At 32.0% G+C, this 57,671-nt stretch carries 46 protein-coding genes, 1 rRNA gene and 2 pseudogenes (1 of these 49 running past the window's edge); 17 read left to right on the top strand and 32 right to left on the bottom strand.

Going from position 1 to position 57,671, the window contains the following annotated elements; genetic code table 11:
• The 5 genes from ACFX4R_RS25815 to ACFX4R_RS25795 all read right to left on the bottom strand — a co-directional run.
• On the bottom strand, positions 1 to 452 hold the 5' portion of the coding sequence (locus ACFX4R_RS25815; protein ID WP_377571001.1) for a hypothetical protein. The gene continues 397 nt to the left of window position 1, outside the view; only the first 452 of its 849 coding nucleotides appear in the window; it begins with the start codon at positions 450 to 452; its stop codon lies beyond the left edge, outside the window.
• A 505-nt stretch (positions 453 to 957) separates the two neighbouring features.
• Complete coding sequence (locus ACFX4R_RS25810) at positions 958 to 1,185, bottom strand: hypothetical protein (RefSeq protein WP_162213322.1); 228 nt, start codon at positions 1,183 to 1,185, stop codon at positions 958 to 960.
• 395 nt (positions 1,186 to 1,580) lie between these two features.
• Positions 1,581 to 1,700: a YjcZ family sporulation protein gene (locus ACFX4R_RS25805; protein WP_377570998.1), complete on the bottom strand. Its 120-nt coding sequence runs from the start codon at positions 1,698 to 1,700 to the stop codon at positions 1,581 to 1,583.
• Positions 1,701 to 1,982: 282 nt separating this feature from the next.
• Positions 1,983 to 2,144 carry a YjcZ family sporulation protein gene (locus tag ACFX4R_RS25800; protein ID WP_252285759.1) on the bottom strand — a complete coding sequence of 54 codons (162 nt, stop codon included), beginning with the start codon at positions 2,142 to 2,144 and terminating at the stop codon, positions 1,983 to 1,985.
• A gap of 842 nt (positions 2,145 to 2,986) precedes the next feature.
• Complete coding sequence (locus ACFX4R_RS25795; RefSeq protein ID WP_377570995.1) at positions 2,987 to 3,490, bottom strand: CAP domain-containing protein; 504 nt, start codon at positions 3,488 to 3,490, stop codon at positions 2,987 to 2,989.
• 202 nt (positions 3,491 to 3,692) lie between these two features.
• Here ACFX4R_RS25795 and ACFX4R_RS25790 point away from each other — a divergent pair, with 202 nt between their 5' ends.
• The 3 genes from ACFX4R_RS25790 (at position 3,693) to ACFX4R_RS25780 (ending at position 7,270) form a co-directional block, all read left to right on the top strand.
• Positions 3,693 to 3,851, top strand: coding sequence for a YvrJ family protein (locus ACFX4R_RS25790; protein WP_377571013.1), 159 nt, complete (start codon positions 3,693 to 3,695; stop codon positions 3,849 to 3,851).
• A gap of 2,154 nt (positions 3,852 to 6,005) precedes the next feature.
• A complete protein-coding gene (locus tag ACFX4R_RS25785; RefSeq protein ID WP_221778291.1) occupies positions 6,006 to 6,482 on the top strand; it encodes a hypothetical protein in 477 nt (158 codons plus the stop codon).
• A 293-nt stretch (positions 6,483 to 6,775) separates the two neighbouring features.
• Complete coding sequence (locus ACFX4R_RS25780) at positions 6,776 to 7,270, top strand: exosporium protein D (protein ID WP_377570992.1); 495 nt, start codon at positions 6,776 to 6,778, stop codon at positions 7,268 to 7,270.
• 206 nt (positions 7,271 to 7,476) lie between these two features.
• Here ACFX4R_RS25780 and ACFX4R_RS25775 read toward each other — a convergent pair whose 3' ends face one another.
• From ACFX4R_RS25775 to ACFX4R_RS25750, 6 genes are all read right to left on the bottom strand, one after another.
• Positions 7,477 to 7,887 (bottom strand): hypothetical protein, encoded by a 411-nt coding sequence (locus ACFX4R_RS25775; RefSeq protein ID WP_377570989.1) that lies wholly within the window; start codon positions 7,885 to 7,887, stop codon positions 7,477 to 7,479.
• A 270-nt stretch (positions 7,888 to 8,157) separates the two neighbouring features.
• A complete protein-coding gene (locus tag ACFX4R_RS25770) occupies positions 8,158 to 9,213 on the bottom strand; it encodes a protein kinase family protein (RefSeq protein WP_377570986.1) in 1,056 nt (351 codons plus the stop codon).
• A gap of 5 nt (positions 9,214 to 9,218) precedes the next feature.
• Positions 9,219 to 10,394, bottom strand: a complete 1,176-nt coding sequence (locus ACFX4R_RS25765) for a carboxylate--amine ligase (protein ID WP_377570984.1) — start codon at positions 10,392 to 10,394, stop codon at positions 9,219 to 9,221.
• Positions 10,395 to 10,397: 3 nt separating this feature from the next.
• On the bottom strand, positions 10,398 to 11,702 hold the full coding sequence (locus ACFX4R_RS25760) for a glycosyltransferase family 4 protein (protein ID WP_377570982.1): 1,305 nt from the start codon (positions 11,700 to 11,702) through the stop codon (positions 10,398 to 10,400).
• Complete coding sequence (locus ACFX4R_RS25755) at positions 11,699 to 12,355, bottom strand: PIG-L deacetylase family protein (RefSeq protein WP_377570979.1); 657 nt, start codon at positions 12,353 to 12,355, stop codon at positions 11,699 to 11,701. The genes ACFX4R_RS25760 and ACFX4R_RS25755 overlap by 4 nt, the downstream gene beginning before the upstream one ends.
• Before the next feature lie 352 nt (positions 12,356 to 12,707).
• Positions 12,708 to 12,905, bottom strand: coding sequence for a hypothetical protein (locus ACFX4R_RS25750; RefSeq protein WP_377570977.1), 198 nt, complete (start codon positions 12,903 to 12,905; stop codon positions 12,708 to 12,710).
• A gap of 169 nt (positions 12,906 to 13,074) precedes the next feature.
• Here ACFX4R_RS25750 and ACFX4R_RS25745 point away from each other — a divergent pair, with 169 nt between their 5' ends.
• Positions 13,075 to 13,833: a hypothetical protein gene (locus tag ACFX4R_RS25745; RefSeq protein ID WP_377570974.1), complete on the top strand. Its 759-nt coding sequence runs from the start codon at positions 13,075 to 13,077 to the stop codon at positions 13,831 to 13,833.
• A gap of 141 nt (positions 13,834 to 13,974) precedes the next feature.
• On the opposite strand, the gene ACFX4R_RS25740 is transcribed toward ACFX4R_RS25745, so the two are convergent.
• Positions 13,975 to 14,796, bottom strand: a complete 822-nt coding sequence (locus ACFX4R_RS25740; protein WP_377570971.1) for a YncE family protein — start codon at positions 14,794 to 14,796, stop codon at positions 13,975 to 13,977.
• Positions 14,797 to 15,092: 296 nt separating this feature from the next.
• Between ACFX4R_RS25740 and ACFX4R_RS25735 the strand changes: the two genes are divergently transcribed.
• The 3 genes from ACFX4R_RS25735 (at position 15,093) to ACFX4R_RS25725 (ending at position 16,452) form a co-directional block, all read left to right on the top strand.
• A complete protein-coding gene (locus ACFX4R_RS25735) occupies positions 15,093 to 15,308 on the top strand; it encodes a spore coat protein (RefSeq protein ID WP_165574671.1) in 216 nt (71 codons plus the stop codon).
• A 138-nt stretch (positions 15,309 to 15,446) separates the two neighbouring features.
• On the top strand, positions 15,447 to 15,998 hold the full coding sequence (locus tag ACFX4R_RS25730; RefSeq protein WP_377570968.1) for a spore coat protein: 552 nt from the start codon (positions 15,447 to 15,449) through the stop codon (positions 15,996 to 15,998).
• Between the two features lie 25 nt (positions 15,999 to 16,023).
• Positions 16,024 to 16,452: a spore coat protein gene (locus ACFX4R_RS25725; RefSeq protein ID WP_328236134.1), complete on the top strand. Its 429-nt coding sequence runs from the start codon at positions 16,024 to 16,026 to the stop codon at positions 16,450 to 16,452.
• Positions 16,453 to 17,281: 829 nt separating this feature from the next.
• Here ACFX4R_RS25725 and ACFX4R_RS25720 read toward each other — a convergent pair.
• From ACFX4R_RS25720 to ACFX4R_RS25705, 4 genes are all read right to left on the bottom strand, one after another.
• Entirely contained in the window at positions 17,282 to 18,523 is a 1,242-nt protein-coding gene (locus ACFX4R_RS25720; RefSeq protein ID WP_377571010.1) for a glycosyltransferase, read from the bottom strand.
• Between the two features lie 345 nt (positions 18,524 to 18,868).
• The gene (locus tag ACFX4R_RS25715; protein ID WP_377570964.1) at positions 18,869 to 19,801 is read right to left on the bottom strand and encodes an NAD-dependent epimerase/dehydratase family protein; all 933 of its coding nucleotides are present in this window, start codon (positions 19,799 to 19,801) and stop codon (positions 18,869 to 18,871) included.
• A gap of 891 nt (positions 19,802 to 20,692) precedes the next feature.
• On the bottom strand, positions 20,693 to 22,093 hold the full coding sequence (locus ACFX4R_RS25710; protein ID WP_377570961.1) for an exosporium glycoprotein BclB-related protein: 1,401 nt from the start codon (positions 22,091 to 22,093) through the stop codon (positions 20,693 to 20,695).
• A gap of 797 nt (positions 22,094 to 22,890) precedes the next feature.
• Positions 22,891 to 23,301 carry a GNAT family N-acetyltransferase gene (locus ACFX4R_RS25705; RefSeq protein WP_377570958.1) on the bottom strand — a complete coding sequence of 137 codons (411 nt, stop codon included), beginning with the start codon at positions 23,299 to 23,301 and terminating at the stop codon, positions 22,891 to 22,893.
• 479 nt (positions 23,302 to 23,780) lie between these two features.
• On the opposite strand from ACFX4R_RS25705, the gene ACFX4R_RS25700 reads away from it, so the two are divergent.
• Together ACFX4R_RS25700 and ACFX4R_RS25695 are read left to right on the top strand one after the other, a co-directional pair.
• Entirely contained in the window at positions 23,781 to 24,287 is a 507-nt protein-coding gene (locus ACFX4R_RS25700; protein WP_377570956.1) for a hypothetical protein, read from the top strand.
• A gap of 1,006 nt (positions 24,288 to 25,293) precedes the next feature.
• Positions 25,294 to 26,577: a glycosyltransferase family 2 protein gene (locus ACFX4R_RS25695; protein ID WP_377570953.1), complete on the top strand. Its 1,284-nt coding sequence runs from the start codon at positions 25,294 to 25,296 to the stop codon at positions 26,575 to 26,577.
• Here ACFX4R_RS25695 and ACFX4R_RS25690 read toward each other — a convergent pair whose 3' ends face one another.
• Together ACFX4R_RS25690 and ACFX4R_RS25685 are read right to left on the bottom strand one after the other, a co-directional pair.
• The gene (locus ACFX4R_RS25690) at positions 26,578 to 26,796 is read right to left on the bottom strand and encodes a hypothetical protein (protein ID WP_377570951.1); all 219 of its coding nucleotides are present in this window, start codon (positions 26,794 to 26,796) and stop codon (positions 26,578 to 26,580) included.
• A 15-nt stretch (positions 26,797 to 26,811) separates the two neighbouring features.
• On the bottom strand, positions 26,812 to 27,084 hold the full coding sequence (locus ACFX4R_RS25685) for a hypothetical protein (protein WP_377570948.1): 273 nt from the start codon (positions 27,082 to 27,084) through the stop codon (positions 26,812 to 26,814).
• Positions 27,085 to 27,593: 509 nt separating this feature from the next.
• Between ACFX4R_RS25685 and ACFX4R_RS25680 the strand changes: the two genes are divergently transcribed.
• The 3 genes and pseudogenes from ACFX4R_RS25680 to ACFX4R_RS25670 all read left to right on the top strand — a co-directional run bounded on the left by ACFX4R_RS25680 (position 27,594) and on the right by ACFX4R_RS25670 (position 32,959).
• Positions 27,594 to 30,635 (top strand): CgeB family protein, encoded by a 3,042-nt coding sequence (locus ACFX4R_RS25680; protein ID WP_377570946.1) that lies wholly within the window; start codon positions 27,594 to 27,596, stop codon positions 30,633 to 30,635.
• Positions 30,636 to 31,012: 377 nt separating this feature from the next.
• Positions 31,013 to 32,553: pseudogene (locus tag ACFX4R_RS25675) on the top strand (IS21/IS408/IS1162 family transposase).
• A gap of 76 nt (positions 32,554 to 32,629) precedes the next feature.
• On the top strand, positions 32,630 to 32,959 hold the full coding sequence (locus ACFX4R_RS25670) for an ATP-binding protein (RefSeq protein WP_377571008.1): 330 nt from the start codon (positions 32,630 to 32,632) through the stop codon (positions 32,957 to 32,959).
• Positions 32,960 to 33,497: 538 nt separating this feature from the next.
• Here the strand turns inward: ACFX4R_RS25670 and wecB (ACFX4R_RS25665) are convergent.
• The 8 genes and pseudogenes from wecB (ACFX4R_RS25665) to galE form a co-directional block, all read right to left on the bottom strand.
• Positions 33,498 to 34,589: a non-hydrolyzing UDP-N-acetylglucosamine 2-epimerase gene (gene wecB, locus ACFX4R_RS25665; RefSeq protein WP_377570943.1), complete on the bottom strand. Its 1,092-nt coding sequence runs from the start codon at positions 34,587 to 34,589 to the stop codon at positions 33,498 to 33,500.
• Positions 34,590 to 34,604: 15 nt separating this feature from the next.
• Positions 34,605 to 35,291, bottom strand: coding sequence for a glycosyltransferase family A protein (locus tag ACFX4R_RS25660; protein ID WP_377570941.1), 687 nt, complete (start codon positions 35,289 to 35,291; stop codon positions 34,605 to 34,607).
• A gap of 65 nt (positions 35,292 to 35,356) precedes the next feature.
• Positions 35,357 to 36,217: a sugar nucleotide-binding protein gene (locus ACFX4R_RS25655; protein ID WP_377570939.1), complete on the bottom strand. Its 861-nt coding sequence runs from the start codon at positions 36,215 to 36,217 to the stop codon at positions 35,357 to 35,359.
• Positions 36,214 to 37,203, bottom strand: a complete 990-nt coding sequence (locus tag ACFX4R_RS25650) for a polysaccharide biosynthesis protein (RefSeq protein ID WP_377570935.1) — start codon at positions 37,201 to 37,203, stop codon at positions 36,214 to 36,216. Before ACFX4R_RS25650 ends, ACFX4R_RS25655 begins: the two co-directional genes overlap by 4 nt.
• Before the next feature lie 46 nt (positions 37,204 to 37,249).
• On the bottom strand, positions 37,250 to 38,521 hold the full coding sequence (locus tag ACFX4R_RS25645; RefSeq protein ID WP_377570933.1) for a nucleotide sugar dehydrogenase: 1,272 nt from the start codon (positions 38,519 to 38,521) through the stop codon (positions 37,250 to 37,252).
• A 63-nt stretch (positions 38,522 to 38,584) separates the two neighbouring features.
• On the bottom strand, positions 38,585 to 39,673 hold the full coding sequence (gene wecB, locus ACFX4R_RS25640) for a non-hydrolyzing UDP-N-acetylglucosamine 2-epimerase (RefSeq protein ID WP_377570931.1): 1,089 nt from the start codon (positions 39,671 to 39,673) through the stop codon (positions 38,585 to 38,587).
• Between the two features lie 869 nt (positions 39,674 to 40,542).
• Positions 40,543 to 41,693, bottom strand: a protein-coding gene (locus ACFX4R_RS25635) for an IS3 family transposase (RefSeq protein ID WP_377559212.1) whose coding sequence is annotated in 2 segments (ribosomal slippage) — positions 40,543 to 41,441 and positions 41,441 to 41,693 — 1,152 coding nt in all. Because the reading frame shifts where the segments join, the coding sequence is not laid out codon by codon here.
• A 239-nt stretch (positions 41,694 to 41,932) separates the two neighbouring features.
• Positions 41,933 to 42,912: pseudogene (gene galE, locus ACFX4R_RS25630) on the bottom strand (UDP-glucose 4-epimerase GalE).
• A 373-nt stretch (positions 42,913 to 43,285) separates the two neighbouring features.
• On the opposite strand from galE, the gene ACFX4R_RS25625 reads away from it, so the two are divergent.
• Together ACFX4R_RS25625 and ACFX4R_RS25620 are read left to right on the top strand one after the other, a co-directional pair.
• The gene (locus ACFX4R_RS25625) at positions 43,286 to 43,966 is read left to right on the top strand and encodes a hypothetical protein (RefSeq protein ID WP_377570928.1); all 681 of its coding nucleotides are present in this window, start codon (positions 43,286 to 43,288) and stop codon (positions 43,964 to 43,966) included.
• 53 nt (positions 43,967 to 44,019) lie between these two features.
• The gene (locus ACFX4R_RS25620) at positions 44,020 to 44,724 is read left to right on the top strand and encodes a hypothetical protein (protein WP_377570926.1); all 705 of its coding nucleotides are present in this window, start codon (positions 44,020 to 44,022) and stop codon (positions 44,722 to 44,724) included.
• A 127-nt stretch (positions 44,725 to 44,851) separates the two neighbouring features.
• Here the strand turns inward: ACFX4R_RS25620 and ACFX4R_RS25615 are convergent, their stop codons facing one another.
• The 3 genes from ACFX4R_RS25615 to ACFX4R_RS25605 all read right to left on the bottom strand — a co-directional run bounded on the left by ACFX4R_RS25615 (position 44,852) and on the right by ACFX4R_RS25605 (position 48,978).
• Positions 44,852 to 45,427 carry a MerR family transcriptional regulator gene (locus ACFX4R_RS25615; protein ID WP_047749663.1) on the bottom strand — a complete coding sequence of 192 codons (576 nt, stop codon included), beginning with the start codon at positions 45,425 to 45,427 and terminating at the stop codon, positions 44,852 to 44,854.
• Positions 45,428 to 46,472: 1,045 nt separating this feature from the next.
• Positions 46,473 to 47,414 carry a tyrosine-type recombinase/integrase gene (locus tag ACFX4R_RS25610; protein ID WP_377570923.1) on the bottom strand — a complete coding sequence of 314 codons (942 nt, stop codon included), beginning with the start codon at positions 47,412 to 47,414 and terminating at the stop codon, positions 46,473 to 46,475.
• Positions 47,415 to 47,589: 175 nt separating this feature from the next.
• Positions 47,590 to 48,978: a replication initiation protein gene (locus tag ACFX4R_RS25605; protein ID WP_377570921.1), complete on the bottom strand. Its 1,389-nt coding sequence runs from the start codon at positions 48,976 to 48,978 to the stop codon at positions 47,590 to 47,592.
• A gap of 987 nt (positions 48,979 to 49,965) precedes the next feature.
• Between ACFX4R_RS25605 and ACFX4R_RS25600 the strand changes: the two genes are divergently transcribed.
• Positions 49,966 to 50,859, top strand: coding sequence for a transcriptional regulator (locus tag ACFX4R_RS25600; RefSeq protein WP_377570919.1), 894 nt, complete (start codon positions 49,966 to 49,968; stop codon positions 50,857 to 50,859).
• A gap of 319 nt (positions 50,860 to 51,178) precedes the next feature.
• On the opposite strand, the gene ACFX4R_RS25595 is transcribed toward ACFX4R_RS25600, so the two are convergent.
• The 3 genes from ACFX4R_RS25595 to ACFX4R_RS25585 all read right to left on the bottom strand — a co-directional run bounded on the left by ACFX4R_RS25595 (position 51,179) and on the right by ACFX4R_RS25585 (position 54,577).
• Entirely contained in the window at positions 51,179 to 52,711 is a 1,533-nt protein-coding gene (locus ACFX4R_RS25595; RefSeq protein ID WP_377570916.1) for a sialidase family protein, read from the bottom strand.
• A gap of 198 nt (positions 52,712 to 52,909) precedes the next feature.
• Positions 52,910 to 53,437: a spore coat protein gene (locus tag ACFX4R_RS25590; RefSeq protein WP_377570914.1), complete on the bottom strand. Its 528-nt coding sequence runs from the start codon at positions 53,435 to 53,437 to the stop codon at positions 52,910 to 52,912.
• 468 nt (positions 53,438 to 53,905) lie between these two features.
• A complete protein-coding gene (locus tag ACFX4R_RS25585; RefSeq protein WP_377570911.1) occupies positions 53,906 to 54,577 on the bottom strand; it encodes a hypothetical protein in 672 nt (223 codons plus the stop codon).
• Positions 54,578 to 55,517: 940 nt separating this feature from the next.
• Between ACFX4R_RS25585 and ACFX4R_RS25580 the strand changes: the two genes are divergently transcribed.
• On the top strand, positions 55,518 to 56,861 hold the full coding sequence (locus tag ACFX4R_RS25580; protein WP_377570908.1) for an FAD-binding oxidoreductase: 1,344 nt from the start codon (positions 55,518 to 55,520) through the stop codon (positions 56,859 to 56,861).
• Between the two features lie 750 nt (positions 56,862 to 57,611).
• Positions 57,612 to 57,671 (top strand): 16S ribosomal RNA (locus tag ACFX4R_RS25575); the annotation flags it as partial.

The raw sequence follows: 57,671 nt of genomic DNA, 5'->3' as shown, positions 1-57,671 counted from the left end.
CGCCCGTTGTCTAGCCAAACATGCCGCACTAGTCCTTGTGTTCCAGGAATACTTCTATACCCGCTTAAATAACGATTGATATATTGTCGAAATAGAATCCTACTGTTATTTCTATTAGTAGCTTCCCAATTTCCTATAGATGATCTAAAAGGAATTGATCCTAAAACGCTATTTAAAATATTGGTGAATTGTTGATAATATGTTTCAGCTACTTGTGACGAAGAAGCACCCAAAGCGTGTACATCATCTCCACCGAAAATAATATATCTTTTGTTACCATTGTTAACTACTCTCTGCAAGAGAGTATTAAACATACTTTGACTATTTAAAAAACCTACATGGCTATCACCCACAACAGCCAAATTGATAGTAGTTGCCAACGGAAGCCCTGGTTGAGGTTGAAAGTAATTATTTTCTTTTTTCCTTTTATTACTCTTAATTATTTTTATCACCCTTTCTATATATCTTTCTCGATATACTATTCAATAAATAAAGGGATGCTTGTACACTACTAAAAAATGTTGTTTTATCATTTTCTTTCTGCTTTGAAGGGTTAAAACTTATAAGACTTTAAAGTGAAAATATTACCTAACAGATGACTTTATAGATAAGAAGGCTTGTTCATATCTATGAACAAGCCTTCTTATCTATAAAATTTACATTTTGAAGAGCCATAGTCGTTATAATCAGAATGATGATTCTTATTATTGCCAAGGCCATGATTTCTGCCATAGTTATGTCCATTATTAGAGTTGTCACCATAATTACCATAACTAACACAGTGACAGCTGCCAGAATTGTTATTATAGTTCTCACAACAACTTCTACGACGACATCTATAACCGCAACCAAAGAAATTCCAACAACACATATTTTCTCCTCTTTTGATTGCCTTAGGGCCTTGTAGGTCAAGTTAAATTGACTCTATTTTTAAAAACTAATAGCCCGTCCAAAATATCAGTAATAACGTCTTCTTACTCTACGGACACTGATGCCTTCTAAGCTAGTAGCATTTCTAACTCCAGAATTATCTTCCCACACTAAAAAGCCACCTTCTACTCGAATAAACGTACCGTTTCCATCAAGTTGTCTTCCAGCAGAAAAAACTTGAATTTCATCTCCTCTTCGAAAACCATCTAATCTAGAACGAGATGTACGACGGTCTCCACTACGACGTCCTGGCATAACTTCACCTCCCAATATCCCTATAATATATGCTATGAAGAGAATAAAATTTGGTATAAGCAAAATGCTTACTAGGGAAAAAATATTTTGACAAAGTGAAAATTGATTATACTTGTTCATGCCAATTTTTCGCTTTCACATACTATGCAATATGTATATCAATAACCTCCAAATCTCTTGATATGAACGGCAAAAAACACCTGATTTTGATGGCAATCAGGTGTTTTTTTAATTAGTAAGGAATACATCCTAAAACAAAGGGTTCTCATATAATGAAACAATGGAGTGCGTTGACTACATCATATGCATTCATATTAGTTTAGAAACTTGCCTATCATAAAAGTATTTAAAATATCGTATGTAAAAGCCCTTCAATTGAAAGGTTTCTTATTGAATTAGCAGTAACCTCCATAGCGACCACTAAAACAACTACATCCAATAATGACAAGAAGAATAAATAAGACAATTAGAGGAACAAAGCCTCCACCAAGTCCACATCCACCATAACTAGACATACTATCACTCCTTTTTATAAAATTTGAGTAAAGGAGTAGGAATACAATTTATATGGGCTAACGCATTACATGTATCTGTAAATATTTGTGAGCATATTTACTTTTAGAATTCATTTTAAAAAGATTGCTGCTATTTAGCATTAGTTTCTTTCATATTATAAATATAAAATTTTATAATACTATGAGTACATAATTAACAAATAAAAAAAGCTAGCATAAAGCTAACTTTTTAATTGGGAAATAAAGATAAATAATAATTAAAAGGAAGACGATCTTTAATTATTAGCAACCACCGGCAAAGCCGCCAAAACAAGAAGCACCGATAATGATTAATAAAATAAACAATACGATGATCAAAGCGAAACCACTGCCAAAACCACAGCCGCCTCCACCATAACCATATCCGCCATAGCCGCAACCGCCACCATAACCTCCAAAGAACATACTTTCACCCCCCCATATGCTTAATACTTTTAGAATATGTATAGAAAATCAAAATGCTCCGTGTAATCCTTAAGCGTTGAACTAACAGGGGTAACGATATGTAATCAGCAAATTTAATTTTATAGAAATATATATAAACCCTTTAGATTAGTTTACATAGAATGAAAGCACCATACCCTTTAATTTCAGCAGATTAGTTCACCTCCCTGACGGATTTGCAGTTGTTAAAAGACAGAAAAACTCCCTGATGCCCGAGAGTTTTTTTGTCTTTTAGAATATATATCATATGTATGTTTAATTAATATAATGGATTTTATTGGAACTCATTATTTAAAAAGGTTTTGAATATTATTAGAGAAGGCTCTTGGAATGCCACTTCAATAAAGCCATCTCTAATTCAAAAGAAAAAACAATCTGTCTTCCAATACAGATTGTTTTTTCTTTTTTTGACTTTGTAAATTATGAAGGTGAAAAATAAAGTTAAAAGGATTCTGAGTGTGAGACGAAATTTATTTGAACTGCATAATATTCTTTTATTTCCCTTTAGGTGACTTGTCTATTGAAAATAAAAATTTTTGTTTGAGCAAACTACACAAGATATTGACAAACTTGACACACAAAATTAAATTCCGCTACAGAAAAAAACTGCCTCTTTTGACTGGGAATATATAGTTTTTTTCATTTTTTGGATGACTATGAATATACAGCCTTAGTTAATATACAACCTGTTACCGGAACAAAAAAGTCATTAGAGACTAAGAACTTTAATGGTTTTTTATATAGGAAGGCATGTCTAAATGTCATTATTACGAAGACTCACCTTATAGAAATACTAAATCTTATCAGCCTTTAAACAATTGAACCCAATAAGCTTTGTATCGATTAGATTCTAGGCCAAGAACATAACCAATTCCAGTGTACTTATAATTTGCATTTAACATACTAGCATAATGGCTAGGACTATTTTTCCAACCTTCAAAAGCTGCTTGAGGAGTTATATAACCAGCTGCAATATTTTCAGCAGCATATTGATACGAACCACCAAAATTTTTTAACATTTCAAAAGGTGTACCATATTGAGGACTATAATGTGAAAAATAGTTATTATCTCTCATGTCAACAGCCTTCAAATTTGCAACTTTGCTCAAATTTAAATTAATCATAAGAGGCGCAATATCAGATCTTTTTCTTTCTTCGTTTACTAAAGCCACAACTTGTTCTTGAAAACTTTGATGTGGAAACGAAAAGTCTGCACTATTACTCACTTTTGATAGTCTAGATTTCTTTGATTGATACTCTGTTACACTATTTGCTTTTCTTTTACTTCTAGATGACCTTGATTTCATAAGTTTCATTCCATCCCTAATTAGTATGAAATATAATATTCTAAATCAATAATATGGTTTGTATGCTTGTCCTAAATTTCTTATTCAAGAATAAAAACGGTTGAAATCAATGAATTAAGCCATTTTACACGTATTAGAACATGTCCAAACTCTTTTCATTTAGCAGCATATTATATAGAATAACGGTATCTAAAAGGAGGTAATTAAGATAGAACAATGGCTTAACCTTATCGGAAATTTTGGCTTTTCTATTGTTGTTACTTTTTATCTTCTACTACGCTTTGAAAAGAAAATAGATCATTTAACAGAAGCTATTAATAAAATAGCCATCATTATTGAAAAAGAACAGGATGAGCAATAAATAATTGGTTTATGAACTTATTTTTTAATTAATTTCTTAGTATGAATACTACCTAATAATTAGAGCAAACTACACAAGATGCGATGAAGCATCCACTCGAAATCCTCGCTACAAATAGAAAAAGCTACTGATTTTTAGTAGCTTTTTCTATTTGTAGGCTGTATATGACATACAACTATAGTTAACATAATGACTCTTCCAGTACACACCAAAAAAAGAACCCTTGTTGCAGAACGATTCCGCCGAGGGTTCTTTTTCCGGAGTATGCAGCTTTTTATACATTCTTGATTTGTCTACGTTCTTCAGAAAGGTGATTAATGAAAAAATGTATAAAAAGTGCACATTATATATATATGCTCGGGATATATAAAATAGCATTTACATATCCCTTATGTTGTATTTTGACTAAAGAAATGTCTATTCAACACTTCAACATAATAAAAAAGCAACCTCTCTCCTACGAAAAGAATGAGGTTGCTTCTTTATTTTAACAGGACTATCTAGATGTATACTCTGCGAACACGTACTCAAAAATCAAACATTATAATATATCTCCTGATTGAAGGGGATATGCTATTGTAAGTAATTTTATTAGCTATATTAGAAAGCTAGACTTTTCAATCGTTACTCATTTAAATGGAAAGTAAGTTAGATAAAATCACAGAATTACGTCTAACTATTATTGGAAAAAGGACAAGCTATAATTTAATTTACTCATCCAATAGCTCATTAAAAAACCTTCTTAGGGAATATAAATCTTATTAAGATATCTACAGATATCTTTTTGCGTTCTATCATCATTTTCATAAATAAAATGGTGCTCTAGACAGCATCTGGTGGGTGGGATGGTGACCTCTGGTTGAGAATGTTTTGGCTTGAATACTTCTGCTTTTCTATACAGATCTTAAACACCTTTTTAAAACTAAAATATATTTAATATATGGTGTCTTCGTGTTAACTCTTTCAACTTTACTAGATGAGAACTTTCATCTAATGTGGATTCATATTTTCTCGGTAATAACTTAATTTAGATTATCTATAATGCAGAGATCTTAAATTATAAATGCTATTTGGTGAGTGAAATATACCTTCAATGATTCCAACATTTGTGGTAAAAAACCCTTAGCTACCTCTTCATAGTGGGTAATTCTCCTTAGTATTTTTTATAGAATAGAAATAAATTTCTATTCTATAAACGATTACCGATTTAAAAAGTGCAGATGCATATGGTTTAGAAAAAGATTTTGTGAAAAATAAAATGGCAAACTATGAAGAAGCCAATCCAAAATTAAAAATTGAGATGAAAAAGGATATGGTGTAATCCAATGATGAGATCCTCCAGATTTATGAAGGTAAATAAAAAACTTACAAGAAAAGCTCCAATAATGGAATGAAAAGTAACAAGATCTAGCCATGAAGTGAAAAAAAGCATGGGGACGCAAAGGGGACATGGCTCCAAAACAGGGGGACATAAAGGGGACATCAGGATTTTAAAAGGGGACGTAAAAGGGACGTACATCAAAAAAAGGGGACGCAAAGGGGCCATTTAGCGACTTTGTTTGATATCACGGTTTTGCTAGGCTTTGCCTAGTCTATCGCACCCTGTGATAGCAAAAAACCCTTATGCTCTTCTCTCTTGTTTAGTGGAGAACTACAATTTACAGAAAAGAAACGAATGTCACGGATAAGTTTTTACGAAGCATTGATCCAGTTCCTATGTGAAAATTAATGAACTAATGAAAGAACATGGGATGTCTCGTCAAAGATTTTTGAAAGAACAATTTAAGTTATTCTCATTTTTTGAAGAGCAAACAGCACGAGAAAAAAGGCTAAAAGGTTTAATCGGTTAGAATGTTCAATTAATGAATCAAGGTTCGAAAACAATGGGGAAGATGAACAACATTTTATGTGAACTGATGGGAGATGTAGAGGGGGAATGGGAATAAGATGATGCATGATAACAACAAATTCTTGGATAGAGTTACTGAAGAGAATTGTTAAAAAAAGTGTGTAATCAATAATTAGATTAAATTAATATCTCTATAAAAAACTCATCAACTACATAATGTATACAGTATGTAGTTAGAAAGATAGCAGGAAGATAAAGCCTCTGTATTGAATGTGTATACAAATTGTATATACGAGGTGATAGGGTTGGGGAAATTAGATAAATACGCTCGTCAATCAAAAACAAAAGAACCAAGTAAGGTTTTGCCTATTCGTTTGCCACAAAGTATATATGAGCAATTTCGACAACTTTGTGATGAGTTAGGGTTATCTATGTCAGAAGCTGGATTCTTACTAATTAGAGAAGAATTAGAAGATAGTCTATACAATAAGACTACAAATGAAGTTGCTGTGACTACAGAGCGAATACAAAAGTCTATACATCCTGAGAGCATTTCATATACAAGAAATAATACAGGTAAACCTTCCTCTTTTTCTACAAGATGGACATCAATTAGTTACGAAGTTGAAAACGAATTGCCATGTCCCCTGTGTCATCAGTGGTATAGTAAAGCCAATTTTTCACGTCATGCAAAAAATCATAATACAACTACTAAAGAACTTTTAGAGAGCAATGAAGAGACAGTTTATACAATGATTAATGAACGAAAACTAACTATGTAAGGAAATATATAAATATTACATGTAACCTCTTAGATAGAAAAGCTTTGTACTTTTGGAGATTCAAGATAATTATGTCTTTACCCAAAAAACAGCTGTTAACTACCACATTTATACACTTTATTTATTGCCTTCCTATGTAACAATATTTCCTAAAAAGTTTATTTTCTCTAACTATTTCCTCACCTAAAAATGGGTAATAGATGATAAATTTTTTATGAAATTTAATATTATTGGACAAGCACACAAACAATTGATAGATAAATGAATAAAATATTGTATAAATAAAAAAAGGAGTGATTATTATAAAAAGCTATCGTCATTATAATAAAAACGATGAAGTATATTATGTAGACCCTTCTTACCCTTATAGAGGTTCATATAGCAAGAAAAATGACAATGAAAAATTCTTTGTTGAAAATCATACAATTGAAGGTTCTGGAACTAATTTAACAGGAAACATCCCATTAACTATCGCGGTTGCTGCTAACGCTATAGATCTAAATGTTTTTGAAGATTTTACTAAAAATCATAACAAAACGCTTCTCCAATTATCAGCTGTAACTACTGGTCTTACAGTGTCAATTTTTGTAAGAGGTTCTAGAATGCCTATCACAGCTACTATACCGGCAGGGTCTACACGAGCTTTTCAAGTTGAAAATTTTGAAAGATTAACTGTCTCTAACCCTTCTGCTACTACTGCTGGAACGCTAAATGTCTTTATTCAAAAAACATTTTGCATTGGTTGTAATAATCAAAATAAAAAACGTAACAAAAATTGTTATTTCTAAATATCAGCCATAATAAAAAACCACATTGGACAAGTTTTTCTTGGTCAATGTGGTTTTTTATTAGCAGTGGGTCCTGAATTTTGTAATTACCAAAAGTACATATACAATAAAAAGTTAGGGGGCATAAAGAAGGGTATTAACTTGAAAGTTAATACCCTTTCTTCCGTTACCTAGTTGTAAACTGTGAATATTAACACTCAAATGGCTTAATTGCTATAACTTTTACTGCATTTACATTTATTCTTATTGTAGTCTTTTTCATAAAAGACAACTTTATCTTTGCCATAATCTTTTTCATGTTTGTCTTTGCATTTATCTTTGCCATAATCTTTTTCATGTTTGTCTTTGCATTTATCTTTGCCATAATCTTTTTCATGTTTGTCTTTGCATTTACCTTTGCCATAATCTTTTTCATGTTTGTCTTTGCATTTATCTTTGCCATAATCTTTTTCATGTTTGTCTTTGCATTTATCTTTGCCATAATCTTTCTCATGTTTGTCTTTGCATTTATCCTTGCCATGGTCTTTTTCATGTTTACTTTTATTTTTGCGAAGGTCAAACATCGCTTTTAAACAGTGTTTACTTTCATCATTTTGATCATAATAAAATTTAGTCAAGTGAATTCCCTACCTTTATTTAAAATTGGTGTTTCTATATATTCTATTTTTGAATAGAAAAATTGCTTGTACATTCGGAAAAAAGTGGCTTTTAAACTATTTTTAACTTAATCGTTAAAAATGATAGAGGAAGAACTGAGTAGAAATTAGTAAACAAAAGAGAATTTACGAGCTTAAAGTTAGGAAAAGATGAAGGGTAAAATTAAGAAGTTATAGACGAATAGGTCATTAAACTCCCGCATGTTGCAGAAAAATAGCTTGAAAATAAATTTATTTATATATTCCTAACTCTTTACCCCATGTTGAAATTTTTTCAAGATGGTAACTTAAGAGCTCACCTTCACGGTTATCAGCAATCCTTCTTAGTTGAGTGTGAAGTCCTCTTTCTAAAGTTCGTTGAAGATAAGCCATTTTATAAAGAGTCATTGGATTTGTTTTAAAGGAAATTCCGTATTTCTTCATTTCATCCACGTATATCTGTACACATTGAGTGCGTATTTTCTCTGCGTTTGGCTGCCAATCCTTTCTGAAGCCAAGCAATAGTTCTACTAATACAACCATGTCAAACCAGACTGGAGAGTATTTGGCTGACTCCCAATCAATCAATTGAATATTCCAGGGTGTATTTTGAGTAACCTTTTTGCTACATATATTTTGCATATGAAGATCACCATGGGTAATAGATGATCCATTTTCAATTAGTTCAGGAAAGAAATCGGGTCCTTTATTATATAGCTTGATTAATGATGGGTAATAAGGTTTTATTATATGGTTAATACGATTGTCTCTCATCGCAGCATCTAGTAGGTCAATTGTTTGATTCATATATTTGATTCTATTCTTTTTCATAGAAGTATAAACAGGAAGCCAATCTTTCCAAATAGTTTTATCTCTTTTGAATCTACTTTCAAAAGTCTGACCATGAAGTTTAGCTATGCTGGGAATAATATATTGAAAATGAGAAGGAGAGAAGGTTAATTGTCCACGTATCTGGTTCACGAATTCCATGAATACCCATGTTTCATTTTTCACCGTTTCTATGAGGTAAATACCAGGCAAAAACTCTTTTAAAATTGGATAAGCTTTTTTATAGATATTAATTTCCACTTCGTTTTTGTAAGCTTTAGAATCGTAAACCTTAAAGATAATTGGATGATAACTATTCTGTTTTTGAACCAGTAGTTTATATACACTACTTCGTTTTGTTGATTTTAAACACTTGATTTCTGAAGGAACAATTGTGATTTTCTCACCAATAGAGTAAGAAAGTTTTTCAGCTAATCTTAAATCTTTAAACTGATGATGTAGAGTTTTAGAATCATACACAGTATTCATTCCTTTCGTTTGGATTTCCAGGCATTAATTAGATGAGAGCATGCGCTTCTGAAAAATGGCATTGGATCATTCCATGCAAATAAAGCAAACTCTTTTTGACCTTGTAATCCCTGGTAAAAATCTTTAAAAGTCATCTCTGATTTTTTTTTCTTTTGAAGAAAAGTAAGATAATATCTTACAAGATAAATCCATTTAATACCGTCTATTTGATTCAATCTAGGTTCTGGATTTTGATTAGTTAGATATAAATAATACATGTAGACAAAATCAATGCCTGAAGGGCCTGTGAGGCTATGAGTAAGCCAAAAGCGAGGGTTTATTTCAATGAATTTATAAGTTCCATCTCTCGGATCTTTCTTGAATTCAGCCATCCCGATACCTTTAAGCTTTATTTCTTCAAAAAATGGAACACATACATCAATAAGTTCAGGAACTCTTTTACTGACAATATGAGCACCTGTTCCAAATTCCGCAGGAAATTGATGATTCTTTTGTAGAGAAAATAACCCAAGTAACTTCATATTGTCATCATAGAAAGTGGCTACTTTATAAAAACACTGGTTATCTCCAGGAATTAATTCTTGAATAATTAACTGTCCGCATTCCCTATAAAAAGGATATTCACTCCTTAACTCCTCAGGATTTTCAAATACAATTGCTTTTTTATTAATTTTTTTTCTGAATTCATGGCCGAGAACAGGTTTTAAAATACAAGGAAAATCAAGAGATGAAATAGCATCTTCAAGTTCTTCTTTATTATCTATTACATATGTTCTCGGACATGGAATATTATGCTTGATGGCGAGTTCATAAGTTTTGTTTTTATCAAGTACTTGTTCAATTAAAGAATCATCGGGAAATAAAAATAAGAAATATTTTAGCAATTCATCTCGATTTTTCGAGATGAATTGTACATAGTCATCTGCTCCTGTATATAGGACGGGCTTTGAACCAATCTTCTTAGATAGGTCAATTAAGAAATCTAATAGCTTTTTTTCTTCCGTTAAAGGACTAGGACATATACCACAAGTAGCGAGGCGTGATTTTCCTATTTTATATGGTTTTTTCGTGTCAAAAGCGTACACTTTTATCCCTTTTTTGGCTAAACTTCTAATAATGCCAACCCCGTTAGCACTTAAGTCAAGGATAACTGCAGAATGTTCATGTTTCATACCTTAATTCATCTCCCAAAAATTGATGTACAAATGTTTTATTTTTCCTACCATACTATCTATGCTTAAGTGTTTTTTTGCGAAAATTTTAGCGTTTGTACTCATTTTATTTCGAGTTTCTTTATTTGTAATCAGATATTTTAATGCATTAGCTAATTTTTCAGAATTTCCAGGTTCTACAATAATTCCTGTTTTATTATTCGTTATGAGCTCAGGGATGCCTCCGCAATTTGTGGAAATTACGGCAGTTCCACTATGCATAGCTTCAATTATGGAAAGAGGTAAGCTATCGTTGATTGTTGGGAGTACAAAGATGTCGGTTTTACTTAAAAGTAAGGGTACGTCGTCTCTAGATCCTAAGAATTTGACCATGGACAAACCTAGAGCTTTTTTCTGCTTTTCTAATGTTTTCCTCATTTGTCCATCACCAACAATTAACACTTCAATATTAGTAGTATATTTTTTTATGCGTGACAGCGCTTCAAATAAATGGTTATGTCCTTTTCGTGGTCCAAGTCTAGCTACGCATGTAATAGTAAGCTTGTGTGAAGACGTTGCTTTTTCTTGCCTTTGGTTAATTGGATAATCAATTCCCGTAATGACTGTGGTTATATTTCGATTTTTTGCCCCTAATTTTATTAATGGTTCACGAAATGAATCACTAAGAACAATAATATGACTTGCATATGTTATCGCTTTACTTTCAAGTTCTTTAAAATACGCTTCTTCAACAGAATCTTTTTTGATTATGTTAAATTTTAGCCTGTTAAATGTGAACATGCCATGAGGTGTATAAAATAAGGGTTTTCTATAGGCTTCATTAAATCTTCCTAAGATATTTGCTGTAAATAAATCTTGAGCATGAAGGATATCGTATTTTTCTAAGTCTACGGTTTCAAGCATTTTCTCGTATACATATATAAGTCTTTTATGATTTAAAATTCGATCATTATAACTTCCATAGCGCTTGGTGAAGAAACTTTTTAAATTTGGAGTAACACTTTCTCGAAGCTTTTTTACTTTAGAAGTTGAGAATTGATTAGGAGAAATAACGTCTACTTTATGTCCTTGACTCCTTAAACCTGTACTTAGAGTAGTAATATAATTAGAAAGACCTCCTACATGAGGAAAGCTCCAAAATGTAGCAATTAAAATAGAAAGTTTCTTTTTTGTACCTTTTTTGGAAATATTTATTTTTTTTGGTTGTTCCGTTGAAACAAATTTTTTTGAAGAATGTGATTTAAGTCCATAATGTTGGTCTAATCTTTCGACTATATAAGGATAGGGGAAAGTAATTTCATTGTTCATTTCCAAACCCTCCGTATAATTTCGAAAGCTTCAGCATAAGGCACGCCAACACTCATCCCCCGTAGTTTTCCTAAGTACTCAATGCCTTCATAAGAACGAGGGTGAGGGAAATCTCTCATTTCAATATCGTAATGTCTAAGAGCATTGAGTTTATAGTCCATCTGTGCTGTAACATCTACAAAATAATTTGGTTTGAATATTTTATCAGGTGTGGAAGCATTCCATTCACTAGACGAGACCGTTTCAAAGGTAATTAACTCTATAGGGGGAGTATTAGGAAGGGGTCTAGCTGCAGTTAGTACTGCTTGAAAAGTGACCTGGTGATCTTTATTTAGATCCCCGTAGTGATGTGTAAAGATCTTCACCGGTTTATATTTCTGAATGAGCTGCTCAATTTCTTTTGTTAATTCATGAAGGGGAATCATTTCTAACTCTAAATTGACATGCTCAAGAAATATTACCTCATCAATCCCAATTTCTTTGTTAGCAAGCCGTCCAAATTGCTGGATATGATGAGCTTCTTCCTTTCTCCCTAAAGCAGTAATTACTGAAATTACTTTATAGCCTGCATCTACAAGTTTTTTTAATGTTCCTGCGGTTCCTAACAGCTCGTCATCAGGATGAGCCCCAATTACTAGTATATAATTGCTCATATTTGTTCCTCCCGTAGCTTTTTCAACTATACTTGTACTATAAACAATATATGGAGCTATTCAGATATTAGAAACCGGCATTGGCGGAAAATTAAAAATTAAGTAGTTATATACCAATTATTCACAAAAGACCTATACATTAATAACCTTATTATGTAAAGCAGTGAATGAAGGGACGGGAAGAACCCTTTCTTTAATGCTATAATGCCAATTTTCAAGATTGGTTCTAAATCATTTGTCTTAAGGATGGTTAATATTAAAAATTAATTGGAATTAAAAGAGTTTACTTCATAGAAATAAGACCTGTTACTGGATGTTAACAGGTCTTATTGATTTATTAAGATTTATACTATTAGTATTTAGAACTTGATTTCCATAAATTTATGACTCTGATTTTCTTACAAGTATCGTTGCAAGGATTGTGGTCTTCATGTGTCTCATGCTTCTTACAAGCCTCTTTGGAAGAACTATGCTGGTCATGTTTTTCATGCTTTTTGCAAGGTTTTTTCTGAGCTTCCTCTGCATAATCCCAATCTTCTTTATATTTCATACTGATATCACCTCTTTTTCTTACTATAGTATGTAACTCTTAGTAACAGGAGAGGGTGCCTGTCTTGGGTTTCATCAAAAAAATTTTAGAAAATTATATGTAAATAGATAACTATACAAGCATCTTAATTCTAAAGGAATAGAATAATAAATGGGGAAGGGGGGAGAGCATGGGAAAACCTTATTTTCATTATCGTAGGGATGATAGCGAAGATTATAGATTACCGGAAATAACTTTCTTTAAAAGATACAATACAAAAGAGAGTCTGTCTCTTGATTTTAAAATGAGTAACCACAATAATGCTCAATATGTTTCAACTAATAGCGTTAAAAAAAGTGATCTTCTGAGTGAAAAAGCATTGGGGGATCCTTCAGAGGTATCAATAAGAGAAAAAGAGAACGTATTTATGGATTTTAAAAGGTATGCGGTAGTTGGGCAAGGGAAAGATGGAGTTATTTATCAATTGACTCCTGATCGATGTGTAAAGGTATTTTTTAAGGAAGAAGTATATAAAAAGGAGTTAAAAGCCATACAAGTTGGGCAGTCGTCTTCTATTATTCCTCGTCTCTACGGTTATGGATCAAATTACATAGTCATGGAGTATGTAGACGGAATTTCCTTGGCAAAACATCTAAAGAAAAATAGGTATATAACAAAGTCTTTAGTTATGCAACTTATAAATCTCATTGATGAATTGAAAAAATTAAACTTTAGTAGACAAGATACAGAATTACGGCATGTCCTAATGAATGAACAGGGAGATTTGAAAGTAATTGATCTTAAAAGAGCGTTTAGTTCTAATCGACCTATTCCGATTAAGTTGCTAACTGAATTGAAGGAATTAAAGTTATCAAAAAAATTTTTAACCTATGTTAAAGATATTCGTCCGTCTCTTTATCAGAAATGGAGAACATTTGATGAGAGGTAAATTTTTTAATCAGTAGCTAACATCATTAATTGTAGCAACAATAATTGTGTGTCAATATGCTTATTGTTGCTACAAGTTATAGAATGAAAGCATTGGTATGCCACCTCTTATAGAACATAAATATTAGTGTTATGTCTTATATTAGGTATCAGTTATTGTATAAGTTGACTGATCACCGACTGGGAGGGTAGCAATAACAATATTGGTTGCCCCGTCAATTACCGATACTATACTATTTTCCTCATTCGTGACGTGAATTTGATTATTACTTCCGTTAATATCAATCATAGATGGCTGTTCCATGACAGGTACTATCCCAATAACAGCGTTTGTTCCAGCATCAATAACGGACACTGTATGACTATTTTTATTTGCTACGTAAATTCGATTGTTGGATAAATTAGTCCCTACGTCTGTAGGTTGGTCACCTACTGGAACTGTAGCCATTATTGTATTCGTTAATCCGTCAATAACGGAAACTGTGTTTTTAAACTTATTAGCGACATAAATTCGATTGATATAAGGATGAACATCTAGGTTAATTGGATGAGTTTCTACAGGAATTGTAGCAACAACAATGTTGGTTGCCCCATCAATGACGGATACTGTGTCACTGCCTGCGTTAGTTATATAAACCCTATCCATATAGGGGTTAATTCCTACACCCGATGGTTGCCCTCCAACTGGAATAATACCAATAACTGTATTTGTAACGGCATCAATGACAGAAACTGTATTATCTCCTTTATTAGTCACGTAAATTCGATTAGTAGATGAGTTCCCATTTACATTTACTGGTTGACGACCTACGCTTATAGTCGTAATTAACTCATCTGTGACCCCATCAACAACAGAAACCGTATTATTATCCTCATTCGTCATGTAAATTTGGTTATTAGATGATTTTCCTTGTGAAGATGGAAAATCAACCGCAACATGTACAGCCTTCGCTTTTTTTCCCATTTTACTCAACTCTTTTCATAAATACTGTTAAGAAAATTGTTGAAAACATAAGGTACTTACCTTATGTACAAATATATGATGCTAAATTTATTTTATTATCTTAAATTTTAAAAAAACTAAGGATCTATTTTATGACTAATATTAAATAGATCCTTAGTTTTTTATTTATATAAATAAAGTATATGTTATTAAAAAAACTAAATATCATCTGAAAATAGGTGGAGGAATTGTTTCCTTTTAGGCCAGCGTTGCATATGTTGTTATGAAATAAAACCTTATTAAAAGGAGCGATGTATATGAGCGATTCACAAAAAAATCCTGAGATTGTGCCAAATAAGTTAATGGATTTATTAGTAAACGATGTTTTTTCTAAACATGGTATAGATAAAGAGCAAATCAAAGGAAGACTATCTGAAGAAAAAAAACAAATGCTTAAAGAAATGGTTGAAGATTTATCAAAACGAGTGGATGAATTTGTTAAGCAAACAAAGGATAATAATAACAAAAAATAAATTATAACACTTCTAAACGCCATTCAATAGGCGTTTTTGTTGTTTTTGAAAATGGTTGAACTCATTAGTCGATTGGCCCAATCCTATTGATTGGTATGTTCATATATTAATACATACCATGAAAAAGGAGTGTTAGTTATGTCATCTAAAAAGTATTATTCTTACGATGTAAAGAAAAAGTGCAAAAACAGACATAAAAAAGATGATTCTAAGAAGCATTGTAAAGATGGCTGTAAAGTAGATCACTATGAAAGTGAATCTACAGAGTACGATTACTATAATAATCGTGAGAGTTTTGAAAGCCCTGAGGTTTTTGATGCAGAAGTAGTTCAAGATGCGGATCAACTTTCTTTAATTGATCAAGAATCTGATGAATTAATTTGGATTAAAGATTCTTGTGATATTACTGTTCATACAACAGATACTCAAGCTGCTATATCTATTCAAGTAGCTATTCAAGTGGCTATTGCAATAGTACTTCGCATTACTATTGGGGATAGCGCTGAAGACAATGGTGTTTTTCAAGACTTATTACAATTGTCTGATATAGAGCAAACAAACAAACAAAAAATCTATATTGAAAATTCTAAAGATGTTGAAATTAGAACTACTGATACAGATGTTGCCCTTAACATTCAATTATTGTTACAAGTACTAGTTGCTATTATCGTACTTGTAGATATTTTTTAATTAAAAACTAAAAGAGGTGAAAAAAATGAGTGAGAGAAAATGGAGAGCACTTGATCATTGTGAAAATAAACGATTTAGTGGAGAAGATATTTTCCAGGAAGCAGAGCAAATTGCTAAGACAGAACAACTTTCTTTTGAGAAGATCATTGTTAAGGATTCAGAAGGTGTTAGGGTACACACAACAGATACCCAAGTTGCAGCTACTATCCAGGCGGCTTTACAGGTAGCTATCGCCGTAGTAGTTCGTATTACTATCGGGGATTCGGAGCAAGCGGATGGTGTACTTGAAGAGTTAAAACAGGTTTCTAGTATTAAACAAAAAAATGCTCAAAAAACAATTATTGAAAACTCCACAAATATAAGGGTTACGACTACTGATACGGACGTAGCTGTAAACCTTCAATTATTACTTCAAGTCTTAGTGGCTATCTTGGTTTCGTTAGATATTCTCTAATAGAAAAAATTAAAAATAGTCAGATAATCTATTCAATTAACTTCTCTCTGGAATCTATTCGGTTATTTAAATAGTATTGCAAGAGTCAGCCATAGAATTTTAACTTGTGAATGCATTTAGCTAAATTTATTCGCTACCCTCTTACCGATTATAAGAGAAGAGGTAAAATGCTTCTCTCCGTAAGGGGGGCTTTTTTATTTGGATTTTAGAATTAACTTCTAACTAATCTTAAATGTAGATGCTAGTTAAACAAATTCCTCTAAGTATATAGTGCTTCCCTTGTTGTTTAAAACAAATACATTTCTTACGTAGAGGGGACAATGTCATATTTTTTGTATGAAAATTTTTAATTTATTCTAATAATATCTTATCAAGCTAAATTATTTTAAATAATAATTTTATCTAAATTCTATAAAGCTAAAGATTTTCAGTGTATACCATGTTCCCTTCCGTACAATTTTCATTAATAAATGAGGTTAATCAGTCCATTCGCGAAATGTGTAGTAATTTTGCATAAAATAATAATGGGACACAGACGAGAATTATCTACCCTTATTCCATTTGATATTAACGTTTGGTCCAGCCCTAAATATACAGTAGGAATAATTTTAAACTTCTCTTTTAAGTTTTTTGATCCGTGCAGTGGCAATTAATTATAAATTACGCCTATATACGTAGTTTGTAAGTTTATGTAATGGTTTTAAATTAATTGTGTAGGCCTTCTTAGAATCAACTAATCTGCATCAAATACAAGTAAATGTTTTTTAATACAATTTTTCCCGCTCTCTTTTAACTTTTAATTAAATTTAAAAGAGTACTATTAATAGAATTAATAGTACTCTGCGTTATTTTTTACACTTTCAGCTATATGCAGTGGTAATTCTTCAAGTTTGGAATGCAGCCGTTTTATTGCATCCCGTCCTAAATGTTTTCTTTTAGTATAGTAAGCACATATGGAAATTTCGTAATCAAGAAGATAATCATACACATGATAGTCGACAAAAAGAATATCTTCTTGAGGGAAAGGTATCTCTTTACCTTGCACTGCATACATCAAAGCTATATTATTTTTAGATCTAATTCGATGAATTTTTGCAAGATGATATAAAGGTTCGGCTCTAGTAGGTCTATAATCCCAAGCTTTTTGAAAATAAATCGTAGATAAAGAGAACAACTGCTCTTCTTGAAGAGTTAGGTTATCTATAGCTAATTGATTAACAGCCGATTTGTTTTCTTCGGATTCTTTAATTAGCTGCCCGCGCTCAAAGGAAGATATATTGGCTAAACGTTCATAACACGAACCAATTTGTAATAGAGAATAAAATACTTCTTCTACCCATCCACCGGATTCGACCCTTTTCTTATACCATTTGATGGCTTCTCCAAGTTCATTTAGACACGAGAATGTTTGTGCTAAGTAAAACATATATCTAACTTTTAAATCTGGTGGGGTTTTTTCATCGTAAATTCCTTCTAATAATAACTGTTTATCTCGTTCGAACTTATCACCCCTACTACCACCATCTGTTTGATCATAGATAATTAGACTATCGATTCTTCCCTGTGTACCTGAGTAATTTAGTTGGTCCGCCCTTAGCCTAGAATGATCTATATCCCAATATTCATGTGTAACTCCAACAGATTTCCATGGTAAAGAGGTTTTAAGAAGACGAATAAGCCAATATTTTATTTGATTATCATCTTGCATAGTAAGATATAAATCACTTTCTAAGCTGGACTTGTCAAAGTTAGGCTGCACTTCCAAGACCATATCAGCATCAAGCAAAAATAAATAATCTGCCTCTGGATAAGTCTCTTGTGCCAAAGATGCAGCTAAGGTTCGGTTATATCCAAAATTTTTGAAAGGTTCATGGTGAACAGTGCCAGGTATATTATTTTCCTTACACCAGTTTTTAATAATTTCCGGTGTATTATCAGTAGAACCCGTATCACAAATAGAAATAAAATCAATAATGGATTTACTTGCATTTAAACATCTTTCTATAATGCTTGATTCGTTTTTTACAATCATACAAAGACATAATTTCTTTTCGGGTTTTTTAGGCCCCATTGTTTTTGATGTGCTTTTTTCCAATATTCTAAGCCCCCTCTGTTATTGTCATAAAGGTTTATTCCTAATAGTTACATATTTTTCAAAACTTTAAACATATAACACAAACAGTAAAAAATCGTTTTTCTTAGTTCCACTCTTTTTAAAGGAAAAGAGAGTACGTGAAATAATGTCAGAATCTTTCCTCTTGGAAGAGTATAAGATGGAACTTCACAATTAGAATATTCGAGTAAGGGGTGCTTAGTATTTGAATTTCTTTTTCTCATTTTTTAGTATCCTATCCTTTTCATTCACAGTTATCCAGAGAATTTTTAGATTGAAATATATTCATCTAATAATATAAAATTATACAGTGAATTCTTTCCGATAATAATTCATTGTTTCTTCTAATCCTTCTTTTAAGGTATAATGTGGTTCCCAGTTCAGTATTTGTTTTGCCTTTGTGTTGTCTAACCTACTATGGAGTATATCACCGGAACGTATTGGTTCGTTGATAGGAGATTCAGTGATGAATAGAGAGGGATTAAGGGATAAGAGTAATTGATACAACTCTTTAATGCTCGTCTTTTCATTGCAACCTATATTAATAATCTGATTTTTGCCTTTTGAAATGGCTCTAATGTTTGCTTTAGCCACATCTTTTACAAATATAAAATCACGTGTTTGTTCACCAGTTCCATATATAACTGGCGCTTCCTTTTTTAAAATTTTTTTACAAAAAATTGAAACAACTCCACCCTCCCCTGAAATGCTTTGTTTAGGTCCATATACATTGGCATACCTTAAAACAGTATAATTTAAATTATACAAAGAATGGTATGCCTTCATATACAATTCTGCCACGGATTTTGAAATCCCATAAAAGGATAAAGGACTAACTGGAAAAGATTCTTTTATGCTGCAGTCCTCTGTAACACCATATACTGCAGATGAAGAAGAATAAATAATTTTTTTAACTTTATATTTATGACAGCAATTTAATAAGTTAATGGTTCCTAAAATATTTATAGAGGCATCATTTTTAGGGTTTTTAATGGAACTATTGACATCTACCTGAGCAGCTACGTGGATCACTATTTCAGGTTTTTCTTCTTCGAAAATCTGTTGTAAATCGGTTGACTGAATATCCATCTTATAGAAAGGAATATCTCTAGGTAGAAATGATTTTTTACCCGTAGAGAAATTATCCACAATAACGACTTGATATCCTTCTTCTAGTAATTGTTCAACTATATGAGAACCAATAAATCCAGCTCCACCAGTAACTAGTACTTTCATCAAAGCCCCCTCATTTCTAAATTATAGTTAGTTACATTAAGAATCAATAATCCAGTTTATTATAGGAGAATATAAACCGAGGTTTCTTTCAGTTCTTTATAATCCCATCTAACAATACTTTATGAAATAGTTAAGATGAAATAACTAAAATTTTATCACTCGCTATGATGGTGATAAATTGACCATTTTATTCCAATCTAATGTAAATGAAATTGTTAAGCTTACTATAAGGGCAATACGATTATGGTCTCGGGAAATTATGAATGTTAAATATACTTTTAAAATTCGAGACTAAAATTTCTTCATAAATGTAATTTATTCGTGTATAAACCAAAATATATCAAAAGTTCGGATTTAAACGTTCTCAGTGTTTCTACAACATTCCTTTAAATCATCGCGTCTTAGGTAGCAATAAGAGTTAGAAAGAGAAGATAACTGTTAATTTCGATTTTCTGGGTAATTTTAAAACTTAAATGTCTAGTGGGTAAGAGAAATAGCTTAAATCTTATGCCTTCAAACTATTGCCTTGCATAATTTTTCATTCGCTTTGGCAAGGGTTCCGAAATAAAATCGATTTATATTTTGTATAATATGAAAGAAAATGTATATGCAGCATGTAATTCATGTCATTCTTTAGATTCTATATCACCAGTCATAATAATTCTTATCATATAAGTTAATCTATTAGAAGTATGTATTATCAAGTCTTTAAAAATATTAAATATATTTAAGTTGATACTGCTTTTTATTAAAAGATAATCAGTTGCAATTTCTAATAATAGGAGTTGTGTATATCGGGTGACATTTAACGTATCTAAATAACTAAAAAAGGAAGGGTACTCGAAAGTAATCCTTCCTTATTTTTACATAAAAATTTTTTGTTAGTTTAAATTAATTAATTGTAATACCAGCACTTGCATTACCAACAGCAACGACAGCAGCAGTAACGCCAGCACTAACTATGGTGAATACCATTATTAAACGATCTCCTGCACTTACCGGCTCATTTAATGATGCGGAAACAGCATTTCTAGTGGTAAAAAGAGGAACTGGGTTTACCGTGTAATCTGGTAATGGTAGCAGAGTGCTCGCTATTGGAGAGAAAATGTTAGAGTTAGGAGCCTGTGATCGCCACACTTGTGCTTGAACGGTTGCTGTGCCCCCCCCAGGAATAGCAATAGTTGCTGTATTATTAAAGAAGGCAGCTATTGAGGTAATAAATCCATTACGAGGAACCACAAATGCTTCGTTGACAAGAGCTTGAAGGTTGATTGGTGGTGTTCCACCAAAGTCATTACTCATAATATTGCTTCCAAACGCAATGACAGCTCCCTGATTGATTGCGCCACCTGCTATAGTACTTATTGTAAAATCTGAACCAGAGGCAAATGGAATGATAGCACCAGCGCCAGTTGCACCAGTTGGTCCGGTTCCGCCAGTTGCACCAGTTGGTCCAGTTCCGCCAGTTGCGCCAGTTGCACCAGTTGGTCCGGTTCCGCCAGTTGCACCAGTTGGTCCGGTTCCGCCAGTTGCACCAGTTGGTCCGGTTCCGCCAGTTGCACCAGTTGGTCCAGTTCCGCCAGTTGCACCAGTTGCACCAGTTGGTCCGGTTCCGCCAGTTGCACCAGTTGGTCCAGTTCCGCCAGTTCCACCAGTTGGTCCGGTTCCGCCAGTATTACCAGTCGGTCCAGTTGGCCCAGTTCCGCCAGTATTACCAGTTGGTCCAGTTGGTCCGGTTCCGCCAGTATTACCAGTCGGTCCAGTTGGCCCAGTTCCGCCAGTATTACCAGTTGGTCCAGTTGGTCCAGTTCCGCCAGTATTACCAGTCGGTCCAGTTGGCCCAGTTCCGCCAGTATTACCAGTCGGTCCAGTTGGCCCAGTTCCGCCAGTATTACCAGTCGGTCCAGTCGGTCCAGTTGGCCCAGTTCCGCCGGTATTACCAGTCGGTCCAGTCGGTCCAGTTGGCCCAGTTCCGACGGTATTACCAGTCGGTCCAGTCGGTCCAGTTGGTCCAGTTCCGCCGGTATTACCAGTCGGTCCAGTCGGTCCAGTTGGTCCAGTTCCGCCGGTATTACCAGTCGGTCCAGTCGGTCCAGTTGGACATTTTCTCTTATGACAATCATCACAGCAGTCATGATGATCATGGCATTTACATTTGTGATGCTTTGAGTGTGTAACACTTAGAAGGTTAGATAGAAGTGTATTATTAGTATCCCCTACTGCATCAAATAAGGTGGAATCCAGTAAATGTTCCAGAATTTCTTTCTTATTATCACGTCTTCCCTTACTCAAAAAAAGGCCTCCTTTAAAGAACAAAAACCAAGAATGCTCCTATAAAGATATTAGATACTTAAGGGCGTGGTTCAAAGTATCTATATGATTGTCCGTAAATTTTCTAGAGTTTACTTATCTATTATCTTTATTAAATTTAAGAATAAATGGAGAAAAATGTACCCTTGTTCTTAATTAGTAATTTTAATTTCCTGACCTTTTATTCTATGTAAATTAATTTAGTTTTGCTTGGGGTTCCGCCTATCAATAACAATTAATTCCATATTTTTAAATCTTATAAAAAATAAAGTAAAAGCACTAAGGATATGTATAGACAAAAATACTGAAGTACTGAAGCAATTAAGAAAAAACGAGTAAAATAATTCGATTTTGATTTTATTTTTTCAAGGGAAGCTAAAATCAAATTTGAGAGTTTAGAAGAAATTATTCAGAAGTGTAGTTAGAATAATTTAAAAAGCATTATCTAAATCCTTATAAAAAGAATTAATCATAAATTTTAATCGATTTTTATGGATTGATGAACTAAAAAATATGTTTTTATTGTAAATAATTTCAACAATCTCTGCTGATTAATGAAACAGGGGGGATATGGGGAAAGTTAAATATAAATAATATAAATATCTGTTTTCGCACCCAGCTGTTAATGAATATATCTTGTTCTATAAACATGAACTATATCAAAAAAAAATAAACTAGTGTGTTTTGATAGAATACTTAAATACACTGGTTTATTAAATTATTTAGAACTATCTACACTTCGTAGAGGTATAAACCTACAAATAATATTTGCATCTTTTTTAAATGCGTATTCCTATAAAAACACCTTTTGAAAAGTTAACTATGGGTTTGAATCCCCAACTTTTAAAAGTTTGAAATGCTTTTGAGTTCTTTTTACTTACATACCCAGTCGCTCCTCGTATTCCCTGCTTCTTAGCGTATTCTACTAAATTTGGTAACAAGGAATGAGCAATCCCTCTTCCTTGATATCGAGGATCGAGAATCACATAATCAATAAAAATTATATTTTTAAGTAAAAAACGATAACAAAAAAAGCCTATTTTTTCATCTTCGTTATTACAAAGAACAATAACTTCATGTGCACTTCTTAGGATACTTTCGAATTTTTTTGAGTCTACATTAAAATTATTAGTAGCTAAATTAATTAAATAAGGGTCATCTTGATAAGGAATTCTTTTGCGTAAATACATTTATATCCCCTCTATTTTATTTTAAGTTTTTTGTAAAAGGAGAAAATATAACAAATTATAAGAGTAGTGAATTTCATGGTTTTACAAGTGTGACAAACATGCTTTTTTTACTATTTTTCTTCTCCTTTAATCTCATATAGTAGTGTATGTTCTTAAATAAAATTAGCTTGGACATTTTGATTATGAAATGATGAATAGATGTAGATTTAATAATAGAATAAATAATTGCGAATGAATCTTATTAATATAGATTGAGATTCCAGAGACATTTCAAAGTATCAGCATATTAATGAAAATAAGCATAGGTCAACTCTGCTTCTAAAATCATTGTTTTTGTATGGAAGTTAAAAATATATGTAGATTCTTTGATTTCCAGCTTTAATTCATTAATTTTTTATATAAGCGATGATATTAGCCGAGACCAATCCCTCTTTAAATGTATATATTATATGGACAAACAATAAAGGGGGTGACAAATTATGAGTAAACGTATACAAAGCGATCTTTTGCTGCTCTCTTTATTACTTTCTTCTAAGACCAGAAAAACAACATCTAAATCTGAACAGAATGAATTTGGTGATTGGAAAGAGCTGAATTTTAAAGACCAAAAAGATGGAAAAGAGCATAGTAAAGATATTAAAGACGATAAAGATGATAAACACCATTGTCACGAAGATAAAAAACATCATTGTCATGATTGGAATGATCATAAAGGGGGAGATGATTTTATGAATCAAGAAGATTGTGGTTGTAAGGAAAAGTTTAAATGCGATTGTTGTTGTACAACAGGAATTCGTGAAGAGCTTGAAAGATTGACAGGCCGTCGAGTACGTGTATTTACTGGTTCAACTTTCTTCATTGGGGATGTTGGAAACGTAGATTGTGATACTCTCACGTTACTACCTCCGACGGGCCTTTTACCGGGGAAAATTTCACTTTGTGCAATTACAGCTATTGTTGAACTTCCAGCAGGCTCAACAAGTTAATATTCAGAATAATAATCTTTATTTAGTATAAAACCACTTGTTAGAAGATTTTCGGGAAATAATTTATTTATTTCCCTATTTTTTAATAGGTTTATATATCTAAAATAGGTAGTTAACAAAGTAATTCAAAGGTGGAATAAAAAGGATTCCGAAATGTGTAATTACAAAGTGTGAAACTCTTTTTAAAGCTATCGGAGCTTAAGAATTTTTACATAATAAATAACTTAATTTTTTCATCATCTAAAAAAGAATAGATGATAAAAAAGCTAGATTTGGATTGAAAATCAAGGTGCTATTTTTCTCTTCTTCGTTTATAGTATAAGATTATCTATGTAAGATTATATTGTAGATCATCAATTCATTAAAGGACTAATTCATATTGTATCTGGATTTAAGTGCTTTTTAAAGGTTAATTGTATTATAACGTGGCAATATAATTAAAAAGAATTAAAGTTATAGAAGGGTAAAGTTTACTTGAAATAAAAATATATTGATAGGTTGTTAGATACAGTCTCATAATTTTAGACCAAAACGAACCTCGGATCTAAGATTTTTTATCACAATGTATAGTTAATTACCATGTTTTAAATCAGACCCAATCATGCTTCTTTTCTTTATCTCTGAGGGTTATTTTTTTATTATCGAATAGAATTTAACTCCCAATTGAATGTTATTAAGACTAATCTTACTAGGTATTATTTAGCTTACTAAAAGTTTATGTGTATTATTCCCTTGGTGATTGTACACCATTTTACTTTTTCTTTTCTAAAGGTTGTCTAGTTTGGGTTATTTTGGAAAATTAATAATGTGCAATTTAAGAACGGGACGGCTTGCAGGCGTCTCTTTTTGTAAATCTCTACAATTAGAAACATGGGCAGCATTCTTTATATGGTATTGGGTTGTGGAGTAATTAGGTTTTCCTCTTTCTGGGATTGTAAATAAATTCATGAATATAATATGTATAGGAGATAAGTCAGTCAATTTCGTAAGGAGGGAAAACTAACTGGTGAAAGATATCCACGTTCTTTTACTTGATTATTCAAGTTCAGGCTCATTAAAGCAAGCTTTAACATCTCTAAAATTTATTCGTGATCGTATAAGGGATGTTGCTGTTTTGAGGGAATCAAATTTATCCTTACAGCTAAGTTTTTCTACTATCACTCAAGAAATTAAGTATATAAAATTAATTAGCGAAGACCTAGGGGCATCGCTAAATGAATATATTGAAACACTAACCTTTGAATATGTTTTATTTCTCTCTGATCAAGATTATTTTAATTCAAATATAAAAGAAATGAAATTAGAATTGTATGAGGACCAATATGTAATGACCTACCCCTATATTCTCAAAGGGAAAGTTATTCAAAAACCTCTTCTGGTTAAGACTTCTTTCCTAAAACAAGCTAAGTTTTTTTCTAAATACCAAGTTCCTTTTAAAGAAGCCGTATTTCCATCATGGCTCTCTAGGATCAATAAATCATCTATTATAACAGTAAGGGGTGATTCTATAAGTCAAACGAATAAAAGTAAAACCAGACATATGATGCAAAAGTTTAATTTTATAGAAAAATATCAATATGAATTGGAACCAAATACGAATTCACCTTCAATCTCGGTTATTCTCTCTAATTACAATATGGCTGATTATGTAGAGATAGCCATTAATTCATGTCTTTTACAAAGCAATTTACCAGAGAAAATACTTATAATTGACGATGGTTCGACAGATAATTCTTATGAAAAATTAGAAAAATGGAAAGAATCCCCGTTAATTAAACTTTTTAAACAGAATAATAGAGGAAAGGCTAGAGCGTTAAATAATTTAATACCCTATATTGAGACAGAGTTTGTTGTTGAATTAGATGCGGATGATTGGTTTGACCCGGATGCTTTTTCAATTATTAAAAAGAATTTGGGAACTTTGCCAGATGAAGTTGGCGTTCTGTATGGTAATATAAGGAATTGGTTACAGTTAAATCCACACGATTTGAAATGTAAGGGGATAAAAAAAGGAAAACCAATCCGCAATAAAAACGAATTGCTTTCTTATCTACTTCCTGTAGGACCTCGCATTTATCGTACTTCCTCTCTAAAGCGAAATAATGGTTTTCCAATAATTAAGTTTGAGGATGGACGGATGTATGAAGATGTAAGTGTATTAAACGATTTATTAAAAAAAAATCGTTTGTTATATAGAGATTTTACTGTTTATAATGTGAGAGTACATGACTTAAGTATTACAAAAAAAAATCACTCCAATTGGAGCGATTTTATAAAGTATCTTGATTAATTAAACATTTTGAGGAAGTCTTATATAATCAATAACTTGAAGTGAAATAACCACTGGCTCACTAGGATTGTCGTATGGAGAAACCTCGACTACTGTAATAAGGTTACCCGAAACTGATAAAAGAATGTATTCTTGTGCTACAATATCATCAACAAAAGCAATTTCGAGGGTCTCTCCAATATGTTTTTCTAATTCTGCAGATAAAAAATCTTCAAACATGTAATAATTCCCTCCTTAAATTTTCGCAACTGTTCGAATGTTAGAGATTGGGATCAAAACTAATGATCCTTGATTTTCAACTAAAACAATATAATCTATTTTAACGGCTAATAGAATTCCTGAAAATTCGCTAGAAGATGTTGTGCTTTGAACTTTTTGACTTTGTAGAGTTAATAAATAGTTTCTAAGGTCATCTGTAGGAATACACTTGCAGGGATCTTCACCTGTAATTGGTGAGTTAGCATTACCTGGATTTATAGTTGAATTAAAGCCATTACCTAATGCCAATGAAATCATCCTTTCTAAAAAATTTATTTCTGTATTACTATTTATGTTTCCATACTATAATATGCTTGTTCAACTCTTGATGTACTCCACATTTTAATTATCTTATTTATAAATCCGCATTAAACTAGTTGATTGTAAAGAAATCTAAAACAATAATTATTAGGTATTTAAAATGAAATTCCGCTGTTAATTTGTGGAACGAGAACCTCAAATGTAGGGTTACTCCAGGCAATCTTTTATCTTATATGCTTAAATTTTTCATTATTTTATCAATTTTAGAAATTAATTAATGTTAAGTAAGAAGGATGACAGATAGTTGAAATTATAAGTTGGTTTTAGGCTATTTGCTATTACATTTTTGTATGAATTTCATATTCTATTAAGATATATTTTACTTTTATATAAAAAATAAAATTATCAAAAAGGAAGTCTAAACGATTTTTCCAATGACTATACCTTAAATAGTCAAGATATCATTAAAAAATTTAAAGGAGGTCTTAGATCTTATAATGGCACAAGAAAAAGGCCTAGAGAATAATTGGAATAATGATGAATATAGTCAAAAGAAGTTTAATAGATTTATGGAAAGTGACTGGTGGTATTACAAGAACCCATTAATTACTGAATCAAGTAACGATAGAAAGATGCAACTAAATTTCTCTGTAAGTAGACAAATATATCTTTCATATAAGGAACCTAATTTGAATTTTTCCATTCCTCCTCAAAATCCAGTAAACCTTCCTAAAAGAAAGATTGTTTGTAGATTTGAAGGAATAATCTCAGGGAGTTTAAGTGCTACCTTGCTTATTATAGGATACAAAAATAATCAAAAGAAATATTTATTTAAAGTTGAAATAAATCAAAATACCATCTTGGATTTAGATAAAAATAATTTTGACTGCTATAGAATCGCTGTCCACTTAAAGGGAAACGGTGAGTTTAGCTTTAATAAAATTATTTTAGGAAATGATGAAATCAAAGGGTTTATGCATATAGATAAAGTAACGCCTTTCTCAGGCACAACCTGTCTTGAATCAAGAACTTCTTTGAATATTAAAGAAGATGAAATTACTGCTGGATCGAAGATAATCAACAGAAGGAGTGATTTGATAATAGATTTTAATGAAGATATAATTAACGTCGAACCAAAAGACATTTTTCTTCAGCCAATTGACCAAAAATACTTTTCATTTGAAGACAATTATTTCGTTTCATATTTGCCCAATAAGAGATATTCGTACCTATCAATAAAGGAAAAGTCTAATTTGTATGAACCTCCTACTAATAAAGCAAAACAACATAATTTTGATTCTGATCATTTTTATTGTATTGAGTTTAGAGCTCAAAAAGAAAGTTCCATTACAATGGATTTGATAATCTTGGGATTCTCAGAAAATGACCCGATTGAAGTAAAGAGTATCCCTCTCGATTCTAATGAGTTGGTTAAATTTAATAACAATACACATATGTTAAAGTTTTTAATTCGTTTAAAAGGTCAAGGGAAGTTTTCAAATCTTAAAGTTAGTATAAATAAAAAGCTTAGAAAACCATTAAACACCCATGAGGTTCAATTACACCCCCAAGAATGGTTCAATCCACAACCATCTAACATTGAACTTATTGAAATGGATAATTCCCTTTTTCTAAATACAAATATTCCCTTAGAAAAGAAATTTTATATATCTTATAAAATTAAAAATAATAGTTTCAGTAAGGTGCCTGACCAAACTATTTTTAATGTTAATCCTAATAATTATTATGAAGTAACAATAGATTGTGACAATAATGATAATGGAATAGTATCTCCTGTTATTGTAGGATATTCTGAGAGAGAAAAAGTAGAGATTCTTAATTTAGAATTAAATAAAATAAACTATCTAAACTTTAACTCTAATGTTGTTAAGTGTCGGTTAGCTTTCGCATTATCTGGCATGAATAGATTGAAAATAAAAAAACTTATTATTAAGGAATTTGAGGATACAAAGCTGGGTGGCGAAATGAATTGGATAGATTCAAAGGAAGTTTCTTTCTTAGGTTTACAAGAAAAAAAGTTAATATCTAAGGTGAAAGTAGCTGCTATTTTTGATGAATTTACTAAGTATTGTTTTGAGCCGGAATGTGACTTAATAACTTTCACCCCTGATAATTGGAAAGAAAAACTTTTTTTAGAAAAGCCGGATTTTCTCATGGTTGAGTCAGCTTGGTATGGTAATAAGGGCAGTTGGGCTAAAAAGGTACAATATACAAAAGAAAGTTCTATAAAAGATTTAAAAGAGCTAATTAAATGGTGTAGAGAGAATAATATACCAACGGTTTTTTGGAATAAAGAGGACCCTGTCCATTACAATCATTTCATTGAAACAGCAAAACTATTTGATTATATCTTTACCACGGATCGCAACATGCTTCCTAAATATCGAAAGGACTGTAAACATAGCAGAGTAGATACTTTACAATTTGCCGCACAACCGACTATTCATAACCCCTTAAGTATTGGATGCAGAGAAAAAGCTATTTGTTTTGCTGGCTCATATTATAGTCACCATAACGAACGCTCTAAAGATATGCTTAAGATATTTAATCAGGCTATTCCTTATGGACTTGTTATATATGACCGCAATCATAAAAAAGTGGAAAAAGGCTTGTTGAAAAACAATAAATTTCCTGATTATTTAAATCCTTATATTAGAGGAGACTTAAAATATTATGAAATAGATAAAGCATATAAGGGATTTTGGGCTATGATTAACATCAATACTGTCAAAAATTCTCCAACTATGTTTGCTAGAAGAATTTTTGAAGGGTTAGCTTGTGGGACGCCTATTATCAGTAATTACTCAGAAGGAGTAAAAAGTTTATTTGGAGATATAATAGGTACTTCTGAAGATGATCAGGAGATATCTTCTATGTTAAGAAAGTTATTTGAAGATGAAACCTACTATCAAGAGGTTGTTATTGAAGGAATTAGAAGGGTATTAAAGGATCACACGTATTTACACAGGTTAGAAAAAATTATAAGTGTTCTTAGACTCCCCTTTTTCACCCCTCGTAAAAAGGTTATTGTAATATCAGTAGCTTCCACAGTAGAAGAAACTAAGAAGATAATTAATTCTTATGTAAAACAAAACTACCATAATAAAGAGTTATTTCTTATTACAGAAAACAGCGTTGTTAATAAGGTTAAGGTAGAGAATCCTACAATTTGTTTATTTACCAGAGAAAAAGCAACTGATTATTTTGTGAAGAATAACATTTATAGCCACGACCAATATATAGCTTACTTTGATAAAGACTTAAATTATTCTGAGAATCATTTACTCGATCTTATCTTAGCTACAGAATATGCTCCTTGGGAGATTATATATATTAATAATAATAAATTGAAATTTGAGCAGACAAGTACGTTCGATAAAAGCAAGGCAATTTTTAAAGGAGAATTGTTCTCTAAATTCTCTACAGAGGATATCGTTAAATATTTAGAAGGTAAAGAAGGATTTACAGATATTCTCTTTAAAAGGGGAGCTCGAGTACTTAGTATCACTACAACGTAAGAATTAAGAATCTAAAAGAGAAAACTAAAATTTTAATTAAGTTCTTTATTCTTATTATAAATAATTACACACTGGTTAAATTTATGTATAGTAAGATACTCAAAGGTTTATGTTTATTTTTTCTTTACATTTTAATTGAAGAGGCCTCTTCAATTAAAATGTAAAGAAGCGCTCTTTAATGTTTATGTGGCATTTATAGTAATTATAATAAGATGCAGAATAAATTATTTTAAAAAGTTAGTTTGATGTAAACGCTAGAATGTTATTAACAGTTTTCGCTCAATGCAATTTTACACTTTCGCTTCAATAACCTAGAAATATAGTAAAATAACGGAAGGTGTTATTTTATTGGTGATAGGATCTTGGAAGATAAGTAAATGCTATATTTAAATATTCACCAATTACATAAATGGAAGTTTAAGGTATCTCGAATTGCACAGTAACTAAAGGTTTCAAGGTCAACAGTTTATAAGTATTCAAAAATGACATTTGGAGAGTCAAAAGCGCACACGCAATAGTTTCAAGGCAAAGGCAAGGAGTTGGATCCCTACAAGGATTGGGTTGGTTATAACTTGTCTTGAAGAGTACCCTCATCTCAGTGCAACATAAATCCCAGATTGGCTCTTAGAGCGTTATCCTGATTTAGTTGTTGGCGAGAGTACAGTAAGAGCATATGTGAAAGAGATGCGTGAGATTTATCAGGTTGAGAAAAAAATAATGGTTCGGCAATATGAAGCGATTCTTGAAAAAACCATGGGTAAGCAACTCCAGGTGGACTGGGGAGAAACGAAACAGAAGACAACTGAGAAGAAAGAAATCAAGTTGTATCTCGTCGCTTTTGTCTTAGCGCACTCTTGATATAAATATATGGAGTGACAGAACCGGCCTTTTACAACAAGTGATGCAATTCGATGTCATGAAAATGCATTTCAATTTTACGGAGGACGTACAGAGGAAATTGTCTGTGATCAAGATCGTTTAATTACAATAAGCAAAAATTCAGGTCAACTACTTTTAACTTCTGAGTTCCAAAACTATGTAAACGAACGTAAACTTAAAGTTCATTTTATCGTAAGGCGGACCTAAAGTCAAAAGGAATGATTGAGAACGTTGTAAAGTACATTTCGCAGACATCAGAGTATTCAGCAATATTGAAAATTGAAATAACCGAGCGTTACAGTGGCTACGTCGCACTGGGAATCAACATGTTCATCAGACAACGAAAAAAAGACCAACTGAAGTGTTTCTCGTCGAAAAGCAACACTTACAGCCCGTCTCTTCACCACTCTCATATGAAAGTGCTACTATTCCAAGTATAACAAGGAAGAGTAGTAAGGACAATACAATACAGTTTAAATCAAATCGTTATTCCGTTCCTCGCGGAACGTATAGTGCAACCTCTGATAATCAGGTTTTTATTGAAGTCACTTCGGGCACACGTTCAACGCTGGTTATCCGTAAGCAGTTAGAAAGAGAGGTCATTGCTGAACATAACATTAGTAGTGAAAAGGGGAAGCTAATTTAAAATCGAAATCATATTTGGGATCGCTCAAAGGGGATTGAAGAATTTAAGTAGCGACTGGTTTCACATTTTGAAGATCAGGAATGTTCAACTTCTTATTTAAATAAAATTTGTTTGAGATACCCACGGTAACGGCGCGATCAGTTCATAATCATCCAAAACGTCATTCAAAAATACCCTATGTGGATTGAAGCCACCTTGACTAAATGCATGATGGATAAGCTCTACAGCGCCAATGAATTTCGGGCCATTGCAGATTACATCAATACATTGCAGACTCAATGTAATCAAAAGATGAAAACATCCTCCATAAAGCATTTAGGTAAAGACAGCATAATTGTGACAACTCGCTCTCTTACTACTTACACAAGTATTGTAGGGGGTGAAACACAGTGAATAAGATGGTAAATAACTTGCAGGAGCAATTTCTTCAATTAAGGTTATCTAAACAGCTGAGGAGCTACCAAAGCTCCTGCGTGAGTCTAGGAAATCCTCCTGGACGTATATAGAATTTCTTAAATCTATCACACGTTATGAGTTAAGAAAATGTGAAGTAAAGAGTTTAGAAAGAAGAATGAAATGGGCCGACTTCCCTTACGCGAAGTCGTTAAGTGAATATAATTTAGAAGGACAGACTGCTTTAACGGTGCGTCAATTGCCCCAGCTCGCAGGACTAAATTGGCTTGAGCAGCAGTATAATTTAATTTTATTAGGACCATTAAGGGTTGGGAAAACATTTTTAGCAATTGGTTTGGGGATTGAATCTATTCACAAAGGTTTCAACGTTTATTCCATCGTGTAGAAGTGATTCATATGGATGGAGATAGTTATCGAATGAAATATCAAAAAGTATATTTTCAGCAGAATAAAGAACAAATAAGCAAAAAGTGTAAAATTTGAATTGATTTCTATATTTGGAAGTATACTAGTTGACAGTAAAGGACTAAGGTTATTTTATATCTAATAATATTAACAATAAATGCTTAGTTTCCTTAGTGTGTAAATAATGCTTAAACAGCCTTACATATAAGATATAAGTAAGGCTGTTTAAATTAATAAACCTATAAAATATAAATTTTCTAAAAAATAACGGAAGGTGGATGCACTGTAAACATAAATTTTTAAACGATTAAGTTCATAATATCTAGACAGTATTGGATACGACAGTCAAAGAACTTTATAAATTACATATAGCTCGATCAATTTGTTAAGTTGATAGAAGATACCAGTATAGTCTATATACAAGAAGGATCATTCTCACATTCATAGTCTATTATATGCGTAACATTTAGAAGGATCTGATTTAATGAAGAGTTAGTTTAGAAACTTATTGAAGTTATTTATAAATGAGAAAGTCCACCTAAAATAAAGTTGACAATTTTGTGAGAAACTATTGGATCATCATAGCCTTCTGGAAGCTTCCAAGTTGGTTTTACCTGCATCATTAGCTCTACTGATCTTACAATTGCCTTAGTTTCTAGACCTGATATAATATTACTACCGCACAATACTGTTTCAGGTCTTTCTGTACTATTTCTGATAGTTACAGAAGGAACTCCGAGGATACAACTTTCTTCCTGAACTGTCCCACTATCTGTAATAGTACAACTTGCATGTTTTTGAAGTTGAATAAAATCAAAAAATCCAAAAGGTTTACATAAATTTAACAATGGTTCATGGACTCTTATCTCAAACTTATCTAAACGATCCTTCATTCTAGGATGAACACTGCATATAATAGGAATCCGATGTTTCTGGGCAATGATAGTTAAGCTATCAATTATTTTTTGAAGCCGCTCTTTTATGTCTACATTTTCAGCTCGGTGTGCAGTTACCAAGATGAAATTTTTATTCTTCACGTTTAATTCTTCTAAAATATTACTTTTTGAAATTTCCTCCTTATAATATTTTATTACCTCAAAAATGGGATTTCCTGAGACCCATATTTTCTGTGGATGTACCCCCTCTCGTAATAAATTCTCTTTTGCTGTAGACGTATAAGGTAAATTAAAAGATGATATTGAGTCTATTACTTTACGATTAATTTCTTCAGGTACTTTATGGTCATAACAGCGGTTTCCTGCCTCCATGTGATAAACAGGAATTCCATGTCTCTCTCCTAAAAAAGCACATAATGCACTGTTAGTATCCCCCAATACCAATATCTTATCTGGATTATGCTTTTCAATAATTTTTTCAACTACATCAAAGATTTGGCCTATTTGAGATCCGACTGAACTGTTAGATAATTTTATGTGATAGTTAGGTAATCTTATTTTTAATTGATTAAAAAAGATTTCACTTAATCTTTGATCATAATTTTGTCCTGTATGGACTAGTATGTGTTCATCTGCATAATGATCTAACTTTTGAATAATCAAACTCAAGCGAATAATTTCTGGTCTAGTTCCAATAATAGTCATTACTTTCATAAGTTCACACCTTTATTAGTTTCTAAACATTTTTAAAATATTTTGAGATTCTTCTTTCTCAAGAATTGTATTTTTTCTTGCAATTATCTTTGGCAGGGTATTTTTCTGATGAATAATATTGAGGAAGTTTCTTTTTGAAATAATCTCATGATTAAGAGTAATAGCTCCAGCGTGGCCGCCAGGAAGTACATAGCGCTTACCTTTTAAATAATCTGCAGTTTTATAAATAAGGGTATAGAATTGAGGAGATTCATAGAATATAGGAGCTAAGGATCCAGTGTTGATATCAAATAAATAACCATTTTGGTTAATTATAACCTCTGTATCGGGTTTATGTTTATATTGATGTAATTGTTCAATATATGTTTTGTGGTACATATCATCAGAATCAATTCTTACTAGATAAAGATATTCAAAGTCTTTAATGGAAGCTTTTAAAGTCTGATTATATTCTTTTTTTCCTACAAATTTAATATTAGAAGGTAACTTATTATATTGTGATAAAGATGTATCAATAATCTGCTTTGTTTCATCTTCGTATAACACTAAAGTAAGAAAATCTTGATTTGTTTGACTTATTAGACTTTTAGCAGTATAGTTCATAAACAATTCAATACGATTTTTAATCCAATTTTCTGTCAATCTATCCGCTGTAAATCCAAATGTATTAAAGGTAATACTAACTATTATTTTTTTATTCATTATTAAAATAGCTCCTTCGTTTATATTATTTTCCACATATATCAATATTATAGATATTATAGTTGTTATGATAGGTATTGTTGATAGGTGTGTGGTCTAGACTCCATCCAATCTTTGAGCTCCTTAATCATTGTTGAATAGTTCACAAGTGTATACTTAAAATCTTTTCTGGTTATGATTAAGCTTTTATCTGAATATGTCTTTGCTGAAGGAAGAATAGTGATATCATTCTTTGAAAAAGTCTCTTTTAATAATAAAAGAAGTTCATATTTCGAGATTTTCTTTTCTCCTGTTAAATGAATTAGTCCTTTGATCTGATTAAATGATAAGTTATAGATAACTTTAGCAAGTTCTAAAGTAGTTATGCCATTCCAAAATACATTTTGATAACCTTCGATTTTTCCTTTTTGCTTCATAAACCAATGAAACAATCCAATTCCATCTTCTTTCAGTTCTGGTCCTATTATAGAAGTCCTAATGGTTAAATTATTATTATTTGTAACTTCTCCTAAACTTTTTGTTTGAGCATAAACCGAACTTCCTGTCTTTTCAGAATTCTCGCTATAATCACCTAACTTTCCAGAAAAAACACAATCTGTACTTATATGAATCAAATAAAAGTTGTAAATATTACTATATTCAGAAAGTTTATGAGGGAAGAGACTGTTAATGAAAATTGAATCATATATATTTTTGTCAGCAATATCATTTAGTATGCCTACAGCGTTAATTACAATGTGTGGTTTGACTAAATTTAATACTTGCTCTACTTTCTTTAGATCTCTTACATCTAGGTATAGGCTATTAGAAGAATTTTTGTTATTTCGCCGTGTAGTCCAGAAAATTTGTTGATGACCTTTAGATGTAAAATAATTTTTAATTACATGGCCAGCCATTCCATCTCCACCAATAATTAGTACCTTCAATTAATAAAACCTCCGCTCTTTAACATCTCTAAGATGTCTTTTTTAGACATTAACAAATCATTAGAGGAGTATTCATCAAAAGAAACTTTTCGGAATTTTTCGTATGTTTTGATTAAATTTAATGAGGAATGTGAAGGGAGGATAACGTAATATTGGTTATGATAATGGTGAGTAAATGGAGATTCATGATTTGATACAAGTATTTCATGTAACTTTTCTCCAGGACGTATGCCAACTTCTTTTATATTAACTGGTTTAGTTGCTAGTTGTTCAATTAGCACTTCTGCTAAGTCTAAAATCTTACAAGCTTTCATTTGCATTACGTATGTTTCTCCGCCGATAGACTCTGCAGAAGCTTTAAGTAGTAGATCTATTGCCTCGGAAACTGTTAAGAAGAATCTAGTCATTTCCTTTGAAGTTAACGTAATATCCTTTCCTTCAATAATCATGTTTTTAAAGAGTGGCACTACACTACCATTAGTTCCTAATACATTTCCACCCCTTATACATACAAATTTAGTTTCCTCACTATAATCATTAGCCCTTAACATAAGTTTTTCACCAAATGATTTTGTCATTCCATAAAAGTTTATAGGGTCAACAGCTTTATCTGTGGAAACATCAATTACTTTTTTTACTTTATTCTTAATGCTTGCACGTATTACATTTTCAGTACCTATTACATTTGTTTTTAAAGCCTCCTCAGGTTGTAATTCACAAATAGGAACATGTTTTAAAGCAGCGAGGTGAAATACATAGTGAACATTTTTAGAAGCATCTTCAACTGACTGATAATCCCTTACGTCGCCAATAATAAATTTGATTTTAGCATTATAATCAAAATTTCTTTGCATTGTAACTTGTACATACTCATTTCTGGATAAGATTCGTATTTCTTTAGGACTGTGTACTAGTAATTTTTTAGTAAGTTCGTACCCCCAAGAACCTGTTCCTCCTGTTATTAATATTATCTTATCTTTATACATGATTTAGCCTCCTGTATTGAGTTTATAATTAATACAACCTTGACAGTTATTGAATTGTGTCTTCTAATGAAGATCCTAATAAATAATAATTAAACCCCTGTTTCTTTAGTTGTTTTGAATCAAGTGAATTTTTTGTGTCAAATAAATTTTTAGTTCTTACTAGAGGAATAAAATCCCCAAAATTAAAATATTTAAATACGTTATGATCAGTTAAAAGAACAATGCAATCTGTTCCTTCAATTGCTTTTTCTATACTTTCAACTTTGTGCTTAAATGTTTCTTTCACTAAAGGATCGAAGGATTTAATAACTATTCCTTGCTCCTGTAATTTCTCAATGATATAAAGGTTAGGGCTCTCCCTTATATCGTCGATATCTCCTTTAAAGGCTAATCCTAAAATAGAAACTACAGGATTTTCTATTGCCGAAACTAATTGAATAATTTTATTTACAACATAATTTGGTGTATTATCGTTTATGTGACGAGATAAACTTATTAGTTTTGCTGTTTCAGGATCTTGGTTAACAATAAACCATGGATCTACCGCAATACAGTGTCCACCTACTCCAGGTCCGGGATTATGAATGTGGACCCTAGGATGGTTATTAGCCAACTTGATTGCTTCCCAAATATTAATACCTAGTTTCTCGGCTATTCTTGCAAGCTCGTTAGCAAAAGCTATATTTATATCTCTATATGTGTTTTCAATTAATTTGACCATTTCGGCAGTTGTGGCATCCGTTGTATGAATATTTCCTTTAACAAATCGTTTGTATAAATTAACAGCCAATTCTGTGGATTTTTCATTAATTCCTCCTACTATTCTATCATTGTTCACCATTTCAGTTATTAAATTACCCGGCAATACTCTCTCTGGTGAGTATGCAACAAAAAGTTCTTCTCCAATTTTTAACTTTGTTTGCGTTAATAAGGTTATTACCGTTTGAATAACTGTCTTTGGTGGGACGGTGGATTCTAGTATAACCAGATTTCCTTTTTGTAAATAGGGTAAAATCATTTCAACCGCTTTTATCACAAAGTTCAAGTTAGCAGTCTTATCTTCGTTTATCGGAGTAGGTACAGAAATTATAAATGCATCCGAATGTACAGGTGCGGTAGAAAAATTAATCTTTCCTGTTTGTATCGCTTTAACTAATAATTCTTCAAGCCCAGGTTCATAAATGTGTAATTTTTTACTATTCAATTTTTTGATAATATCTGTATTAATGTCAACTCCATGCACCTCAGTTTGATGGTTAGCAAACATCAATGCTGTAGGTAAGCCTATATATCCTAATCCAAGAATACAAGTTTTCAAAAAAAATCCCCCTTTTACCTCTTCAAGGTATTCATATTTTGTTTGAAAATAATTATTTAATTACTAACTCAAGAATTTGATTAAAATGTCTATTATTTTTTCACTAGGTTTCTCAATATCATAAGGATTTGACCAAGTTGCGTAGAGAACATTATAACTATCAAGGATTTTTGAAATATTATCCTTTTCTACATTTACTAAACGATTTGCTCCACATGTAATTGTTTCTGGGCGCTCAGTTGAATCTCGTAATGTTAAGCAAGGGGTTTTTAAAATACATGATTCTTCTTGAAGACCCCCACTGTCTGTGAGAACGACTTTTGCTTCTTTTTGTAAATGAATAGATTCAACAAAATTAACTGGAGGATCAAGAATAATAATTTTGGAGTCCAATAGCAGAGGATATAAGTTAAATTTATGAAGCTTTTCTTTAGTACGTGGGTGTAAGGAGAACACGACTTTATTTTGACTACTTTCCGAAATTTCTTTTAGACTACTTATAATAGAAGTTAACCTAGATTTATTATTGGTATTCTCTTGCCTGTGGCAAGTTACGAAAAAGTATTCTTTAGGTTTAATATCGTACTTTATTAAAATAGTATCCGTATTTATTTTGTTAGATACTTCCTGAATAGAATCAACTAATGTTTGTCCTACAACGTATACTCCATTAACAATTCCTTCCTTTTTCAAATTATTTTGAGCTTCCTTTGTAGGAGCAAATAGGATTGTGGAAAGATGATCAACTATAATTCTATTGATTTCTTCAGGCATAGTTTTATCAAAGCTACGAAGTCCTGATTCTACATGAATAACAGGTATATTAAGTTTAGCCGCTGCGAGGCAAGCCCCAAGAGTTGTATTAGTATCACCATGAACAATGATTGCTGTAATTCCTTCCCTTAATATTAGGTCTTCAGTCTTTTTCATTATCTCTGATGTTACAAAAGAGTGACTACCAGAACCTACTTTAAAATTAAAATCTGGAGTGGGTAAATCAAATGTCTTTAGCATACTGCCATCCATATAATAGTCATAATGTTGACCTGAATGTACAAATAAATGAGCAGAGCTAAGTCCTTTTAATATTTTTATTAATACGGCCATTTTTATTATTTCCGGTCTCGTCCCTACTATAACTGCATATTTCATTGCTACCTCCCAAAAAAAAACGATTTATATCATCCTATGTTCCTTATTTTTTTTTGTCTGATAAAAGGGCCTTGTTTTAAAGTTTTTATATCAGAAGTTTAATTACAGGCTCGATAGAATTATTAAATAATCTATAATTTCAGGAATTTACCGGCTTGTAAACAATCTTTATTATAATTATTGGCATTAGTTGAGGGGAAAATAACCAATACAGTTTTGATCCATCATTTGTTAATGTAAATCGGATTACGTCAAAATTTACAATTGGATGGGAAAAACTTGGTGCACTACGTCCATTTGCTCCTTAGGAAAAATTATTCCATAAGTTATAAATCATTGTTGTATTTTTTATTAAGTTAATAGTATTGTCTAACCCATGAACATTAGCCAGCCAGTCGTAAACTCCAGAACCTTCAGCGATATTAATAAGTATAACCCAAACGAAATTAGTAAGGCCCGTTAACTGGGAGTTCCTTGGGTCCCCTTAACATGAGCTCTAAGGTGAACATTCGTCACATCATACGCAGAAAATGCTGCCGAGAATTGTATATTCTCTACAAAATCTATTAAAGTAGGAGAGTGATCACTTACGATATCAAAAATCGGCTGATTCTTTATCAATATGGGTTGAAAGTGGTTGGTTGAGGGAAAAGCCATTGTATTGCCTCTTCGAATCATTTAACTTTACATTTTATTAGGTAGGCTAACAATTAAGATGTGAAATTTCAATAGAATATTTTAGTGGAAATTCCTTATAGAGAGAATTTTTATACTATGTAAAGTAGTTCTTGAACTGCACCCCAATTGTTAGACAAAAACTAATAATTGGAGTGGACTTGTCAATATTTATTGGACACTAAGTTAAGATACTATGATGAATAGGCTTTTTCGTATTCAATAGGGGAAAGATAATGCAGAGAAGAATGCATTCTTTTGGTATTGTAATAGAGCTCTATATATTTAAATACTTCTTTTCGAGCTTGTTCTGGTGTTGTAAATTTGGCACCATGAATGAGCTCTCTTTTTATGGTCTTATAAAAAGATTCCATTAATGCATTATCGTAGGGGTTTCCTTTTCTGCTGACACTTGAAACAGCACCATACTTTTTCAGTACGGCTTGAAAATTACTACCCGTATATTGGGATCCTTGGTCTGTATGGATAATTAATCCTGTTGGAGGATGTTCTTTGTTATATCCTTGTAAAAAAGCGTCTATCACAAGAGAATCTTTCATCCGTGTACTCATAGACCAGCCACTCACTTTTCTCGAGTACATATCCACAAATACCGCAAGGTATAAAGTACCCTTTTGAGTAGGGATATAGGTAATGTCACCGACCCATATTTTATTTCGTCCGTCTGTGTGAAAAACTTGATTAAGGAGGTTGGGTCTTTCTATAGAAGGTGATTTTTTATTATAACGTTTATAGCGATACCTGCTTCCTTTCGCATATAGGTTCATTTGACGCATCAGTTTTCCTACTCTTTTTCTGTTTACCTTGATTCCCTTCTTCTCAAGAACCTTTGTAACTCTTAAAGATCCGTATCGACCCTTATGTTCCTTAAATATCTCCTGTATTTCCGCACGTAACACTTCATTCTCTAAAGCTCTTTTAGAAGGTTTTCTCTGTAAATATTCATAGTAACCTGATCGTGAGATGTTTAACGTTTTACAAGCCTTCTTGATGTTATAGTTGTGTTTATTTTCTTTTAAGAATTGAAACCTTACACATTCTTTTTCTTCAAGAAGACCCGGAACTTTTTTAGTAGATCAAGCTCTTTTCTAAGTTCTTCATTCTCACGTTTAAGCTTTTTCATTTCATACTGGGAATTATAAAGTGCGCTCCCACGGCCTGGAAACGCACTTTCCCCATATTCTTCGTATTCACTTACCCAACGATATAGCGTATTAGGATGAATAGATAATTCTTTCGCAATCTCTTTTACAAATAGGTTCTCTTCCAGTACCAACTGAACTGCAGCCATTTTAAATTGACGATCATAAACTTTTCTACCCATAAACCGAATCACCTTTTTCTCTTAATTTAGTGTCCAGTTTATCGTACCATCTCCAAATAGCTGCCTAAATAACGTGTCTAACTTTTTGGATTCAGTTCAAAATTATCAGATGAAAAGTTAAATGATCCTGGTTATAAGTGTTTTTACTACTTATAAAAGAAAAAACTGACTCCATAATACAAATGCTTGTAAATTGAAGTCAGAAAACTATTTAAATTATATTTTACGTGCCAAAAGTTTTATTTTATATATCCATTCGGGGTATTTTTTTGCCAATTCCATGAGTCATGACACATGTCTTTTAGATTTTTGGTTGCTTTCCATCCTAGTTTTTCTTTAGCTTTAGTGGTATCACCATAACATTTATCAATATCTCCAGCTCTTCTTCAAGTGAAATTATATGGAGTTTTTTGAGAAGTAATATTTTCGTAACTCTTAATCAGGTCGATTACACTATACCTGTAGTTCGAAGAACCCTCTCTAAGGCTTTTAAATGCCTCTTAGCCAAATCTACAACATGAATGTAATCCCTTATCCCTGTCCCATCATGCGTATTGTAGTCTTTGCCGAATATATTAACTTTTTCTCTTTTTCCTATCGCAACTTGATTAATATAGGGCATTAGATTATTGGGAATGGCAGAGGGATCTTCCCCTATCCTTCCGCTTTCATGCGCTCCAATTGGATTGAAATATCTCAAAAGGCTGATACTCCAATTATGATCTGAAATATATAAGTCTCTTAAAATTTCCTCAATAATCAATTTTGTTCGTCCATAAGGGTTTATTGGTCCTAGTGGAGAATCCTCAATAACTGGTACATGTTTTGGTATTCCATAAACGTTTGCAGATGAGCTAAATATTAGCTTTTTAACCTTGTGTTTTTTCATTATTTGACAAAGAATTAAGGTCCCAGTGACGTTATTATGATAATAATGAAGGGGAATTTCTATTGATTCATTAACAGCTTTTAATCCGGAAAAATGAATAACGGCGTCAATCTTATTTTCAGAGAAAACCTTTTCTACAGTTTTTTCATCAAGTAAATCTCCATTGTAGAATTTGAAATCTTTTTTAGCTAATTCGGATACCCGTTTCAATGATTCAGGTTTGCTATTAGAAAGATTATCTATTACTACAATCTCATAGCCGGCATTGAGGAGTTCAAGACAAGTGTGACTCCCAATGTAGCCAGCTCCTCCGGTTACCAATATACTCACAGATATTCCTCCGTATGCTCCTTTGATTTTGTATGTTGTAAGAGAGTTTGTAAACCTAACAATCCTAGATTATTACAAACAGGATTAGTGCTGATTGTTTATAATGTCAGGTTCTAAAAGAATGGTGTATCCTTATCTTTTATGCATTGAATTCTCTAGTATATTAAATGCTTAATTATGTATTTTTGCTTGGACAAACTTACTACACTTTCAAGATAATTTAACCGTTATTATGGCTTGCTTTAATTATAAATTTTTAACCTATAATATTAACTCTGAAAAAGCTAAGTGAAAATGTTACTAAAGACCTTGGACAAGCACACATTTCTTTTTTATAAAAATGAATAAAATATAGAGAGTTCATGAAGAAAGGATGATTACAATCAAAAAATATTACACTCACTACAATTCTAGAGATGGCAATTATTATTTAAATGAGCGTTACCCTAACTCTCAAAAGGAATATAGGGAGGCACAAGAGGAAAATGGAATCGATAATGCAGCTGACATGGCTTTTAGAATACCTGTATTTCTGAGCCACCCCTCCTCTCTTAATACTATTCAATCGAGATTTCTCCGACGTCTCATTCGAGAAATTGAGAATGTTTTACTTTTTCCACGTACTTTACCCGATACAGAGCAATATCCTGAAAAAACATTGACAAGCGTACGACGGTTGGTGCTCTCAAGTTATGGATTAATTGCAGTCAATATGCAGCAAGTTTTTGCTAATTATACACAAACAAATACAGGAGAAAATCTACCACAACCATCATGGGAAGGCGCTCCTTTTTTACAAATAGAACCTAGTATGGGTTATCAAAGAGGATTACCTCTCCTGCTCATCAAAGAAAAAGGAGTCAATAGCGTAGGCGTATGGAATCCAGCTGTCACTCCATTCCAGATCATCGAATGGGACTCTACCAAACCACTTGATGAGTTCTTTAATCGAGTTGAATGGAGAGAGATATTTCAAAATTGGATTGCTCAAGTAAGAAGTGGATATTATTACCAAACGGAACCGAAGTATCGCTATGGTCCTAGAGACATGTAGAGACGATAATTTCAAAGAAATCATAAAATCTCTTATAGTGGAGGTGAAAACAATTGACAATAATAAACCGTGGATCTTGTGTAGGGGTTTTATATAGAGCAAGCAGTGGCGCTTCATGTAGAAATGGATATTGTGTTCATAATGGAAGGTTAGTAGGTGGCGTTATAAATGCTACTTCTAATACGCTAAATGTCACTACAAGTATAGATACTACAAAACTTCAATCTTATTATGGTATTCTCCTTAGTCATTTGGCTGTTGATAGTTCTACAGGACAAGTAACTCAACAATATCTTTATTTTAGAAGGAATCAGATACAAATGGTCAGGGTAACACCTTATAATGGATATAACGACCCTAATTGCCAAAGGGCTAATCATTATAACGTCCCTAATATTATTTATCCTGGAGAATGTGTAGGAATTAGATACCGATCAGGTAACGAATGGAGAATTTCTAATGGTCGATACTTATATTGGACAGGACAAATTAATCACTGTGTATTTGATGAACGCCCTCAAAGTACCAATAGACAGTTTCTACGACAGCTATGGTATTCTCATTGGATACTTGATCCAAATAACGAAAGAAATATTGTTCCAAGAAAAGCTTCTAGAGGACGTGGTGCTCCAGGCGGAGAAACCAGAGTTTATGTGTTTAAAAATATGATTCCATCAAATGGACAAACTGTATTAGTAAAAGCTGCCTCACCTGTAAATTCTCCTTCAAGACCTTATAGAATTGTTTACCAATCATAAATTTTTTCTGATAACTAACCATAAAGTTTCGAAATTCAATATTTAATTATTAAAAATAAATTATAAAAACAGCAGGATTTTCTGTAATGTACAAAAATCCTGCTGCTTTTATAGTTTAAATTACATATTAACCGCCAAAAATCTTACTCCAGAATCCTTTTGGTTTTGAATCTAGATTTTCTTGGGCGGCCGCGATCAGTTTTTTTGTATCGCTAATTTCACGTATGGCACTAGTCAATTTTTCGTCTCGTTTTTCTAGGTTGTTTTCAATATATTTGTCTTGATGGTCTAGCTTTTCTGTAAGTTTCTTTATAAGACTCCCTTGTTCATCTAATCGTTGGATAAGTGCTAGTTGAAATTGCTCATCCTTTTCAGAGCGATTAAGCAATTCTTGAACTTTCTCTTCAAGAGATTCTACTTTCTTCTCAAGATTTGATTGAACTTCAACTGCTTCGGGCACAATTTCACCTTGAAGCCATTGGTTTATCATCTTATAGCTCCAATTTTGTTCTTGAATTCTTTTTTTGATTTCAGTTAACAAATCGATATTTTGTTTGTTATACCTTCTATGCCCTCCTTCTGTTCGTTGAATCTGGAGGTTGAATTCTTTCTCGTATAAGCGAATAAGATCTATACTTAAACCAGTTAGCTTTACGGTGTCCTTCAGCGTGTAAACAATTTCATCTTCATTTTTTTTAGACATTTTTCTAGGCTTCTCCTTTCTATACAAAAATCTAGATAAACTTTAAAGTTGCTATATCAATATTAATTGCGATTCTAGAACGTGGTTGTACCAGATGTTATTCAAGTTTTATATTTCTAGTAAAATTCTATTAATCACTTTGAATTCCTGTTCTTTTATCTATATTTTTTCTTTCCCGTCAACTCTTATTCTTTTTTTAATTCTAGATGAAATGATGAACTTTGCAAGAGTAAAACGATTTTTTTCATAATAGACAAGTTATATATGTAGTTCAAAAACTTAATGTAAGAATCAATACGTTAATCTTATTAATGAATTCTTTATTTTACAAGCGTCTCCAAATAAATGTATTTGATAACTTAGCAGGTTCCTTTTGTCATTAAAAAATATACATATTCTTTTCTTAGAATTCAAAAACTAGAACATCTAAAACCTTGGTACAAAAACGATTTAGACGAATCTAGAATGTACTTTCTCTAGTTTAAAGTCAAGATTTATGTAAGTGTTTTTTATAAAATAATATCAGTGATGGATCCTTAAGAATTTTACCCTAATGTAGTGATTTAATGGAACTTCTCTTTGGATTGTGCAACCTTTATATAAATATCTTCTTAGGTTAAAACTAACATTAACTTTTTTGTAGTTTATTTTCAAGGTTTTTAAATTTTACAACGAAATCTAGAAATACAACAAACCTTTGATTATCAAGGGTTTACACCGAATCTGGAATGTACTTTCTCTAGTGTTTAATCAAGATTAATAAATCTAATTACATTCTAGATAATAGTAAATAAATTTGGTTATTATAATGTTGATGTATGGCTGTTAAGCTAATGATTTATACTAATCGGGCAAACCAATGCCATAATAATTTAATTTTTGAATAAGTGAATTTTAAAAGTGTGAACCACCAAGTTTAACTAAAGTTTAACTTGGTTTTATTTTCTAGAATCCGCTGGATAGAATCCGCATTCAAGTTTAACTTGTTAAAATATAATTATTGATATAAAAGGATTTAAATAAAAAAATAAGTTAAACTTATTTTTTATTTTACTCTTAAATATCGCTTGAATCGATATAAAGCATGGCGGCTAGACAATCCAAAGTAGTAAATAATGTGTTCGTTGGAATATCCCTCATGAATCTTGTTAAGAATACAGCTGTTTCGGAAGTGAGTAGATCTTACATTTGATTTTATACCTGAACGTTTAACTTCTCTTTCAATCATACGTTTTGTGCCAATTACACTAATCCTTTTAGGTTTATCTAAACTGTAATCATACCAATAAACCATTTTTTGAGGATGAAAAGAAATAAATAATGGATCATCTGTATAGTCTTTAGGTCTAAATAGCAAAGGTATTGTTGATAGGTAATTATATATGATTTTTTTATCATCTTTAGAAAGCTCTAATATACGATTTGTTTTACTATTTTTAACCATTAATGTATTTTGTCCAAAATTAATGTCTTTTATATTGAGAGATACAACCTCATTAACAGTTAGGCCATAACGAATCATAAGGACAAACATGGAATGATTACGAGGCCCTATATATTTGTGTATTTGGGATTGAATATCACTCAGGTGTTTATGGCTTATAACAGAATCTAAAAGAAGCAACGTGTCAGCTTCAGTTATAAAGTCAGTATCCGTTAATTCACGTTGTTTTTTGTTTGTTCCTTGTAAAAGACCAATATAACTTATGAGGTTATAATATTTTAACAATCCATTCAAATGTGATGCCACACGCCTCAGATTGGCTTCTGATAACTTTTTTTCTTTTAGATAACTAAAGTACTCATCATAATATTTTTTGTCCTGCGGCAAGCTTTCCGGGGGGATATTAGGATGATAATGATTTAACCATTCAAAAAAACTTTTTAAATCATGTTTATACATTGAAATTGTGGAAGATTTTTTTTTAGATTCGTTCAAATGACAAAGGAATTTCTGAAGGAGAAGAAACCTATCCAAATAAAACACATCCTTTCTTTAGGTAAATTTAATATACTATTATTATAGCAAAAATAATTAACCCGCTCACTAAATAGAAGCTTCTTTTATTACATTCGATATATTAAATTTACCGTTTTGTTTAAAAAACAAACAAAAAAGCATACCCTTAAAGGCATGCTTTTTGATTTCTTCTATATTTGATCTAAGTTTTATTTGAAATTTTACTTTGCAAAAATTCTTTATAGATTTTCTTTAGTTCTTTATTTTTAAAATCCTTAACAAGCCTTGGTTCTAGCTCTAAGGCTTGACGCTTTTTTAAGTCCTCTTCTATATTCCGAATGACTTCTTGTAAACCTGCTTCTTGAGCTTTTTTAACTTCTTCTTGATTAGGTTCATCTGAACTTAAAATTAGCATTTTTTTTAATTCTTGGAACTGCAGGAGCTTTTCTTCAAATTCCATTTGAGTTCCAATTTCTTTTAAAAATGATTCTTGCTTTTCCTTTAATGTAGAATCTTTAAGGAGTTGTTGTTTATCTCTATCTTGGGCTATAAAATCTGGAACTAATTCTTTTTTTACAGTCTTTTTAGAATTAATAAGCTTTGATTCCTGTGAGAGCTTGGCGTAATCTTTTTGAATCGCTTTTACTACGTAGGAATGAGGATGAGTAACATCTCCAGTAATCAAACGATCTTTTGTATATCTAATATTTCTTTCTAGATGTTCTTTTGTAAATTCTGATAAAAGCCACTCTATTTTTTCCGGTTTGACTCCTAAGTCCACTAAATCGTTCTGAACACTGTTTTCGTGATCTTCTAACCCCACTAATTGTTGATTTAATTCTAGTTTTTTCTCTTTAATAGCGCTAGCATCATTCAACGCGGGTGAACTAGTAATGATAAATTCTATGGATGTTACTTTTCTACCGGTTTTTATTTCTACGAATTCAAAGTGGATGTCCGTTTTATTATTAATTTCTTTTTGAGCTACTGCTAATACTTTACTTTTAAAATGGCCATACTGTTTATACTTAGTAGGTTCAATAGCTAAAAAATGACGTAATTCTTCAAGAGTCAGTTCCCTTTTTCGCAGACGCTCATATTGCTTAAGCAGCTCATAAATACGAATGGAATAGACCGAATTGAGTCTCACTACATTCTCTAATTGATACGATGTAAATTTTTCCTTAAGCTCTAAAAAAAGATACTTTAAGCTAGGATGAAATTGTAATGTTATGTATCCTTCGTTTTCTTCATAAATAGATGTAATTACCCAGTTGTAATTTCTTTGTCTGCCTTTTTCTTTTATCGTAAGAATTTTTGTTTGAAGGCCATTTACGATTTCTTTTAAATAAGAGTAAAAACCTGTTCCTTTCTTATTGCCTACGATTTCGATAAAGTCTTTCGCTCGAAATCTATAGGTCTTCAACGTTTCATCATTAGGCTGCACTTTAGATGCCATGATCAAAAGAATTCTTTGCTCTTGTAAAGACAATTTATATGTACTCTCAATGAGGATGTTTGATTTAGTTACCCAATTTTTTATATTTATACTTTCCAGATCATATGGTTGAACGACAGTCGTTTTCTTCATAAAATCCCCCATATTTTTCTAAACTATCACTAAAATATCATAAAAGTGATACTGTGTAAATTGCATGTTAAAGAGCAACCTGTCCTTAGAAATTAAATATCACGCAAAATTAGTGATACTTCATGAGGTTTGTTAACTTTAGAAACCTTACTCATTCTTGATTTATTAAACTCAATCTTCATTTTAATACGCAAAATTGGTGATAGTTGAAGCATGTCTGCATTTTCAACGCAAAATTAGTGATACTTAAAGCACATCTAGATTGTCCACGCAAAATTAGTGATACTTAAGCCATATTTGCATTTTTCACGCAAAATTAGTGATAGTTCGCGCAAAATTAGTGATAGTTTCGCGCAAAATTAGTGATAGTTTCGCGCAAAATTAGTGATAGTTCGCGCAAAATTAGTGATAGTTCGCGCAAAATTAGTGATAGTTTAGGCTTATAAACGTTGTAATATCAGTGTCTAAAGACGGTCTAAAACAATAAAACAATAAAACAAATATATAAAACAATATATAAAACAGTAAAACAACATAAGAGAGTAGTTGTTTTTTTACTTTATAACTTTCAAGCGTAATAATTAAGTAAACAGATACATTTGTAGTGAGTTTTTTAGAATATTAGAAGTATATCCAAACGAAGTAACTTTTAATCATAGTTAAAATACAGAGGTTTTATGAGGAGATTATGAATTCTTATTGAATTATAAGATTAATAGACGGTATAATAGAGTCACTAAAACAGTGCGGAATATAAAAAGACTCCAACGTGTGCAAGTGGTGCGCCAACACCCTTACACCGTTAACCCTAAAACACCTAGGGAAAACACCTGTCAAAGTCCTAATACATAAATTTAATTACGCCTTTATTTTATCGGATAATTAGATTTATTTCAAGGGCGTAGTCTGTCAAAAAATCCGACATCGTTTTCCTATTTTCTGGGATGCGATGTCTTTTTTTGTTCCTGAAAAGGAGAGGATAGACTAATGGCTACTACGCGTATGCTTACGACAGAAGAATTTGATTATATGAAAAGTTATCAGAGTTTCACAGAAAACCGTTCTCAACATCAATCAATGAAACGAAAATTACTTAAAGAAATTATCAACCTTTATGGTGAGAAATTTTATCGTCTCCACGAAGGAACTAGAAAAGCTTTAGACCGCCTTTGTTGGTTTGCTGCAGAAAAAGGATTTTGCTTCCCAGGCAGTACATACTTAGGTAAAACCTACGAAAAGTCAAAAGGCACAATCGATCGTCATTTAAAAGAATTACGAAAACAAGGACAAATTGTTACAGTTTATCGTCGCTGTCCTCGTAACAATGGAAAAGGGAACCCAGTGCACTTATTTGTAAATCACCCTTATTTTAGTTATTGGGTTAAGTATTTACAGCTTGATTTAGAGTCTAATGTTGAAGCAGATGTTAAAACAGAAAATAATGAGAACACTTGGGAGAGTAAGAATAAAGATACAAAAAAACAGTCTACCTATAATTTATCTTTAAAAGATTTAAATAAATACATACGTAATAATGTTAATTATAAACTCTCATCGGATTATGTACCGTCTTTTATTCCAACAGCTTTTAAAGATGCTGTAAGACCTTTTTTTCCTTACGCAGACGATATTTATGAATTATGGGGGAAAGTGCGATTAGCTTATAGAATAAGCGGTCTTCAGCAACCTTTAGAACATCTAGATTTTGTAGCTATTCAAGCCTTTAAAGAGACAGTTTTTGCTTACAAGAAAAAGCGAATAAAGAACACTTTTACAGCTTATTTTTATGGAACACTTAGGAGTTTATTTGCAGTGGAACGTAGAAGGGAAGTTCAGCGAACTTCTAATAGTGCACTATTTTACAACTTTTTAGAAGCATAATTTTCCCTTTTTATATGTGTTTTTAGAATAGAAGCTAATTGAAGGTTAACTTATTAGAGTGGTTTTAATAGGAGAATCTTGTGGAAAATTTATTCAAAAGGGATGTTTTTATGCAATTAAAGAGTTGTATATTATGCATTAACAGGAGAAACAGGGAGTATCGTTCCTCCTAAGTGAAAGGTAAATAAATATCATAAGTTGCTGTTCACAATGTAGGGTATAATCAACTTTACATAATCTTAAATAATAAATTTTATTGGTCGTCTATCTTATATAGTATGCTTTGGAAGGGTTAAAGTCTTTTTAAAAGAGAGTTACATTATTGGGGATTTTTATTTAAAGAGGTTAATGCAAAGAAAACATCGGGATTGAGCTGACCATTTACAACATTACGATTATCTCCCCAAGAATGTAATAAGCAGCTACCAGGGCCGGATATAATCTGATTATAGTCTCCCATATAACATTCAGCATCAATTGTAACAGGTACTCTAGAGTATGGGTTACTTATAACTTTTTCGTTGCTTACTCCTGTCTGAAGAGAGAAGGTTTTCATAAATATGCCGAATGTTCCATTGCCCGTGCCCCCTACTAAATTCGGATCGTTAAAGCGATTATATTGAATATGGGCACCTGCACAATTAGCTGTTACACTCGGGAAAAATGAATAGGCAATACTCTGACTAACGTTAACTTGATTCCAACTAGCCCCTTTATCTTTACTATAGGCTAAAAATACATTGATAAAGGTTCTACTGCCTATAACTCTACCAGCATTCCATACTGCGTATAGAGTACCATCTGGACCGATGGCAGCATGGGGAAATTCATTCATGCGAATTTGTCTAGAACTATTAACGCCTATTGATGGTTGATTACATGGTCTTGTTGTGGTGGCTGCAGCTGCAAATGGTGTTGAAACGGATACATCTATAGGAAACGTATTTCCACCATCAGTTGATTTAGTCATGCGAATTGTTCTGTTAGGTTGACCTAGCACACCAAATCCATTCTTAGCTATTTCTTCATAAAAAACATAAATTGTACCGCGCTTGTCTACTACGACAAACGAACCTGAAACAAATTTACCGTTTCCGACAACAATATCCTTGTTTTCAATAATTGGAGTTATGTGTCGTCCCGTTGTAAATTTTGAAAAGCGAATATTAGTAGTATCCCTTCCTGGAGTAAAATCCGTCCATGCAATATATAGTGCTTCATTTCCTCGATTATTTTTGTCAGGACCTACCGCAATCCATTCTTTATCCTGAGACCCAGCTTCAGCTTTTGGATTTTTGCCTCTCCCTACAATTTGAGGGGGATTCATACTTATTCTTCCTTTACGATTAACAGTTCCTGTAGATACACTAATTACTCCTTCTGCATTACCGTCTATAGTCTCTACTCCAACTTGGCCATAGTAGAAAATACCATTTTTGTCTACAGCTATTACTGGGTCTCCGCCATTTGTTCCACCTGGGTTATTGGGGAGTATTCTACTTCTAGACCAGGTATTACCTAAATCGTTTGAGAAGGCATACCCTGAAACATTTCCATTTTCTCCCGAAAGGTCATTAAATCCATATAGTATAAAATTTTTAAAATATGCTAAACTTGTTTCACTTTGAGTAGTTCCATCATCAGGTTTATTAACCTGTCTTTCAATTCTTGCATGATTACACTTACACTCATTATTATTAATAGGATTAGAATACTCAGAAATTCCATTGTCTGTTGGATCAGTAATATAAATTCTTTTAGACTTTTTTATCTCAATCTTCCTTTCTTTATTGATCTTATAACTTATTGGACTAACATTTTTAAGGCTTTTATACTTATCTAGCGATATCATTACATTTTTAATTAAAAAAGCCTTTAAAATAAACAGTTGGCTGCTTCTATAATTCTAAAGGCTTTTTCTTCTTTTTTTATTAGCTTGTACGCTTTTAGTTGATAGAGAGTAAGATATTAAGTTCCTCAAACTCTATTTATTGTTATAGTTTAGTCAAAAACTTCTTTTTAGATATATACATTAAATTTTAAAATAATCTTAGACAGCTAATAAAACTGCTAAGGCTTGCAAAAAGCGTTGTATAAAAATAACTGTCTCTGTATGCGTTGCCGTGACATTAACATGACAGCTATTTTTAATAATTACTTTTTGTTCGCTTTCCTGTATCACTTTTACAATTTGCGAAACTTCCTCTATAAATAGTTTAATTGAATTGGTATCTAAGCCTATTAATAGCAAAAAGATCGCTAACAATTGTATAAATGTTTGAAAGATTAATATCGTTTGTCTATCCGTTAAATTAACATCGACATTACAAGAATTTTTCACAATAATTATTGAATCAGAAAGTTGATTGCTAAGAATTTCTTGGTTTGCGTCAAATCCAACAAGTGAATTGGTTTTATTATATTTTTTATGAAATGATGTATCTTTTTTAAAGCATGTTGATTTTCTCTTTCTACATCCTGTTTCTTTTTTTCTTGAAGACTTTGGAGTAAGACAACAACAGTGATCGGAGCACTTATGAGAACCATGGTGACGATTTCCCTTTTTGGAAGAACCCAAAGTTTCCCCTCCTTTATATATTGATATTTTATTAATATGAAAAATTTTAAAAATTGCTTGTATGCTTGTCCCTTTTACTTTTTTCTTTTTGACTTTAAATATTTATAAATTTTTGCATCATTAAATATATCTTTTGTTCTTATTAATTAAATTTAGGATTTTCTTTAAAGGAAGGTGGGAATTTTAAATTATTGAAGCTCTTGCATTTTTCAATATTACTTTCTATTGGGGTAATACATTGAGTAGACTTTATCGGTGAATTGTTCAAAAGGGGATAAGATACATGATTGTATTTCTAGAGTTGAGACTATAATCCATGGAGGGGGATTGAATAAGAAGAAATGACAATGGCTTTTTATTTATAAAAGCTAAGAGACCGCCTTAAGGCGGCCAGGTCAACTTCTTGTTAGTGATAAAGTAAGTCCTCTTGTGTGCCTGATTAAGAACACTTCATACATAATCAAAGGGCTATTTACTAAATAAACGAGTGAAAAAACCTTTTGGTTTCCCTTCTTTTGCAGTTGCAATTTCTAATAATTGTTGTTGATTTTGTTTTTGTGACTGACGTATATAATCCATTATCGCTTTATCTCTATTATTAATTTGTTGACTTATTTCTTTAGTCAAACGTTCTTCTAACTCTTTTAACTGTTTGTTCATCTGTTCTTGTTCTATTTTTCTTTCGTCTTTTGATATTTTTAGAGCATCTTTATAATGATCTAGCATTTCTAATAATTTATTATTAATGGATTGTTGTTGTTCAAATTGTACTTTTATTGTATTTAATACGGCATCTGCTGTGTGATTATTATGTTCTTGGGGAACAGTAAGATCAAGGTTATTTTCTTTATTTATTATGTGTTCTTCTTGTGTGCTTGAGGAGGAACGCTTCCTATCAAAACCTTTTACAACAGTCATGGCAGCTATTTCTAAAGGCAGTTTTTTCTCTTGAATAGCATATTTTAAATTTGATAATAAAGTTTGATCAGTACTAGAATAGTAACGTTTTCGTCTAGTATCCTTAACAAACTCATAACCCTGTTTTTCTAATTCAATACACCATTTTCTAATATTGCTGGAGGTTGTATTTAACCGCTTGGCCATTTCTTCAGCATTTATTGTATCCTGCTTGATATCCATAGTTGGCCCCCGTTCCTAATATGTTCTCTTTGTGTTTGCTATATAATGAAATTTTATTTACACCAATTCTAGAGAAATTGTTCATTTCCTTTTATTTAGTAAGAGTTGAATGTATAAAAACCCGTATTAAACGATTTATTGAAAAAGTAAAAGAGTCCTTGTGAATCAAAGACTTTTTTTGATTACATATCTATCTAGAACTAGAACATTTATTATGGTGAGTAAAAAATAAAGCTATCCATTTAATGGATAGCTTTTATAGCTAGTAATAATATAATTAAACTTTAATAGCAAAGATTCAATGTAGTATATAAAAACACTGGTATATCAATATATCTAGTGGCTTCCCCTTCAGAAATCGTTATATTCTTCGAGGTCATCATCTAAAGATCCGGACACGTGTTCTAAATCTGCAATTTTTCCTTCTTTGATAGCGTGGTTTTCTGAAGCCTTCTCCTTGATATCATCTCGTTTACCCGCGAACCCATTAGTCTGAGCTAATTGTTTTAACTCCTGTAGGGATTATATGTTTCTATTTTAATCACCTCCTTTCTATAGCTGAATTAGCCAGAAGGTGTGAGTGAGTTAATTCTCACTCATTTATAGTGTATTCATAGGTAGACAAGCTGCAATACGAAAAAGCCCTTAATTTAATAAAAAGGGCTTCTTTATATTGTTTATTATAAATTCTATTTTGTTAACTAAATATGTATAGGATATATCTAAAGAACAGAAAAATTCCCTAATACGTTAAGCGAGTTTTTCCGTTCTTTAAAATTCAGCCATAGATTAATAATTTATCTGTCTTAAGTAGTTTACTCAATATATCGAATTTTATTAATGTATCTCCTATGATTATCAAGTTAGATTGCATATTTTACTATTTATATTACATAAAATTTATAATTGCATTTTTAATTTAAAGTTAGGAGTTGAGTTAATGGGATCAACACAGTTAACAGGAAGAGTAATCTTTAAAGGGGACCCCGGCTATAAAGAAGCAACTAAGAATTGGAATCCTTATGTTGATGTGAATCCTCTTGTCTTTGTTTTCGCCCAGAACTCGCAAGATGTAAGTAATGCTATTAAATGGGCTCGAGAGAATGAAGTGCCGATGCGTGTCAGAAGTGGCCGCCATGCTCTAGATAAGAATCTTTCAGTAGTAAAGGGTGGCGTTGTTATTGATGTGAGTGATATGCAAAAAGTTTCTTTAGATAAGAAAAAGGCGATTGCAACAGTTCAAACAGGAATTCATGTTGGGCCGCTAGTAAAAGGGTTAGCTCGGGAAGGTTTTATGGCTCCGTTCGGAGATAGCCCAACCGTTGGAATCGGAGGAATCACCATGGGTGGAGGATTTGGAGTACTCTCACGCTCCATTGGGCTTGTTAGTGACAACCTTATCGGAATAGAAATGGTAGATGCAAAAGGAAAAATTATTCAAGCAGATGAGTGTATTAATGAAGATTTACTATGGGCTTCTAAAGGCGGTGGGGGCGGTAATTTTGGATATAACACAGAATACACATTTAAAGTTCACCGGGCCCCTAAGACAGCAACTGTCTTCAATATTATCTGGCCATGGGAACAATTAGAAACTGTATTTAGAGCTTGGCAACAATGGGCGCCGTTCGTAGACGAACGATTAGGGTGTTTACTTGAGATTTACAGCAAAATAAATGGATTGTGCCATGCAGAGGGGATTTTCTTGGGTTCGGAAAGGGAGTTACTGCGATTATTAAAACCTTTACTAAATGCTGGAACCCCCAAAAAAACAATTATAGAGACGTTAGCTTATCCAGATGCTATAGATTTCTTAGATCCTGATGAACCTATTCCTGGCAGATCTGATCAGAGTGTTAAATTCTCTTCGGCCTGGGTATTTGACATTTGGGAGAACGAACCAATTTCAATTATGAAACAATTTTTAGAAGAGGCTACAGGAACAGAAGCCAATTTCTTTTTTATAAATTGGGGTGGTGCTTTAAGCAGAGTACCAAGTAACGAAACAGCCTTCTTTTGGCGTAATCCACTGTTTTACACGGAATGGACTTCTAGTTGGGACAATGAATCGCAGAAAGATGCGAATCTTGCATCCGTTGAAAGAGTACGCCAACAGTTAAAAGCATATGTAACAGGATCATATGTGAATGTTCCAGATCAAAATATTGAAAAATACGGAAAAGCATACTATGGATCAAACTATGAAAGACTACGGAAAATAAAGGCGAAATATGATCCTGAAAATGTGTTTCGTTTTCCACAAAGTATACGTCCTAAATTTTAAACCTATCTTTTCTATTTAACAAATTGAATTCACAGATAGCGTTTTTTTATTGGATTTTTATTTATTTATTTCTAAAAGTTTTATGTAATATAAGAAAAGAATTTAATATGTGGACATGAGACCAATTGTAAATATGTACAGAGAAATTTGGAGGAAAACTTAAATGGACAGAAGAAAAAGCCATATTAGTCAAAACAAATATGGCTTCTTAAGACAACATGTGCAGTGATATCGAAAGATATTCTTATTATAACACATTCTGTTTATTCGCAGAAAAGCTGGATGACAGAGCAAATGATTAATGGGGAATCTTAACTGAATTATAATTTCAAAAAAAAGAGTGCTTCTTCCTAAATAAGAAGCACTCTTTTTTTGAAATTAAAGTATTGGTGATTTTCATTACACCATGTTTTTGCTCCAAAAGATAGGTAAGCCTTATTATAGTGAAGGCACAATGCTATTATCTATAAATTAAATATGTTATTTTAAACTTTTTTCAATTAGAGAATAAATAAAAAATATAAAAATATGTTGATTTTTTAATTTTAATATATTATTATAATAAGGCGTCGTTGAGAGATATCAATAACAACGAAGCTGAAAAAAGAATTTTAAAAAGTTGTTGACATCACGTTGAAAACTTGATAAGATAACAAGGTCGCTCAAGAGCGGCGGTTGAACTTTGAAAACTGAACAAAGCGACAAACGTCAACGTTAATTTTTATTTTTTTAATGAGCAAGTCAAACATTTCTTCGGAGAGTTTGATCCTGGCTCAGGATGAACGCTGGCGGCGTGCCTAATACATGCAA

Source organism: Priestia sp. YIM B13490 (assembly GCF_042787735.1).
Lineage (GTDB): Bacteria > Bacillota > Bacilli > Bacillales > Bacillaceae_H > Priestia > Priestia megaterium.
This window is presented reverse-complemented; position numbering and strand designations above follow the sequence as displayed.

Excerpts from the sequence above, each read along its gene's own strand:
- ACFX4R_RS25740 (WP_377570971.1), bottom strand. The coding sequence starts at position 14,796 with ATGGGAAAAAAAGCGAAGGCTGTACATGTTGCGGTTGATTTTCCATCT.
- ACFX4R_RS25750 (WP_377570977.1), bottom strand. The coding sequence starts at position 12,905 with ATGAAATATAAAGAAGATTGGGATTATGCAGAGGAAGCTCAGAAAAAA.
- ACFX4R_RS25690 (WP_377570951.1), bottom strand. The coding sequence starts at position 26,796 with ATGTTTGAAGATTTTTTATCTGCAGAATTAGAAAAACATATTGGAGAG.
- wecB (WP_377570931.1), bottom strand. The coding sequence starts at position 39,673 with ATGAAATATGCAGTTATAGTAGGGACGAGACCGGAAATAATAAAAATG.
- ACFX4R_RS25700 (WP_377570956.1), top strand. The coding sequence starts at position 23,781 with ATGAGTAAACGTATACAAAGCGATCTTTTGCTGCTCTCTTTATTACTT.
- ACFX4R_RS25720 (WP_377571010.1), bottom strand. The coding sequence starts at position 18,523 with ATGGGGCCTAAAAAACCCGAAAAGAAATTATGTCTTTGTATGATTGTA.
- ACFX4R_RS25730 (WP_377570968.1), top strand. The coding sequence starts at position 15,447 with ATGTCATCTAAAAAGTATTATTCTTACGATGTAAAGAAAAAGTGCAAA.
- ACFX4R_RS25680 (WP_377570946.1), top strand. The coding sequence starts at position 27,594 with ATGGCACAAGAAAAAGGCCTAGAGAATAATTGGAATAATGATGAATAT.
- ACFX4R_RS25760 (WP_377570982.1), bottom strand. The coding sequence starts at position 11,702 with ATGAACAATGAAATTACTTTCCCCTATCCTTATATAGTCGAAAGATTA.
- ACFX4R_RS25615 (WP_047749663.1), bottom strand. The coding sequence starts at position 45,427 with ATGTCTAAAAAAAATGAAGATGAAATTGTTTACACGCTGAAGGACACC.
- ACFX4R_RS25595 (WP_377570916.1), bottom strand. The coding sequence starts at position 52,711 with ATGATATCGCTAGATAAGTATAAAAGCCTTAAAAATGTTAGTCCAATA.
- ACFX4R_RS25585 (WP_377570911.1), bottom strand. The coding sequence starts at position 54,577 with ATGGATATCAAGCAGGATACAATAAATGCTGAAGAAATGGCCAAGCGG.
- ACFX4R_RS25755 (WP_377570979.1), bottom strand. The coding sequence starts at position 12,355 with ATGAGCAATTATATACTAGTAATTGGGGCTCATCCTGATGACGAGCTG.
- ACFX4R_RS25800 (WP_252285759.1), bottom strand. The coding sequence starts at position 2,144 with ATGTTCTTTGGAGGTTATGGTGGCGGTTGCGGCTATGGCGGATATGGT.
- ACFX4R_RS25765 (WP_377570984.1), bottom strand. The coding sequence starts at position 10,394 with ATGAAACATGAACATTCTGCAGTTATCCTTGACTTAAGTGCTAACGGG.
- ACFX4R_RS25715 (WP_377570964.1), bottom strand. The coding sequence starts at position 19,801 with ATGAAAGTACTAGTTACTGGTGGAGCTGGATTTATTGGTTCTCATATA.
- ACFX4R_RS25735 (WP_165574671.1), top strand. The coding sequence starts at position 15,093 with ATGAGCGATTCACAAAAAAATCCTGAGATTGTGCCAAATAAGTTAATG.
- ACFX4R_RS25810 (WP_162213322.1), bottom strand. The coding sequence starts at position 1,185 with ATGCCAGGACGTCGTAGTGGAGACCGTCGTACATCTCGTTCTAGATTA.
- ACFX4R_RS25705 (WP_377570958.1), bottom strand. The coding sequence starts at position 23,301 with ATGTATTTACGCAAAAGAATTCCTTATCAAGATGACCCTTATTTAATT.
- ACFX4R_RS25605 (WP_377570921.1), bottom strand. The coding sequence starts at position 48,978 with ATGAAGAAAACGACTGTCGTTCAACCATATGATCTGGAAAGTATAAAT.
- ACFX4R_RS25625 (WP_377570928.1), top strand. The coding sequence starts at position 43,286 with ATGATTACAATCAAAAAATATTACACTCACTACAATTCTAGAGATGGC.
- wecB (WP_377570943.1), bottom strand. The coding sequence starts at position 34,589 with ATGAAAGTAATGACTATTATTGGAACTAGACCAGAAATTATTCGCTTG.
- ACFX4R_RS25650 (WP_377570935.1), bottom strand. The coding sequence starts at position 37,203 with ATGTATAAAGATAAGATAATATTAATAACAGGAGGAACAGGTTCTTGG.
- ACFX4R_RS25725 (WP_328236134.1), top strand. The coding sequence starts at position 16,024 with ATGAGTGAGAGAAAATGGAGAGCACTTGATCATTGTGAAAATAAACGA.
- ACFX4R_RS25805 (WP_377570998.1), bottom strand. The coding sequence starts at position 1,700 with ATGTCTAGTTATGGTGGATGTGGACTTGGTGGAGGCTTTGTTCCTCTA.
- ACFX4R_RS25660 (WP_377570941.1), bottom strand. The coding sequence starts at position 35,291 with ATGAATAAAAAAATAATAGTTAGTATTACCTTTAATACATTTGGATTT.
- ACFX4R_RS25795 (WP_377570995.1), bottom strand. The coding sequence starts at position 3,490 with ATGAAATCAAGGTCATCTAGAAGTAAAAGAAAAGCAAATAGTGTAACA.
- ACFX4R_RS25580 (WP_377570908.1), top strand. The coding sequence starts at position 55,518 with ATGGGATCAACACAGTTAACAGGAAGAGTAATCTTTAAAGGGGACCCC.
- ACFX4R_RS25600 (WP_377570919.1), top strand. The coding sequence starts at position 49,966 with ATGGCTACTACGCGTATGCTTACGACAGAAGAATTTGATTATATGAAA.
- ACFX4R_RS25745 (WP_377570974.1), top strand. The coding sequence starts at position 13,075 with ATGGGAAAACCTTATTTTCATTATCGTAGGGATGATAGCGAAGATTAT.